This window comes from Meiothermus sp. CFH 77666 (genome assembly GCF_017497985.1).
GTDB lineage: Bacteria > Deinococcota > Deinococci > Deinococcales > Thermaceae > Meiothermus.
This window is the reverse complement of sequence record NZ_JAGDFV010000007.1, coordinates 1-56863: the sequence shown is the minus strand read 5'-3', so window position 1 is coordinate 56863 and position 56863 is coordinate 1. Positions and strand designations below refer to the sequence as shown.

Annotated in this window: 49 protein-coding genes and 1 pseudogene (1 of these 50 cut by a window edge); 29 read left to right on the top strand and 21 right to left on the bottom strand. The window is 63.8% G+C overall.

Going from position 1 to position 56863, the window contains the following annotated elements; all coding sequences use genetic code 11:
- The 5 genes from J3L12_RS05450 to J3L12_RS05430 form a co-directional block, all read right to left on the bottom strand.
- Positions 1-513, bottom strand: the 5' portion of a protein-coding gene (locus J3L12_RS05450) for a DUF4388 domain-containing protein (protein ID WP_208014033.1). The gene continues 246 nt to the left of window position 1, outside the view; the window shows 513 of its 759 coding nt (coding positions 1-513); its start codon is at positions 511-513; its stop codon lies off the left edge, out of view.
- 478 nt (positions 514-991) lie between these two features.
- A complete protein-coding gene (locus tag J3L12_RS05445) occupies positions 992-1783 on the bottom strand; it encodes a fructosamine kinase family protein (protein WP_208014032.1) in 792 nt (263 codons plus the stop codon).
- Positions 1770-2222, bottom strand: a complete 453-nt coding sequence (locus tag J3L12_RS05440) for a low molecular weight protein-tyrosine-phosphatase (protein ID WP_208014031.1) — start codon at positions 2220-2222, stop codon at positions 1770-1772. Before J3L12_RS05440 ends, J3L12_RS05445 begins: the two co-directional genes overlap by 14 nt.
- Positions 2219-3808, bottom strand: coding sequence for an alpha-amylase family glycosyl hydrolase (locus J3L12_RS05435; protein WP_208014030.1), 1590 nt, complete (start codon positions 3806-3808; stop codon positions 2219-2221). Before J3L12_RS05435 ends, J3L12_RS05440 begins: the two co-directional genes overlap by 4 nt.
- Positions 3809-3819: 11 nt before the next feature.
- Positions 3820-5730, bottom strand: coding sequence for an alpha-amylase family protein (locus J3L12_RS05430; RefSeq protein ID WP_208014029.1), 1911 nt, complete (start codon positions 5728-5730; stop codon positions 3820-3822).
- Positions 5731-5977: 247 nt separating this feature from the next.
- On the opposite strand from J3L12_RS05430, the gene J3L12_RS05425 reads away from it, so the two are divergent.
- Positions 5978-7558, top strand: coding sequence for a hypothetical protein (locus J3L12_RS05425; RefSeq protein ID WP_208014028.1), 1581 nt, complete (start codon positions 5978-5980; stop codon positions 7556-7558).
- Between the two features lie 49 nt (positions 7559-7607).
- On the opposite strand, the gene J3L12_RS05420 is transcribed toward J3L12_RS05425, so the two are convergent.
- On the bottom strand, positions 7608-8057 hold the full coding sequence (locus J3L12_RS05420) for a hypothetical protein (RefSeq protein WP_208014027.1): 450 nt from the start codon (positions 8055-8057) through the stop codon (positions 7608-7610).
- Positions 8058-8171: 114 nt separating this feature from the next.
- Between J3L12_RS05420 and J3L12_RS05415 the strand changes: the two genes are divergently transcribed.
- The 4 genes from J3L12_RS05415 to J3L12_RS05400 all read left to right on the top strand — a co-directional run bounded on the left by J3L12_RS05415 (position 8172) and on the right by J3L12_RS05400 (position 11345).
- A complete protein-coding gene (locus J3L12_RS05415) occupies positions 8172-8645 on the top strand; it encodes a hypothetical protein (RefSeq protein ID WP_208014026.1) in 474 nt (157 codons plus the stop codon).
- 72 nt (positions 8646-8717) lie between these two features.
- On the top strand, positions 8718-9260 hold the full coding sequence (locus J3L12_RS05410; protein ID WP_208014025.1) for a TetR/AcrR family transcriptional regulator: 543 nt from the start codon (positions 8718-8720) through the stop codon (positions 9258-9260).
- Between the two features lie 108 nt (positions 9261-9368).
- On the top strand, positions 9369-10016 hold the full coding sequence (locus J3L12_RS05405) for a response regulator transcription factor (RefSeq protein ID WP_208014024.1): 648 nt from the start codon (positions 9369-9371) through the stop codon (positions 10014-10016).
- A 69-nt stretch (positions 10017-10085) separates the two neighbouring features.
- Positions 10086-11345, top strand: coding sequence for a HAMP domain-containing sensor histidine kinase (locus J3L12_RS05400; protein ID WP_208014023.1), 1260 nt, complete (start codon positions 10086-10088; stop codon positions 11343-11345).
- 5 nt (positions 11346-11350) lie between these two features.
- On the opposite strand, the gene J3L12_RS05395 is transcribed toward J3L12_RS05400, so the two are convergent.
- The 7 genes from J3L12_RS05395 to J3L12_RS05365 all read right to left on the bottom strand — a co-directional run bounded on the left by J3L12_RS05395 (position 11351) and on the right by J3L12_RS05365 (position 18907).
- Positions 11351-12334: an alcohol dehydrogenase catalytic domain-containing protein gene (locus J3L12_RS05395; RefSeq protein ID WP_347708846.1), complete on the bottom strand. Its 984-nt coding sequence runs from the start codon at positions 12332-12334 to the stop codon at positions 11351-11353.
- A complete protein-coding gene (locus J3L12_RS05390) occupies positions 12331-13107 on the bottom strand; it encodes a glucose 1-dehydrogenase (RefSeq protein WP_208014021.1) in 777 nt (258 codons plus the stop codon). The genes J3L12_RS05395 and J3L12_RS05390 overlap by 4 nt, the downstream gene beginning before the upstream one ends.
- A 21-nt stretch (positions 13108-13128) precedes the next feature.
- Entirely contained in the window at positions 13129-14139 is a 1011-nt protein-coding gene (locus J3L12_RS05385; RefSeq protein WP_208014020.1) for a zinc-dependent alcohol dehydrogenase family protein, read from the bottom strand.
- On the bottom strand, positions 14136-14951 hold the full coding sequence (locus J3L12_RS05380; RefSeq protein WP_208014019.1) for a carbohydrate ABC transporter permease: 816 nt from the start codon (positions 14949-14951) through the stop codon (positions 14136-14138). Before J3L12_RS05380 ends, J3L12_RS05385 begins: the two co-directional genes overlap by 4 nt.
- Positions 14948-15850, bottom strand: coding sequence for a sugar ABC transporter permease (locus J3L12_RS05375; RefSeq protein ID WP_243454970.1), 903 nt, complete (start codon positions 15848-15850; stop codon positions 14948-14950). The genes J3L12_RS05380 and J3L12_RS05375 overlap by 4 nt, the downstream gene beginning before the upstream one ends.
- Positions 15851-15993: 143 nt before the next feature.
- Positions 15994-17298 (bottom strand): sugar ABC transporter substrate-binding protein, encoded by a 1305-nt coding sequence (locus J3L12_RS05370; protein ID WP_208014018.1) that lies wholly within the window; start codon positions 17296-17298, stop codon positions 15994-15996.
- Between the two features lie 49 nt (positions 17299-17347).
- A complete protein-coding gene (locus tag J3L12_RS05365; protein ID WP_208014017.1) occupies positions 17348-18907 on the bottom strand; it encodes a ribulokinase in 1560 nt (519 codons plus the stop codon).
- 157 nt (positions 18908-19064) lie between these two features.
- On the opposite strand from J3L12_RS05365, the gene J3L12_RS05360 reads away from it, so the two are divergent.
- Positions 19065-20090 (top strand): LacI family DNA-binding transcriptional regulator, encoded by a 1026-nt coding sequence (locus tag J3L12_RS05360; RefSeq protein ID WP_208014016.1) that lies wholly within the window; start codon positions 19065-19067, stop codon positions 20088-20090.
- Positions 20091-20119: 29 nt separating this feature from the next.
- Positions 20120-21670, top strand: coding sequence for a GMC family oxidoreductase N-terminal domain-containing protein (locus J3L12_RS05355; protein WP_208014015.1), 1551 nt, complete (start codon positions 20120-20122; stop codon positions 21668-21670).
- Here J3L12_RS05355 and J3L12_RS05350 read toward each other — a convergent pair.
- Positions 21659-22240, bottom strand: a complete 582-nt coding sequence (locus J3L12_RS05350; RefSeq protein WP_208014014.1) for a Uma2 family endonuclease — start codon at positions 22238-22240, stop codon at positions 21659-21661. The two genes, J3L12_RS05355 and J3L12_RS05350, sit on opposite strands and share 12 nt — an antisense overlap.
- A gap of 113 nt (positions 22241-22353) precedes the next feature.
- Here J3L12_RS05350 and typA point away from each other — a divergent pair, with 113 nt between their 5' ends.
- Positions 22354-24141: a translational GTPase TypA gene (gene typA, locus J3L12_RS05345; RefSeq protein WP_208014013.1), complete on the top strand. Its 1788-nt coding sequence runs from the start codon at positions 22354-22356 to the stop codon at positions 24139-24141.
- Between the two features lie 11 nt (positions 24142-24152).
- Here the strand turns inward: typA and J3L12_RS05340 are convergent, their stop codons facing one another.
- Both J3L12_RS05340 and J3L12_RS05335 read right to left on the bottom strand, forming a co-directional pair.
- On the bottom strand, positions 24153-24497 hold the full coding sequence (locus J3L12_RS05340; protein ID WP_208014012.1) for a type II toxin-antitoxin system PemK/MazF family toxin: 345 nt from the start codon (positions 24495-24497) through the stop codon (positions 24153-24155).
- Positions 24494-24715: a type II toxin-antitoxin system CcdA family antitoxin gene (locus J3L12_RS05335; protein WP_208014011.1), complete on the bottom strand. Its 222-nt coding sequence runs from the start codon at positions 24713-24715 to the stop codon at positions 24494-24496. Before J3L12_RS05335 ends, J3L12_RS05340 begins: the two co-directional genes overlap by 4 nt.
- Positions 24716-24810: 95 nt before the next feature.
- Between J3L12_RS05335 and purU the strand changes: the two genes are divergently transcribed.
- The 6 genes from purU (at position 24811) to J3L12_RS05305 (ending at position 33292) form a co-directional block, all read left to right on the top strand.
- Entirely contained in the window at positions 24811-25671 is an 861-nt protein-coding gene (gene purU / locus J3L12_RS05330; RefSeq protein WP_208014010.1) for a formyltetrahydrofolate deformylase, read from the top strand.
- A 58-nt stretch (positions 25672-25729) separates the two neighbouring features.
- Positions 25730-26971 (top strand): trypsin-like peptidase domain-containing protein, encoded by a 1242-nt coding sequence (locus J3L12_RS05325; RefSeq protein ID WP_208014009.1) that lies wholly within the window; start codon positions 25730-25732, stop codon positions 26969-26971.
- Between the two features lie 231 nt (positions 26972-27202).
- The gene (locus tag J3L12_RS05320) at positions 27203-29920 is read left to right on the top strand and encodes a PD40 domain-containing protein (protein WP_208014008.1); all 2718 of its coding nucleotides are present in this window, start codon (positions 27203-27205) and stop codon (positions 29918-29920) included.
- A 422-nt stretch (positions 29921-30342) separates the two neighbouring features.
- A complete protein-coding gene (locus tag J3L12_RS05315) occupies positions 30343-31158 on the top strand; it encodes a sugar ABC transporter permease (RefSeq protein WP_208014099.1) in 816 nt (271 codons plus the stop codon).
- Entirely contained in the window at positions 31151-31975 is an 825-nt protein-coding gene (locus J3L12_RS05310; RefSeq protein WP_208014007.1) for a carbohydrate ABC transporter permease, read from the top strand. The genes J3L12_RS05315 and J3L12_RS05310 overlap by 8 nt, the downstream gene beginning before the upstream one ends.
- Positions 31976-31987: 12 nt before the next feature.
- Positions 31988-33292, top strand: coding sequence for an ABC transporter substrate-binding protein (locus J3L12_RS05305; protein WP_208014006.1), 1305 nt, complete (start codon positions 31988-31990; stop codon positions 33290-33292).
- Between the two features lie 325 nt (positions 33293-33617).
- On the opposite strand, the gene J3L12_RS05300 is transcribed toward J3L12_RS05305, so the two are convergent.
- Together J3L12_RS05300 and lptB are read right to left on the bottom strand one after the other, a co-directional pair.
- Positions 33618-35114, bottom strand: coding sequence for a DUF3084 domain-containing protein (locus J3L12_RS05300; protein WP_208014005.1), 1497 nt, complete (start codon positions 35112-35114; stop codon positions 33618-33620).
- Positions 35115-35192: 78 nt separating this feature from the next.
- Positions 35193-35963, bottom strand: coding sequence for an LPS export ABC transporter ATP-binding protein (lptB, locus tag J3L12_RS05295; protein WP_208014004.1), 771 nt, complete (start codon positions 35961-35963; stop codon positions 35193-35195).
- A 325-nt stretch (positions 35964-36288) separates the two neighbouring features.
- Here lptB and gltX point away from each other — a divergent pair, with 325 nt between their 5' ends.
- A complete protein-coding gene (gene gltX / locus J3L12_RS05290; RefSeq protein ID WP_208014003.1) occupies positions 36289-37728 on the top strand; it encodes a glutamate--tRNA ligase in 1440 nt (479 codons plus the stop codon).
- A gap of 325 nt (positions 37729-38053) precedes the next feature.
- Here gltX and J3L12_RS05285 read toward each other — a convergent pair whose 3' ends face one another.
- From J3L12_RS05285 to J3L12_RS05275, 3 genes are all read right to left on the bottom strand, one after another.
- Positions 38054-38869 (bottom strand): menaquinone biosynthesis protein, encoded by an 816-nt coding sequence (locus J3L12_RS05285; RefSeq protein ID WP_208014002.1) that lies wholly within the window; start codon positions 38867-38869, stop codon positions 38054-38056.
- A 9-nt stretch (positions 38870-38878) separates the two neighbouring features.
- On the bottom strand, positions 38879-40078 hold the full coding sequence (mqnE, locus tag J3L12_RS05280) for an aminofutalosine synthase MqnE (RefSeq protein ID WP_208014001.1): 1200 nt from the start codon (positions 40076-40078) through the stop codon (positions 38879-38881).
- 61 nt (positions 40079-40139) lie between these two features.
- Positions 40140-41168 (bottom strand): LacI family DNA-binding transcriptional regulator, encoded by a 1029-nt coding sequence (locus J3L12_RS05275; protein WP_208014000.1) that lies wholly within the window; start codon positions 41166-41168, stop codon positions 40140-40142.
- Positions 41169-41469: 301 nt separating this feature from the next.
- Between J3L12_RS05275 and J3L12_RS05270 the strand changes: the two genes are divergently transcribed.
- From J3L12_RS05270 to J3L12_RS05205, 14 genes and pseudogenes are all read left to right on the top strand, one after another.
- Positions 41470-42036 (top strand): glycerol-3-phosphate acyltransferase, encoded by a 567-nt coding sequence (locus tag J3L12_RS05270; protein ID WP_208013999.1) that lies wholly within the window; start codon positions 41470-41472, stop codon positions 42034-42036.
- A 270-nt stretch (positions 42037-42306) separates the two neighbouring features.
- On the top strand, positions 42307-44196 hold the full coding sequence (abc-f, locus tag J3L12_RS05265; RefSeq protein WP_208013998.1) for a ribosomal protection-like ABC-F family protein: 1890 nt from the start codon (positions 42307-42309) through the stop codon (positions 44194-44196).
- 246 nt (positions 44197-44442) lie between these two features.
- The gene (locus tag J3L12_RS05260; protein ID WP_243454968.1) at positions 44443-45861 is read left to right on the top strand and encodes a PLP-dependent aminotransferase family protein; all 1419 of its coding nucleotides are present in this window, start codon (positions 44443-44445) and stop codon (positions 45859-45861) included.
- 25 nt (positions 45862-45886) lie between these two features.
- Positions 45887-47344, top strand: coding sequence for an ethanolamine permease (eat, locus tag J3L12_RS05255; RefSeq protein WP_208013996.1), 1458 nt, complete (start codon positions 45887-45889; stop codon positions 47342-47344).
- Between the two features lie 205 nt (positions 47345-47549).
- Entirely contained in the window at positions 47550-48926 is a 1377-nt protein-coding gene (locus tag J3L12_RS05250) for a glutamine synthetase family protein (protein ID WP_208013995.1), read from the top strand.
- Between the two features lie 74 nt (positions 48927-49000).
- Positions 49001-49771, top strand: coding sequence for a glucose 1-dehydrogenase (locus J3L12_RS05245; protein WP_208013994.1), 771 nt, complete (start codon positions 49001-49003; stop codon positions 49769-49771).
- Positions 49772-49781: 10 nt separating this feature from the next.
- The gene (locus J3L12_RS05240) at positions 49782-51176 is read left to right on the top strand and encodes an aldehyde dehydrogenase family protein (protein WP_208013993.1); all 1395 of its coding nucleotides are present in this window, start codon (positions 49782-49784) and stop codon (positions 51174-51176) included.
- Between the two features lie 53 nt (positions 51177-51229).
- Complete coding sequence (locus J3L12_RS05235; RefSeq protein WP_208013992.1) at positions 51230-51925, top strand: gamma-glutamyl-gamma-aminobutyrate hydrolase; 696 nt, start codon at positions 51230-51232, stop codon at positions 51923-51925.
- A gap of 41 nt (positions 51926-51966) precedes the next feature.
- Entirely contained in the window at positions 51967-53691 is a 1725-nt protein-coding gene (locus J3L12_RS05230) for a DUF294 nucleotidyltransferase-like domain-containing protein (protein ID WP_208013991.1), read from the top strand.
- A gap of 94 nt (positions 53692-53785) precedes the next feature.
- Complete coding sequence (locus J3L12_RS05225; protein WP_208013990.1) at positions 53786-54244, top strand: helix-turn-helix domain-containing protein; 459 nt, start codon at positions 53786-53788, stop codon at positions 54242-54244.
- A 29-nt stretch (positions 54245-54273) separates the two neighbouring features.
- A complete protein-coding gene (locus J3L12_RS05220; RefSeq protein ID WP_208013989.1) occupies positions 54274-54702 on the top strand; it encodes a transposase in 429 nt (142 codons plus the stop codon).
- The gene (locus J3L12_RS05215; RefSeq protein ID WP_208013988.1) at positions 54666-54815 is read left to right on the top strand and encodes a hypothetical protein; all 150 of its coding nucleotides are present in this window, start codon (positions 54666-54668) and stop codon (positions 54813-54815) included. The genes J3L12_RS05220 and J3L12_RS05215 overlap by 37 nt, the downstream gene beginning before the upstream one ends.
- Before the next feature lie 84 nt (positions 54816-54899).
- Entirely contained in the window at positions 54900-56513 is a 1614-nt protein-coding gene (locus J3L12_RS05210; RefSeq protein ID WP_208013987.1) for an AAA domain-containing protein, read from the top strand.
- A gap of 37 nt (positions 56514-56550) precedes the next feature.
- A pseudogene (locus tag J3L12_RS05205) lies at positions 56551-56863 on the top strand (hypothetical protein); the annotation flags it as partial.

The window sequence follows — 56863 nt, the reverse complement described above, 5'->3', positions numbered from 1 at the left end:
CGTGCGCGGGGTGCGGGCGGTGATCTGCACCAGCCCCAGCCGGGCCAACCGGCTTATGTTGAGCTGAACCACATCACTGGAAATGCCGCTGATGGCCGCAAGGTCGAAGAGGCTGATGGGCTTGCTCATGTGCCGGAGCAGCTCGAACTCGTCGGGCGAAAGGGTGAGGTGGGTGGTGCGGTTGGCATCGGTAAGCTGCACCTGGTCGAAGGGGCTCAGGTCGAGGCGGGCATCCAGGAAGCGGATGGCCTCGAGCAAGTAGTTATCCAGCGAACCCTGTAAGCTCGACTGTTTGGCCCGCTCGCCCTTCAGATAGCGAAACTTGCCCTCGCTCAGAGCCAGAATCTCCAGCAGCCCGTCCTTGCCGGTTTTGCCCCTGTACTGGGCGTGTACGGGCTGGCCGCGCTCGAGGTAGACCTCGCCCCCCGGCACCTTGAACGCCCCCGTCTGTCCGGCGTGCGAGAGCAGTTGCAGGATTTCGATGGGGCCCAGCAGCTCGAAGGTACCATCCATAGAAAGCAGATTGGGGGCAATTTGCAGACTGGCGCAGGTTACCCCCAGGTGGTGCTAAAAGTATCCGGTATTGTAGCAGGCGACGTCGGGCAGGCGCACCTGAGGGGTAGCCTACACCCTCGAGGATAGGGGCTCTGGGGGAGAAATACGGTGGATTTGACCCAGAAATCGTTACGTGAAGGGTATTATTGTGCCCTTCACAGACCTTGCCGCCCGCGAAAACGAGAATGCGTCTGGGGCCAGACGCATGTTTTCGAGTTTCTGGGCGGCGACTGTTCTGTTTGGGACAGAGGATTCTTAAGGCTCAGGAGACTCACTTTATGCGAAGAGCGCTCTATGCCGACTTTACTTGAACACCTTCGAGGAGGGAGGTAAGGGGTAGGTTTTAGACGTTGAAACCTATCGCCCACCTCCCACCACCTACCCCCATTTCATGCATCGCTAAAAGCTGGCCACACGCCCAGGGTTGGTATTTGCGCTATTTGGCGGCCTCGAGGGTGCGCAACAGCAGGGGCAGGTAGCTTGAGCCAAAAAAATGCACGTGTACCAGCAGGTAGTAGAGCTGGTAGCGCGGAAGGGCCAGTTCAACCTCGGGGGGAATGGGGTAGAGCACGCGATAGATCTTCCAGAACGGGGCCGGAAAGCCGCCGAACAGGGTCATCATGGCCAGGTCTACCGCCCGTTCGCCCCACCAGACCGAGGGATCCAGCAGGGCCGGCCCTCCCTGGGCATGGAGCACATTCCCCTGCCACAGATCGCCGTGGATCAGGGCCGGGCCTTCCTGGGGCAGGGGCTCCTTGAACAGGGCTTCGACCCGGGGCCCCAGCGGCCCCAACTGGTTCCAGGTGGCTTCCAGAAGGGGCTGGATGCGCTTTTCGAGCCAGAAGCTTTGCCAGTTGCTCTGGGTTCCGCTCGGCAGCTCAAACCGGCCCAGAAAGACCCGGTCGTCCCAGCCATAGGCCGGGGGGCGCAGCCGGTGCAGGCCGGCCAGCATCCGGGCCAGCTTTTCCCAGTCCGGCTCCCCCGGCGGCAGGTATTCCATAACCAGCCCCTCGTTGCTGGCCCAGTGCACCTCAGGGACGCGAATACCCGCCTGGAAGAGGGCAAAAAGCCCGCGGGCCTCGGCTTGGAACAGGCCGGCGGGCGGGCTGGGGTGGGTTTTGACCACGTAGGGCCCGGCCCGCCAGACCTGGCCCATATCGCCGCCCTGCAGGGGCTGGAGGGGGTATTCCTTGAGCCGGGCCTGGCGCAGCAGTTCAGCGGGGTGCATGGGTTTGCAGAAACACCTCGAGGGCCTCATCCAGCATCCGGTAGACCTGCTCGAACTGCTCCAGGCCGCCGTAGTAGGGGTCGGGCACCTCGCCCCCGCCGTTCAAATCCAGGAGCAGCCGGGCCTTGCCCCGGTGTGCGGGGAACATGCGCTCCAGCGTCCAGAGGTTTTCTTTGTCCATCACAAAGATATGATCAAAGTAATCCAGATCCTCGGCGCGAACCCGGCGGGCGGTGTGGGGGAACAGGGCGTTGTACCGCGCCAGAACCTGCTCGGTGCGGGGGTCGGCGGGCTCGCCCTCGTGCCAGCCGCCGGTGCCGCACGAATCCACCTCGAACTGCCCCTCCAGCCCGCGCTCGCGCAGCTTGCGGCGCAAAATGCCCTCGGCCATGGGGCTGCGGCAGATGTTGCCCATACAGACGAAAAGCACCCGGATCATAGTTTAACGATAACGCCCTCGTTGGGCCGGAGCTCGAGCACCCTCTCCACCTTTCCGTAGCGGTCAAGGTGGGTGGAAAGCAAAATCTCCCCGCCGGGCGTGGACACACTTCTGGGTTCGCCGGTAAAGTTCAGCGCCACCAGCACCTCGCCCCCGCGCAGGTAGGCCAGCACCCCCTCGGGGGCCTTGTAGGTCTGGTAGGCCCCGCCGAGCAGGGCCGGGGTCTCCCGCCGCACCAGCAGCAGGGTGCGAACCAGGGTCAGCATGGAGAAGGGGTCGGCGTCCTGGGCCTCCACGTTGCGCTCGGGGTAGTCGGCATGGATGGGCAGCCAGGGCTCCACCGTACTGAACCCGGCGTAGGCGTGGGGCGTCCACTGCATGGGGGTACGCTCGGGGTCGCGGCCCGGGTCCAGGCCGTGCTCACCGGCGGCCCCGCGCTGGCGCAGGGCGGCGGGATCCTGCACCTTTTCGGGGGGAATCTGCCCATCCACCATGCCGATCTCGTCGCCGTAGTACCAGGTGGGCGAGCCCCGCAGGGTAAAGAGCAGCATGGCGGCCACGCGGGCCTGGGCGTGCCCGATGCGGGTGGCCAGGCGGTGCTGGTCGTGGTTGCCCAGCACCCAGTTGGGGGTGGCAAAGGGCGGCAGGCTCTGCTCGTACTCCTCCACAATGCTGCGAATGTTCTCGGCGGTCCAGTTGGAGAGGCCCCTAAAAATCAGGTGGAAGTTGAAGGGCAGGTGGCAGCCGGGTTTCTCAGGGGTGCCGTAGTAGGGCATGAGCTGCTCGTAGGGCAGGTAGATTTCCCCCACCATCACCCGGTGGCCGGGATACTCGTCCAGCACTGCACGCATCTCCTGTACAATCTCGCGGGTCTCGGGCTGGTCTTCCTGGTAGATGTGCAGGTGACGGAAGCGGTCGATGTCGCCGGGCTTGTAGTGGGGGTTGTCGGGCTCGTCGCGGAAGAGGGCGTCTTCGACCAAAAGCCAGATCACATCAATGCGGAAGCCATCCACGCCCTTATCCAGCCAGAAGCGCATGGCCTCGTACATGGCCTGGCGCACCTCGGGGTTGCGCCAGTTGAGGTCGGGCTGCTCGGGCAAAAACTGGTGCAGGTAGTACTGCCCGGTTTTTTCGTCGAAGGTCCAGGAAGGCCCGCCGAAGTAGGCTTGCCAGTTGTTGGGGGGGCCGCCGTCCGGGGCCGGGTCGCGCCAGACGTACCAGTCGCGTTTGGGGTTGTCGCGTGATGAGCGCGACTCCAAAAACCAGGGGTGCTGGTCGGAGGTGTGGTTGGGCACGAAGTCGATCAGCACCTTCAGGCCCAGCCGGTGGGCGTCCTCGAGCAGCCCGTCGAAGTCTTTCAGGGTGCCGAAGATGGGGTCTACATCGCAGTAGTCGGCCACGTCGTAGCCGAAGTCCTTCATGGGGCTTTTGTAAAAAGGCGAGAGCCAGATGGCATCGAAGCCCAGGTCGCGGATATAGCCGAGGCGCTTGCGGATGCCCGGCAGGTCGCCGATGCCGTCGCCGTTTGAGTCCTGGAAGCTGCGCGGGTAAATCTGATAGATGCTAGCGGTTTTCCACCATTCCATACAAAGCTCCTTCATAGCCGGTGCTGGGTAAGCCACAGCCGGGCGTAGGGCATCAGGTAGGCCGGGGCGGGGGCCTGGGTGATCAGATCAAAAGGCTGCACAATGCCCTCGGCCCGCAGGGTTTCCCAGGGGAGGGCCTGGTCTTGCTCGCTGAAATTGTAAACCTGTACCAGGGTGCCCTCAGGGTGGGGGCGCTTTAGCACCAGCAGATGAGGGTTGAGCTGCCAGAGGGGGCGGGTGGGAAAGGCCGCGTGGAGCTGGGGGGTGCGGGCGCGGGCTTCCAGCAGCGCTCTTATGCCCTGGAAGAGCCGATGCTCCACCGTGCCTGCCTGCTTGCGCCGTTCGGCTTTGGCCCAGTCCATCCGGGGCCGGTGCAGCCAGCGGTTGTCGTCTTGGTGGGCGGGTTCTTGCCCGTAGTCGTAGTCGTTGAGCAGGCCCAGCTCGTCGCCCATGTAGAGGAGCGGGATGCCCTCGCCGTAGCCGATAAAGACCGCATGGGCCAGCAGGAGGCGCTCGAGGGCCAGGTTAATCAGGCGGGGGTGGCCGGACTCGAGCGCGGTCTCGAGGCCCGCCAGGCTGGCCGCACTGCCCGAGGTGCGGCGGTCGCCGGTGACGGGGTTCTCCTGAAAGTGCATCCCCCGCGCAAACGACCCTGGAAACTCGCCCCGGTAGAACTCGGACAGAAAGCGACGGTGGGCGGCCCCCTCGAGCCCCACGGCGGCGGCGTCGGTGTCGGAAATGGCCCAGCCGATGTCGTCGTGGCAGCGCAGGTAGGTGGCCCAGGCGGTGGTGGGGGGCTTTTCCGGAAAGCGCTGGAGGGCCTGGGTAAAGAGGCGGGTATCGCGGCTGGCCAGGCTGCTCCAGATCTGCACCATCAGGGTGTTGTGGTAGGCCAGCTCGGAGACCTTGCCGTAGTGCGCTCCGGTGCCCAGGTAGGCAATCAGGTCTTCCGGGGCCACGATGGCCTCGGCCTTGAAGGCCACCGCCGGCGCGCCCATCCGCACCGCCGCTCGCAGGGCCTGGGTGAGGGCGTGTACCTCGGGCTGGTTCTGGCAGTTCGTACCCAGGCGCTTCCAGGTGAAGGCGATGGCATCCAGCCGGAAGACCTCCACCCCCCGGTTGGCCAGCCACAAAATCAGGTCGAGGTACTCCAGAAACACCTCAGGGTTGCTCCAGTTCACGTCCCACTGCCAGCTATTGAAGGTGGTCCAGACCCAGCCCTCTAGCTCGTCGTCCCAGGTGAAGTTGCCGGGGGCGAAGTCGGGGAAGATTTCGGGCAGGGTGCGCTCGAATGCGTCGGGCATCGTGCGGTCGGGATAGACATAGAAGTACGCGCGGTACCTGGGGTCGCCCTGGCGGGCGGCCACAGCCCAGGGGTGTTCGCGGGCCACGTGGTTCAGGACCAGATCCAGGCAGAGGCTGATGCCCTCCCGGCGGAGCTGGGTGCAGAGCGCTTGCAGGTCGTCCATGCTGCCGAGGTCGGGGCGCACCCGGCGGTAGTCGGCCACTGCGTAGCCCCCGTCGTTTTCGCCCTCGCGGGGCAGCAGCAGGGGCATCAGGTGCAGGTAGCGGATGCCCAGCTCCTTCAGGTAAGGAATGCGCTCGGCCACCCCTTTCAGGTTCCCGGCGAAGCGGTCGGCGTAGGCGATGTAGCCGTGCATGTGGGGTTTTTGAAACCAGTCCGGGGTGTGGATGCGCTCGAGATCCAAAGCCTGCAAATCCGGTGGGCGCTCGGCCAGGTTGCGCCCAACCACGCGGGCAACACGTTCGACCACCTGGGGGGCCTCGGCATAGACCGCTTGCAGGCCCGTGAGCAGGTCGGGCAGGTAGCGGCGCACCCGGGCTTGCAGGTCGGCAGAGCGATACATGTCTAGCGCTTCAATCTGGCTGGCGAGGCCCCGGAAGAAAAGTTGGTCGTCCATGCGCTCATGTATTCTACGCAATCCTCGGGTGCGTTACGCCCACGGCAGCCATTGCAGCCAGGCCCACGTTTGGCCCTTAAGAAAGTAACGCCCCGGAGAGGTGTTTGTGAGTTCGGTTAGGGCTTTCTGAGCCGACTCGGTTCCGTTTCTTAAGCTGCGGTTAATCCAGAAAAGTAACGGTCAAAAGTCCTTGTACTTTGGGGGCTAAGGGTTGTTTGCAACTCGAGCCAGCACACGGGAGGACAAGATGCAACGAATGAAGATGCTTTCGCTGCTGGGGGGCTTGGGGCTGTGGCTAGGCGCCTGTAGCAGTGGGGAGTACACCGATAACCCCACCCCCGATAGCTCCAGTGGCCCATTCCTGGCCGAGCCGCTAACCCGGCACCCCACCGGCCAGCCCCTTACTCTGCTTTCACGCTATGTGGTGGTGAGTGAGGATGCTGGCAAACTGCGGGCCAACTATGGCGGTCTGCGTTACTGGCCCCGCCAGGCCGACAAAAACCGCAACCCCAACAACCCCAACCAGGCTTCCGGGCCGCGCTTTAGCCAGTATGCAGGCTGGGACCTTCTGGATGCCCCCGGCTCCAGCTCTACCCGCGCGGACTGGCTACGCCTCTACCTGACCCGCGAGGCCACGGTGGTGGTGGCCTGGGAGCACTCCGCGCTCTGGCTCTCGGGCTGGCGCCGGGGCGAGACCACCGCTGCCGACGGCAAGAAGTTCAACACCTACACCCGTACTTTCCGGGCCGGTGAGGTAACCCTGGGTTCCCCCGAAGGCAAAGGGGAGTACTGGGTGCTGCTGGCCGAGGGCAACGGGCAGCCCTCCGCCGAACCGGCCCTGCCCACCGGCATTACCGAGCGGCCCGTGCCCAACACCACCTGTCCCTCCTGGCTGGATAACCTCTGGATAGCCAGAGGCCCCGACGGCCGCAATTACCCGGGTTGGCATCCCCAGATCGACCCGGTGTACTGGTGCTACTACCGCCACGACCACAACTCCGACCCCGGCTTGATTGGTTACCAGGCCCCCTTCCTCTACACGGCCCAGTACACCAACAACCAGCCCGAGCGGGCCGAGGGGTTCAAGGGGTTTGCCATCCGCGATGGTGAGATTGGCTGGTATATCAACATCCACTCCGAGACCAGCACCGATCAGCGGGTTTGCGCCCGCTTCCACACGGTGGTGGTGGTGGCGACCCGCTGGCGCACCGGCGAGAAGCTGGCCGAGCTCAACTATAAGGGCGACTTCGGCGCCTCGAGGCAGAACCAGGGCGACAACCCCTTCTTCGCCAACACCTGCACCGACCCCCGCACCGGGGCGCAGGTTAACCAGGAGCAGATTGGCCAGCAGGTACAGAGCACCCGGGCTTCCAAGCGCATCCGCATTGCGGCCAACAACTCGGGCTACGAGCAGTGGGACGGTGGCCTGGTGAGGGCGCTGGGCATGGAGTTTAGCGGCCCTGGGATGGGCATCGACATCCAGAACCCCGCCACCGCCTGCAACGCCTTGAACTGCACCGATCTGGTAACCAACAACGCCTCGAGCACCCGGCGCACCTTGCAAATCATGAACCTGCGCCTGCGCTACAAACCCGAACTCGACCCCGATGGCGACGGCTACTTCGAGACCAACCTCTACGGCGATGGCCCCTACATTGCGGGTGACCGCAGCTCGGGCACCGGCCCCCTGAAGCAGTACATCAAGCCCGGCACCGACCTGCGCTTAGACGGCTTTTTCACCACCGAGGACGCCTGGCGGGGGCTTTACGTGCGGAGCGGACACACCCAGGACGTGGAGCTCGAGGGGGCGCTCGGCACGATCAACTGAGCATCCAGCAAAATCCCCGGCGGGATGAGGGGTCTCGCCGGGGTTTCGATCAGGGCATGCTCCACTGCACCGTAATGCTCCGCTGCGACTGGCCACTGCATCCGTTGTTGGTGCAGGCAACCCCGTAGATGTAGAAAAAGGGTTTTTTCTCCAGGGGGTCTACGTTGCGGTCGGTCACGCGAAAGGTGGCGGTCTGGGTATTGGAGCTTCCCCGAGCGGCGCTTTGCTCGATGGGTGTGACCTCGAGGCCCGCCGTGTTGCTCTGGTACTTCAAGGAGACGCTTGTCACACTGGTGTTGTTGAAGGTGACCCTCACCGTCAGGTCGGCGCTGCCACCCCTGGGGAGGCTGAAGGTATCGGCGGCCATGCTAAAGCTTTCGCCGGGTGCGGGGGGTGGCGGCGGCGAGCCCGGGTTGCCGGGGGGTCTGAATACGCTCTGCCCGCTACAGGCCGCCAGCAGCGGTGTTAGCAGTAACACAGCCAGGTAGGATGAGCGCATAAATGGCAGTGTAGGGAGAAAGGCTTTTGGAAAGTCTTAAGGCTAGCTAATGAAATCTTTATGTAACCCACCGGACGCCCAACCTCGCGGAGATGTCCCCATAAAATGAAACCTATGGTCAAACGTTTGGTGGTGGTGCTGCTGCTGTGTGGGGGTCTGGGGGCCTTCGCGCAAAGTTCCAAGCCTTTTGCGGGGGCCAGCCTGGTGTTTCAGTGGGTGGAAGGCACCCCCCTCACCAGCCTGATATTGCAGGCGGGGAGCTACAACTTCGGGGGTGGCCTTGGGGCCAGGGCCAATCTGGGGATTGGGGTGAGTCCCAGCTTTTTGGAGCTGGGGGCCGACCTGCTGTTCCCGTTTGGGGTGGGTCGGCTGCTGCCCTATGGGGGGATTGGCGGCAACTGGGTGGGTTTGGGCGCCCTGAACTTTTTCGGGATTCGGGGTCTGGCCGGGGTGAATTACAGCACCGCCAGTGATGCGGGCCTGTTTGCCGAAGCCGTCCCGACCTTTTATCTGGCCTCGGATGCCACCGGGATTTACGGCACGGCTTTCGGAATCCAGATTCGCTTTGGGGTCAACTACCTCTTTTGAACTGCGCTATTAGAAATTTCTGTTGTAGAAACTACACCGGGATAGGAAAAAAGGGGCGTACGCTGTAGCGACATGGACACCCGCCAGGCTCTCCTGCAAAAGGCCCGCAAAGCGTTTGCAGAGCGCGGGTATGCGGCGACCAGCCTGGAAGACCTGGCCCGAACCCTGGGTCTGACCAAAGCGGCAGTCTATCACCACTTCGCTTCCAAACGGGCTTTGCTGGAGGCTTTGCTCGAGGAGGGCTTCCAGGAGACCCAGCGGGCCCTTTCGCGCCCCGGCACCCTGCACGAGCGTCTGATGGCCCTGGCCCTGGCCTACCGTGGACAGGTGGAACCGCTTACCGCCCTCATGACCGCCCACTCGGGCCGCCGGGGGGGCGATCAGGAAGCGGTGCTGCTGGCCCTTGCAGCCATGCGTCGAGGCATCGAACAACTGGCCGGTGTTCTGGAGGAGGAGTCGCCCGGACACGGTAGAGCGCTCGCGGTGGTGTTCGCTTCGATCGTACACGGGGCGTACATGACCGCGCAGCACATGCCGGGTTTTTCGCTGGAGCTGCTCTTGAAAGAAGGGGTAGACCTTTTTGTGCGGGGTCTGCCCCAACAGAGCGACCCATAGTAAGCCGGATTTTTTGCTGTCAGCCATTGGCGCAACCTGAGCTTGGCTATCAGCAATGGGCTTTCGGCTCTTTTTACAAGCTCAGCCTGGGTCTGCCAGAATAGCCTTATGGCCCTGGTGCTGCTGATTGAAGACGATCGGGGGGTGCGCGAGGCGCTGCGCTTGGGGTTGGAACTCGAGGGCTACCAGGTACTGGAGGCGGCTAATGGCGCCGAGGGTTTGCGCAGGCTGGCCGAGGGCCCGGAGGTGGTGGTGCTGGATGTGCTGTTGCCAGGGGGCGATGGGTTTGGGGTTTTGCGCGAGATACGCAGGGTGAGTGCGGTGCCGGTGCTGATGCTCACGGCCCTGGACGAGGTGGAGTGGCGGGTCAAGGGCCTGCGCGAAGGGGCCGACGACTACCTGGTCAAACCCTACGCCCTGGCGGAACTGGTGGCCCGCCTCGAGGCCCTGCTGCGCCGCAGCAAGCGCAGCGAGGAGGTACTCTCCTACGCCGATGTGGTGCTGTATCCGCGCAAAATGGAGGCCCGCCGGGGGGAGCGGCCTTTAGAGCTTTCACCCAAAGCCTTGCAGATTCTGCAGTGTTTCCTGGAGCACGCCGAGCGCCTCTTGCCCAAGGAAACCCTGATGCAGCGGGTCTGGGGCGAGGAGGTCGAACCCAACACCCTCGAGGTACACCTCTCGGCGCTGCGCCGGGCGCTGGGCGAACCCCCGCTGCTCCACACCTTGCGGGGACATGGCTATATCTTGAGGAAGTAAGCGAGGCCCACAGCATAGAACTCACCCCTTTTGCGCTGACCCCCGACCCCTGTCTCCTAACCCCTCCCCATGACCCTCCGTCTGCGCCTCCTGCTGTGGCTTCTGCTGGCCCTGGCTTTGCTCTGGGTTCCGCTGGGTGTTTTGACCGTTCGGCAGGCCCAGCGCACCGTGCAGGACACCCTTGAGCGGGCCGCCCTCTTCCGGCTGGGTTTTCTGGTCAGCCAGGGGCGGGTGCGCATTCAGGACTTAGCCCAGGTGGTGCAGGAGTTTGGCGGGGTGGGGTTTATCCTGAGCGCCGAAGGGCGCATAGCCTACACCGACCTGGGCGATTACCAACTCCCCGAGGGCCTCGAGCAGGCGCTATCCCAGGGCCAGAGCTTTCGTCAGATTCGGGATAACTGGCTCTGGGTAGCGTTGCCCAGCGACGAGGGGGGACTGGGCCTGGGCACGCCCCTGGAAGAAGTGGCTGCCCTGCCGCAGCGCTTACTGCAAATCTACCTTGGCCTGGGGGGTTTGCTGGCCTTGCTGGCCTTTGCGGTGGGGGCCTGGGGTCTTTCCCGGTCGCTGCGTCCGCTGGACACGGTTTCGCGGGAACTGGCCCGGCGCAGCGCTGAAAACCTCGAGCCGCTCCCAGCCCCAAAGCTTCCCGAAGCCCGCCCGGCGGTTCGGGCCATGAACACCCTGATGGGCGAGCTCCAAACCGCCCTGCACCGGCTCAAAGTGCAGGAGCAAGCCGCCCGGCGTTTTGCCTATGGGGCTTCGCACGAGTTGCGCAACCCCCTGACGGCCCTGAAGGGCTACCTGGAGGTGTTGCAGCGCCGGCCTGGGGAACCCCGGGCCACCGAGGGCGCACTGCGCGAGGCGCGGCGCATGGAGTTGCTGCTGGAGGGTTTGCTGACCCTGGCGCGGCTGGAAGGCCAGGGCCGGGTACCGACAGCGCCGCTGGACTTAAAAAGCTTTCTCGAGCAACGCGGGCTGCGAGTCGAGGGAAGCGGCTGGGTGGAGGCCGACCCCAGGCTGCTTTCGGTGGCCGTGGATAACCTTATTCAGAACGCCCAGAAGCACGCCGGGGGTCTGGAGAAGCTGGTGCTCGAGGCCGCGCAGGGGGGCGTCTGGCTCTGGGCCTGCGACCGGGGCCCCGGCTTCCGGCCCGAGGTGCTGCCCAGGGCCTTCGAGGCTTTTGTCAAAAGCGACCAGAGCGAGGGGGTGGGCCTGGGGCTGGCCCTGGTGGCGGCCATAGCCCAGGTCATGGGGGGCCGAACCCAGGCCGAGAATCGCCCTGAGGGGGGGGCTCGAGTGGGCCTCTGGTTGCCGGGGGCCAGAGCTTGAATTGACTAGAATCCACGGCCCTCGAGGATGACTTTCACCGCCTCTTCGCGCCGCAAGGCTGCGGCGAAGGCCTCCTGGGCTTCCCCCAGGGGAAAGCGGTGGGTGATGAGGGGCTCTACCCGCACGCAGCCTTGAGCCAACAGGCGCAGGGCCTCCTGGTAGTCGCGGAAGGTATACATCAAGCTACCCCGCAGGGTAAGCTCCCAGTCCTGCACCAACCCGGCGCTGATGCAGGCCGGGCGCCCGAAAACTCCTGCTACCACCACCTCCCCCCCCTTGTGGCAGGCCTGAATGGCTCCTTCCAGGGCTTTCTCGTTGCCAACACACTCGAAGATTACCTCGTAGTGGCTGGCGTCGGGGCTTTTGCTTCTCAGGCCCAGTTCCTCGGCAAAGCGGCGGCGAGGTTCCAACGGATCCACCACCTCCACCGAGGCCGCCCCGTAGGCCTGGGCCACCTGGCCCACCAACAGGCCGATGGTGCCAGCCCCCAGCACTGCCACTTCCCGCCCCTGCACCGCAGTGAGGGCCACCGCGTGAACGGCCACCGCCAGGGGCTCCACCATAGCTCCCTGCTCGGCGCTCAGGGTCTCGGGCAGGCGGTGGAGTTTCTCGATCGGCGCTACGAAGACCGACGACATGGCCCCTGGGGCCTGGAAGCCCATCACCCGCAGGTTCTGGCAGATGTTGTAGCGCCCGCTCCGGCACTGTGGGCAATGGCCGCAGGTCAGGGAGGGCTCGAGGGCCACCCGGGCCCCCACCCAGCCTGGTTCAGCCTCGGGGCCAACAGCCAGCACCTGAGCGGCCACCTCGTGGCCGGGGTAGACCGGGTAGCGCACAAAGGGGTGAAGCCCTTCATAGACGTGCAGATCGGAGCCGCAGACGCCTACTGCCAGGGGTTTCAGGAGGGCCTCGCCAGGGCCTGGGGTGGGATAGGGCTCCTCCACCCAGGCCAGATGATGGGGGCCCTGGAGCGTTAGCCTTCGGTTCACCATACCGTGTACCCCCCGTCCACCACCAGCTCGCTGCCGGTCAGGTAGCTGCTGGCCTCGGAGGCCAGGAAGAGGGCGCAGCTCGCCACCTCCTCGGGTTCCCCCAGGCGGCCCAAAGGGGTCAGGCCGAGCCAGTTCTGCCGCCACTCGGGGGTCTCCAGGCCACGCTTGGTCATCTCGGTGCCGATGTAGCCGGGCGAGATGGCGTTGACCCGCACCCCGAAGGGGGCGAACTCTGCAGCCAGAGACCTGGTCAGGTGGATGACCGCGGCCTTGGAGGCGTTGTAGGCGGCCTGGGGCTGGGGCTTGTTGACGATGCGCCCGGACATCGAGGCGATGTTGACGATGCTTCCCCTGCGCTGAGCGACCATAAGTCGGCCAAAAGCCCGACTGCACCAGAAGACCCCATGCACGTTGACCTCGAAGATGAGCCGCCACTCCTCATCGGGGGTTTCCAGGGCCGGGGTGTTGCGGCAGATGCCGGCGTTGTTGACCAGAACATCCACCCGCCCGTACTCCTGCTGCAAGCGCCCAGCCAGGGCCTCGGCCTGCGCAGACTGGGTGACGTCGAGGGGATGGAACTGGGCCCGCAGGCCCATCTCGCGTAGCCGGGCTGCACTCTGTTCTCCCAGGCTGGGGTCAAGATCGACGACAATTACCGTTGCACCGGCCTCGGCCAGGGCGGTGGCGATGGCCAGCCCAATGCCCCGCGCCGCGCCGGTGACGACAGCAACCTGTCCGTCCAATCGGAAATGATTCAGAACTGTTGCCATGCTGTGCACCAACTTCCCTGTTCAAGATTGCCCCGGCTCGATAAGCACCTTGAGAGCACTCGCCATGCCGGGGTGTTCCTTATAGGCCAGGGCCTGCTCGAGGCCCTCCAGGGGTAGACGGTGGCTGATGAGGGAGCCCACCTGAACCCGCCCACTCTCGAGCCAGGCCAGGGCGGTGGGAAGGGTTCCGTTGAGGGAGAAGCTGCCGATAAGGCTCAGGTCGCGCTGGAACAGGTCGTAGGGGCTGACCTGAACACGGGCCTCCTCGGGAGCTACCCCAAAGATAAGGAGCTTTCCCCCTACCGCGGCGTAGCGTGGCATAGCCTCCACTACCGCGGGTGCACCAGTGGCTTCGGCCACAATGTCGAAGCCGTGGGGTGCCAGGTCGAGCGTCGGCTCGCCGGGGGCCAGGGCGTGGCTCGCCCCAAGCTTCAGGGCCAGGGTGCGCCGCTCCGCCACCGGATCCACCACCGCCACCTGGGCCACGCCCGAAATAAGCAGGGCTTGCATGAGCAGAAGCCCGATGGGACCGGCCCCGAACAGAAGGGCCCGGCTTCCCGGCTCGGGCCTTAGACGCTGGATGCCCCAGGCCACACAACCCAGCGGTTCGGCGAAAGCTGCTTCAGCGGGGCTCAGGCCCTGCACCGGGTAGGCGTTCGGGGCCGGAGCCACCACGTACTCGGCGAAGCCCCCGGCCCGGGTTACCCCAAGGGCTTGAAAGTGAAGGCAGTGTTGCCGCTGACCGCGCCGGCAGGCCCAGCACTGGCCGCAGGACACCACCGGGTCGAGGGCTACAAGCTGGCCCTCCTGCAGCCCCTCCACCCCGGGGCCCACCTGGTCAATGACCCCGGCGATCTCGTGGCCAGGCACCAGGGGCAACCGGGCATGAAAGTGACCCTCGAAGAGGTGCAGGTCGGTGCCGCAGACTCCTGTGGCTCCTACCCGGACGCGCACCTGGCCGTGTCCGGCCTGGGGGGCCTCGAGGTTGGCTAGCTTCAGGGTTCGGGGTTGGGTAATGAGGGCTGCTTTCATTTGATGGCTCCAAAGGTGAGACCCCGCACCAACTGCCGCTGGGCCAGCCAGCCCATGACCATCACCGGCAGGACGGCGATCATCGAGGCCGCCGACATCTTGGCCCAGAAGAGGCCCTCGGCGGTTTTGAAAGAGGCTACGTAAACCGATAGCGGTGAGGCCTGAGCTGCGGTCAGGTTGAGGCTCCAGAAGCTCTCGTTCCAGGCCAGGATGATGCTCAGCAGGGCCGCCGAGGCGATGGCCGGCCCCGAGACGGGCAGGAGCACCTGTAGCATCTCCTGGGCGGTGCTGGCCCCATCCACCCGCGCGGCCTCCATGATCTCGTGAGGCACCTCACGGAAGTAGGCGTAAAGCGTCCAGATCACCACTGGCAGGTTCATCACGGCGTACATCAGGGCCAGGGCCCAGACGTTGTCCAGCCAGCGCAGGTCGCGGAAGATCAGATACACCGGGATGATCACCCCGACGGGCGGCATCATCTTGGTGCTGATCATCCACAGCAGGGTACCCTGGGTGCGGGGGGTGGGGTAGAAGGCCATGGCGTAGGCCGCAGGAATGGCCAGCAGAAGGGCCAGCAGGGTTGAGCCCAGGGCCGAGATGATGGAGTTGAGGAAGTGCTGGGCGTAGTCGCTACGGGTAAGGGCTTCCTGGATGCTCTCCAGGGTGGGGGGAAAGAAGAGCCGGGGTGGGATGGCGATGGCCTCGCCCTCGCTCTTGAAGCCGGTTAGGAAGAGCCAGAAGATGGGGAAAAACATCACCCCGGCAGCCAGGTAGGCCAGCAGGGTCAGCTCCCAGCGTATGCGGCGGCTCATGCGCGGCCTCCTTGCAGGTTACGCCCGATCATGCGCAGCACAAAGATGGCCACGATGTTGGCCAGGATCACCGCGAAGACTGCTCCCGCCGCCGCCACCCCGATGCGGTACTCGCCGAAGGCCTTGAGGTAGATCAGATACGGCAGGGTGGTGGTGGCCAGGCCCGGCCCCCCGGAGGTGGAGGCGTATATCTCGGCGAAGATGGTGAGCAGGAAGATGGTCTCGAGCATCACCACCACGCTCAGGGTCTGGGCCAGGTGGGGCACGATGATGAAGCGGAACTCCTGCCAGGCGTTGGCTCCATCAATTTTGGCGGCCTCGAGCTGCTCCCTGGAGAGCGACTGCAGGCCGGTTAGGATGAGCAACATAGCAAAGGGCGTCCACTGCCAGGCCACCATCAGCACGATGGAGGGCATGGGATATGCGGCCAACCAGTCAATGGGCTCCCGTCCCAGGCGCTCGGCTATCCAGGCAAATAGCCCGTAGACCGGGTGCATCAGCATGTTCTTCCAGATCAGGGCCGAGACCACCGGCATCACGAAAAAGGGCGAGATGACCAGGGTGCGGGCCAGGGGTCTGCCGGGGAAGTCCTGGTAGAAGAGCACCGCCAGCACCAGCCCCAAAACCACTGTGACGAAAAGCACCGAGCCCACCAGCACCAGGGTGTTCTGCACCGCGGTCCAGAAGATGGGGTCGGTGAGTTGGGAGTGGAAGTTTTCCAGCCCCACAAAGCCCTGCCGCTCGGGGTTGAGCAGATTAAAGCGGCGAAAAGAGTGGTAGAGGGTGAGGACAAAGGGAATCTGCGTCCAGAGGATCAGCAGCAGCACAGCCGGGGCCAGTAGCCAGAAGGTGTTGGGCCTCAGGCTGTAGGTTTTCTTTCGGGTAAGGCTAAAGGTCATACCGCCTGGCTTTTGGTAAGCGGGGCTTCTCGAGCCCGCCAAACCACCCGTAGCTTGATTTGTTGTAAGCGTGTCCGGGTTTATTCATTACGGGCTCCGAAGAAGAGAGGGTAGGGGCCTGAAGCCCCCACCCCGCACAGGGCCTACTTGAGGTAGCCCGCCTCCTTCATGATCTTCTCCGTTGCAGCCTGGGCCTGGGCTAGCCCGGCGTCCAGGCTGGTGCGCCCGGCTACAATGCCGGCAATGAACTGGCCCACCTGGGTGCCGATGGCCTGGAACTCGGGTATGCCCACGAACTGAATTCCCGTGTAGGGCACCGGCTTGAGGGTGGGCTTGGTGGGGTCGGCGGTATTGATGGAGTCCAGCACGGTTTTGGCGAAGGCAGCAGCCCTCTGGTACTCGGGGTTGGCGTAAGTGGAGTAGCGGGTGCCGGGAGGGGCCGAGACCCAGCCCTGGGTGCGGCCTACCAGGGCAATGTACTCCTTGGAGGTAGCCCAGGTGATGAAGGTCTTGGCGGCCTCGACTTTCTTGCTCGATTTGGGAATGGCCAGCGCCCAGCTCCACAGCCAGTGTGAGCCGTTGGGGGTGGTGGCCACCGGGGCCTTGGCGAAGCCGATCTTGTCGGCCACCTTAGAGGTCTTGGGGTTGGCCAGGTAGCCTGCCGCCACGGTGGCGTCGATCCACATGGCGCACTTGCCTTCGGCCATCAGGGTCAGGTTCTCGGTGAAGCCGTTGCCGGTGACCCCTGGCGGGCCGTACTTGGTGACCAGCTCCACGTACTGCCCGATGGCCCGTTTCCACTCGGGGCTGGTGAGCTGGGGCCGCCAGTTCTCGTCGAACCAGCGCCCGCCGTAGGTGTTGACCAGTGTGGAGAGGAAGGCCATGTTCTCACCCCAGCCGGGCAGGCCCCGCAGGCAGATGCCGTAGACCCCGGCGCTGGGGTTGTGCAGGGTTCTGGCCCAGTTGATGGCCTGCGTCCAGGTGGGCTGGGCAGGGACGGTGAGGTTCCTGGCTGCGAACAAGTCTTTGCGGTAATAGAGCATCGAGCTCTCGGCGTAGAAGGGCAGGGCGTAGAGCTTGCCCTGGTACGAGAGGCCAGCCCGCACCGGTTTGATGATGTCCTCGAGGTCGTATGAGGCAGGCAGGCCGCTGATCTCCACCAGCCAGCCGTTTTTGCCCCAGATGGGCGCCTCGTAGGTACCGATGGTCAGGATGTCATACGAGCCCGCGTTGGTGGCGATGTCGGTGGTCACCTTCTGGCGCAGCTCGTTCTCGGGCAGCACCACCCAGTTGACCTTGATCCCCGGGTTGGCCTTTTCAAACTCCGGGGTCAGCTTCTGCATGGTGATCATGTCGGGGTTGTTGACGGTGGCAATGGTGATGGTGGTCTGGGCCAGGGCCAGCGGGCCCAGGGCCAGGCTCAGGGCAAAGAGTTTCCACAAACGCATGTACTACCTCCCTAAAAAGAAAAGGGTTTGGGGCCGCTACCGACGGTTTTTATGCTTGGCTCACCTCCTTGGGATTTTGTGAAGCGGAGCCGAAAAACTCGGCCAGCTCGAGGTATCGCAAGTAGACTTCTTGATACGCTTCACTCCTTTCATCAGGGGTAAAACGGCGAGGGGCAAGGGCAGGAGGTAAGGGAAATCCGGCAGCCAGAGCCCCGTAGAGGGCGGCCCCGCGGGCCGAGGCCTGGGGGGTGGGGCTCACTTCCAGGGGGGTTCCCAGCACGTTGGCGTAGGTTTGCAAGATAGGGTCTGACTGCGATAGGCCACCAGTGACCACTACTCGCTCGAGGGGCCCCACGGCCTGCTCGAGGGTTTCCCTGACCAGGCGGGTGCCCAGGGCGCTGGCCTCCACGAGGGCCTGGTAGATCTGCACCGGGTCGGTGTCCAGACGAAGGCCATGAAGTACCCCCTTGAGGCTTGCGTCCATCCGGGGGGTACGGCAGCCGTTCCACCAGTCCAGAGCCAGCAGGCCCGAGGGGGCCGGGCGTTCTGCGAGGCTCTGATTAAGTCGCTCGAATAAGGCTGCCTCGGAACTCCCCCCCACCCAGCTCAGGGTGCGCACCCACCAGGCCAGCATGTCCCCGGTGGCCGGCTGGCCGCACTCGTAGCCGTAAAAGCCCGGCAGAATGCCGTTTTGCACAATGCCAGCTACACCGGGAGTGGGGCGGGCGGTCGGGCTTAGAGCCAGGTGGCAGCTCGAGGTGCCCAGGATGGCCACCATGGTTCCCGGCGCTTCTACCCCCACCCCCGGCACGGCAGCGTGGGCATCAATCACTGCCACCGCCACCGGCGTGCCTGCGGCAAGGCCTTCTGTGGCCCATTGGGAGCTGAGCCCCCCTGCTTTCTGCCCTACCGGCTGAGGCGGGTTCAGCTTATCCAGCCAGGAGAACAGCTCGGGGTGCAAAGCTGCCAAGGCCTGCCTGTCGGGGTAGCCCCCGGGCTGCCAGTGGGCCTTGTAGCCGGCCTGGCAGGCCGAACGCACCTCCTGCCCGGTGAGCTGCCAGACCAGCCAGTCGCCCACCTCGATCCAGCGGGCTGCTGCTTGCCATACTGCGGGGGCCTGCTCGAGCACCTCCCAGGCCTTGGCCAGCGACCACTCGGCGCTAGTCTTGCCGCCGTACATGGTCAGGAAGGCCGGTTTCGCCCGGTTGATGGCCTGCGAGTAGGGCTCGGCAGCGTGGTGCTTCCAGAGCTTCACATAGGCGTGGGGCTCGTCGGCGAAAGCCTCCTGCAAGGCCAGAGGAGTACCGCCAGCGTTGGTGGGAAGGGGGCTGGAGGCGGTGGTGTCGAGGCCGATGCCTACCACCTGACCCCACCGCCGGGCCTCCGCGCCCATGTGCTCTATGAGCTTCCGGGTGACCGTCAGATAGTCCGCCGGGTGGTGCAGGGCGTACAAGGGGGGCAACGGGCGGCCCGAGGGTAGGGCCCGTTCCAGCACCCCATGCGGGTAACGCTCTACCGCCGCGGCCACCTCCCTACCCGTCTCGAGGTCTACGAGCACACCTCGAGCCGACTCGGTGCCGTAATCCAGTCCCAGCGCCAGGGGTATCATCCAGCCTTCCTCCAATAGATGGTCACGTGACCATTACGAAGCAGACGATAAAAACAAAGAAGCCGTTTGCTACGTTTATCCCTTTATGGTCTCGTGTCCATCAGGATATGACACACCCCCCTTCGCCTGTCAAGCCCCTTTTTGTTACAATGGTCACGTGCCCAGTATCCTTGACGTTGCCAAGCGCGCGGGGGTGGCCCCCACCACCGCCAAGCGGGCTATTAACGAGCCCCACTTGCTGGCACCGGCCACACTCGAGCGGGTGCGAAAGGCCATCGAGGAGCTCGGCTACGAGCCCGACCAGGTGGCGGGCGGGCTGCGCCGGGGCCGTACCCGTACCCTGGGGCTGATGGTGGGCAACATCATCGAGCCCTTCTTTGCCAGCCTGATTCGTAGCGTGGCCCATGCTGCTCAGGAACGGGGCTACGCCCTTATCGTGACCGACAGCGAGTACGACACCAAGGTGGAGCGGGCCAACCTGCGGGTCATGCTCGGCCACCGGGTGAGCGGCCTGATCATCCGTTCGGGCTATGGCGAGCCCAACCTGGATTACCTCCGCCGCATGCAGGAGCGCGGCACCTACATTCTGGAGATTGACTACTTTTACCCAGAAAGCCCCTTCAGCCATGTGATGCTGGACAACCCGGCCTGCGTCTTCGCAGGGGTGCGCTACCTGCACGCCCTGGGCCATCGTCGGATCGCGGCCCTGGGGAGCTACGATCCAGTTCACCACCCCGAGGAGCGCAGCCGATCCTTCCCGGAGGCGCTGAAGTCGGTGGGCCTTCCAGTCATCGAGAGCTACCAGCGAGTGATTCGCCTGGTAGAGCCCGAGGCCTATCGGCTTACCCTCGAGCTCATGCGTTTGCCCGAACCCCCTACCGCCCTTTTTGCTCTCAACGGCAGCGAGGCTGCCGGGGCTTTCCGGGCTTTGCAGGAACTGGGGCTCCGGATCCCCCAGGATGTCTCGCTTTTGACCTTCGACAACTACTCCTGGACCTCGTTGGTCACCCCGCCCCTCGATGTGATCGAGCAGCCGGTGGAAGAGATGGGGCGGGCGGCGGTGGAGATTGTGCTGGATGCGGTGGAGCACCAGACCCTTGTCAAGGTGGTGCGGCAGCGCTTTCCCGGGCGGCTCATCCGGCGGGGCAGTTGTGCACCGCCGCGGATGGCAGCGGTGCGGTGAGGAAACTCCGGGTCGTACAATGACCTCGAATGAGAAAGGAATACGACTACGTTATTGTGGGGGCGGGGTCGGCGGGGTGTGTGCTGGCCTACCGGCTGAGCGCCAAGCCCGACCTCAAGGTGCTGGTGCTCGAGGCCGGTGAGCCCGAGCAGGGCCTCTACCACAAAGCGCCTGCGGCCTTCCCCAAGCTCTTCAAAGGGCCTTCCGACTGGGCTTTTTACACCGCACCGCAGCCCGAGCTGAACGGGCGTGAACTCTACTGGCCCCGCGGCAGGGTGCTGGGCGGCAGCAGCAGCATTAATGCCATGATTGTCATTCGCGGCAACCCCCGCGACTACGACGACTGGCAGCAACCGGGGTGGGCGTTTGCCGAGGTACTGCCTTATTTCAAGAAGCTCGAGACCCATCCCCTGGGCCCCTCCGAGTACCACGGCGACCGGGGCCCCTTGCACGTGGAGGAGCGCAAGTACACCAACCCCCTCAGCCATGCTTTCATCGAGGCGGCCATGCAGTGGGGCCTGCCGCGCAACGACGATTTCAACGGCGCCACCCAGGAGGGGGTGGGCCTTTTTCATGTGAACCAGAAAAACGGCGCCCGTCACAGCGCGGCCAGCGCCTACCTGAGACCCGCCCTGCCGCGCCCCAACCTCGATGTGCAGACCGGGGCCAGGGCCCACCGCATTCTGTGGGAGGGGGCCCGGGCGGTGGGGGTAGAGTACCGGCATCAGGGCCAGCTCTGGCAGGTGCGGGCCCGCCGGGGGGTGATTGTCTCGAGCGGTGCGGTGCAGTCGCCCCAGCTCCTGATGCTCTCGGGGATTGGCCCCGCCGAACACCTTAAGTCACACGGCCTCGAGGTACGCCAGGATCTGCCGGTGGGGCAGAACCTCTGGGATCACCTGGCCCTGCCGGTCATCTGGCACTGCAAGGCCCCGGTCAGCCTGGACAAGGCCGAAACCCTGGCCAACATCCTTCGCTACCTGCTCACCCAGCGCGGGCCCTTTGTGAGCAACGTGGCCGAGGCGGGGGCATTTGTGCGTACCCGGCCCCAGGCCCCGGCGCCCGATTTGCAGTTCCACTTTGGCCCGGCCTTCTTCAGCAACCACGGCTTCGACCGCGAGGAGGGCCATTTCTTTACCATCGGCCCCACCCTGGTTGCGCCCCAGAGCCGGGGGTGGATTGGGCTGAAAAGTGCCGACCCCGAAGACGCCCCGCTGATCCAGCCGCACTACCTGCGCGAACCCGCCGATCTGGAGGTGCTGCGGGCTGGCATGGAGCTGGCCCGCGAAATAGCCGCGCAGAAAGCCTTTGATGCTTACCGGGGCCAGCCCCACGCCCGTCAGGCCGAGGTGCAGAGCGCTGCCGAGATGGCCGCCTACATCCGCCAGCACGCCCAGACCCTCTACCACCCCGCCGGGACGTGCAGCATGGGGCAGGTGGTGGACGCACACCTCAAGGTTTACGGCACCGAGCACCTCTATGTGGTGGATGCCTCGGTGATGCCGGGGGTGGTGCGCGGTAACACCCACATCCCCACCCTGATGGTGGCCGAGCGGGCTGCCGACCTGCTGCTAGGGGTCTAGCGGTTTGGCCTCGGGCACGGTGAGCCCGGCGTAAACCTGGGCTAGGCTCAGACGGGCCTCGAGGCAGGGAATCTCCAGGGTTCCTTCGTTGACCAGCTCACTCCACCAGAGGTTCCACGGGGTCTTCTGGTAAATTTCCACCCGGCGCTCTTCCTGCGAGACCAGCAGATAGGTTTTCAGGGTGGGGATTTTGAAGTAGGCATCGAGCTTTTCGCGCCGGTCGCGCTCGAGGGTGCTGCTTGATGGCACCTCTGCAATGAAGCAGGGCTGATGAATCTCGTGGCTGTGCGGCTCCTTGGCGCAACTGACCACCACATCGGGGTAGTAGTAGCGGTTGAGCTGAGCCACCCAGGTGCGAACGGTTTGCACCTGAAACGCGCAGCCCCGTGTCTTGGCGATAGCTCTGAGGGCATCGGCTATGTTCAGCACGATTTCGTTGTGCTGCTTGCTCTCGCCGGCCATGGCGTACACGAAACCGTCCAGGTACTCGTAACGCTGGTCGGTTTGCTTTTCGAGCTCGAGCCACTCCTCCTTGGACAGGCGCAGAGGGCGCGGGGCGCGGGCGGCCATGAGGCAATTCTAGCGCAGGTGAGCGCTGCCATATACAAAGCGCTATTTTTCCGCTAGACTGGCAGGGTTGCCGGCTGTTGGCATACCCGACGGCCATTCCCCCCGGAGACCCAATGGAACTCAGAAACATCGCAATTATTGCGCACGTTGACCATGGTAAGACCACCCTGGTAGACGCGATGCTCAAACAAGCCAAGGCTCTTTCGCGCCACGACGAGGGCGGCGAGCGTATCATGGACTCCAACGATTTGGAGCGCGAGCGCGGCATTACCATTCTGGCCAAGAACACCGCGGTGGAATGGAGGGGCGTGAAGATCAACATTGTGGACACCCCCGGCCACGCCGACTTTGGGGGCGAGGTGGAGCGGGCTCTCAGCATGGTGGACGGGGTGCTTTTGCTGGTAGACGCCGCCGAAGGCCCCATGCCCCAGACCCGCTTTGTGCTCAAAAAGGCCATTGAGGCCAAACTCAAGCCCATTGTGGTGATCAACAAGGTGGACAAAAAAGACGCCCGGCCCGACGAGGTGCTGAACGAGACCTTTGACCTGATGGCCGAGCTTGGCGCTTCGGATGAACAGCTTGACTTTCCCTACCTGTATGCGGTGGGCCGGGAGGGGACGGCCTGGCTGGGCGAAACCCCCAAGCCCGACCTGACCGACCTTTTCGAGACCATCCTGAAGCACATCCCCGCTCCCCAGGTGGCCGAGGGCCCCTTCCAGCTCCGGGTGGCCAACCTCGACTACTCCAACTTTCTGGGCAAGATTGCCCTGGGCAAGGTGCACCGGGGTACGGTACGCAAGAACCAGTTTGTGACCATTCTGGGCGAGCACGGCCAGCGCGACCTGAAGGTGGTGGCGGTCTTTACCCACCGGGGCTTGGAGCGCCTCGAGGTAGACGAAGTCACCCCCGGCGACATTGTGGCCATTGCGGGCATGGAGGGCGTGGAAATCGGCGATACCATCGCGGCCCGGGAGGCCCCCGAGGCCCTGCCCCGCCTGGCGGTGGACGAGCCCACCGTGAGCATCACCGTCACCCCCAACACCTCGCCCTTTGCGGGCAAGGAGGGCAAGTTCGTCACCAGCCGCCAGATTCGGGAGCGGCTTTTGAAGGAGCTCGAGACCAACGTGGCCCTGCGGGTGATCGAGGTTACGCCCGACACCTTCGAGCTGCACGGGCGCGGAGAGCTTCACCTCTCGGTGCTCCTGGAGACCATGCGCCGCGAGGGCTTTGAGCTCTCGGTGGGCCAGCCCAGCGTGTTGTTCAAGGAGACGGAGGGCCAGATTCAGGAGCCCTACGAGTACCTGGTGGTGGACGTGCCGGAGGCCAGGTTCGGCCCGGTGATGGAAGCCCTGGGCAGCCGCAAGGCCCAGATGGTGCATATGGAGCAGGAGGGCGGGCGCATCCGCGCCGAGTTCACCGTGCCGGCCCGGGCCCTGTTCGGTTTTCGCACCCTGTTCCTGACCCTCACGGCGGGCGAGGGCGTGATGAGCCACAACTTCCACGCCTACGGCCCGCACGTGGGCAGCCTGGAAACCCGCACCACCGGCTCTGCCGTGGCCATGGAGGCCGGGGTGGCCTACGCTTACAGCCTGTACCGCTTGCAGGAGCGCATTAACTTCTTCATTGAGCCCGGTACCGAAGTGTATGTGGGCATGATTGTGGGTGAGCACGTGCGGGAAAACGACCTGAACGTGAACGTCAACATCAACAAAAAGCTCACCAACGTGCGGGCGGCGGGCTCCGACGAGAATATAAGGCTCATCCCCCCGCGCAAGTTCACCCTCGAGGAGGCCCTGGAGTTCTTAGCCCCCGACGAGCTCCTGGAAATCACCCCCCAGAGCCTGCGCCTCAGGAAGCGGGTGCTGGACCCCAGCCAGCGCAAGCGGGCCGAGGCGGTCTGACCGTTCAAGGTTCAGACAAGCCCTTCCGGCTCAGGCAGATCGAGCGCTATGGCGAGCGCACGGTCGAGTTCCGCCATCTTTTGGGCCGATAATCTACCCACATACTGGGTCAGACGGCTTTTTTCGATGCGGATTAGATCGTCGCAGTGAATGCTACTTGGGTGCTTGAGACCCTCCTCGAGGCCCACCGGAACCTGGGTACTGATGCCGTGGTAGCTGGAGAAAACGGGCGCACAGACCACGGTGGAATGGGGGCTGTCTATCAGAAACTGGCGGCTCACGACCACATAGACCCGGCGGCGCTTGGGGTCGTCGGTGTGTTTGTTCTGGGCCCGGTATAACTCCCCCCGCTTCATGGCTCCGCCTGATCCTCGAGCGACTCGAGGGCTTGCTGGTTCAGTTCCTGATTGTGCTTGGTGTACAGCATGGCATCGCGGGCCTCACGTTCACGCCTGCGCCGTTCAGCTAACTCGCGTCGCACCAACCTTTCGATGAACTCCGAGCGGTTCGGATGCAACCGGTCTATGGCGCTGAGCACCTCTTCTGAAAGTGTGATAGATGTCTTGATTTTCATACTATTACTATACCACCCAAGGAACCCTTTGCATGCCGGCTCGAGTAAACCCTTCCCTTGAGCTTTGGGCCCCCAGCCTTTAGCCTGATGCCGGTATGCAGACCGACACCACTGCAAGGCTCCTGATTACCTGCCCCGACCGGCCCGGTATTGTGGCGGCGGTCTCCACCTTCCTCTACAACCACGGGGCCAACATCACCGCCCTCGACCAGCACTCCACCGACCCCGAGGGAGGGCTATTTTTCATGCGGCTCGAGTTTCAGACCCCCCACCTGGATGTCTCGAGGGAAATCCTGGAAAAAGCCTTTGCCGAGCGGGTAGCGGCCCGTTTCGAGATGGACTGGCGCATCGCCTACGCCGCCGACCTCAAAAAGGTGGCTATTCTGGTTTCCAGGTACGACCATGCCCTGCGCGAACTCCTCTGGCGGCACAGCAACCAGGAGCTGCCCTGCCAGCTTACCCAGGTAATTTCCAACCACGACGACCTGCGCCCGGAGGTCGAGCGCTTTGGCATCCCCTACCACTATGTGCCGGTGGCGAAAGATCGCAAAGAGGAAGCCGAGGCGCAGATGTTAGAGCTGCTCCAGGGCGCCGATCTGGTGGTGCTGGCCCGCTACATGCAGATTCTGACAGCCGGATTTGTGGCCCACTACCCCAACAAAATCATCAACATCCACCACTCGTTTTTGCCCGCTTTTGTGGGGGCCAACCCCTACAAACAGGCCTATATGCGCGGTGTGAAGATTATCGGCGCGACGGCCCACTACGTGACCGAGGAACTCGACCAGGGGCCCATCATCGAGCAGGATGTGGCCCGGGTCTCGCACCGGCACGATGTAGCCGAGCTGGTGCGGCTGGGGCGGGATTTGGAGCGCAACGTGCTGGCCCGGGCGGTGCAGTGGCATCTGGAAGACCGCATCATCGTGTACGGCAACAAAACGGTGGTGTTTTCATAATTGCACTTCACACCGTCTTCACCGTGCTTGGCTACACTAAGGGGAGGAGGTTTTTGAGATGTCTATGAGAAACGCTTCGATTGCCCTGGGACTGCTGCTGATGGTGGGGGGTGGGGTGGCCTGGTTCAATCTGAGCAAGAGCCAGAGCCCGCTTCCGGCCCCCGCCGAACCGCAGGTTCAGGCGCAGTCGTTTGACCAGAACCGGGCTTTGCTCGAGAACGAACGCAATACCGTGGATGTGGTGCAGCGTAGCGGGGACGGCGTGGTGTTCGTGGCGGTGCGGAGTGCGCCGCAGGCAGGCCGCGACTTTGGCTTTTTCTCGCCCTTTTTGCAGCCCCAGCCACAGGAAGGCTCCGGCTCGGGCTTTGTCATTGACCAGGACGGCCTGATTCTGACCAACTACCACGTGATCGAGGGGGCCGACCAGATCACGGTGCGCTTCCACAACGATCCCAAAAGCTACCCCGCCCGGGTGATTGGCCGGGCCGAGCCCTTAGACCTGGCCCTGATTCGGGTACAGGCCCCGCGTGAGAAGCTCAAGCCCATGCGCCTGGCCGACTCCGACCAGGTGCGGGTAGGGCAGAAGGCTATTGCCATGGGCAACCCCTTTGGGCTGGAGTTTACCGTCACTGAAGGCATTGTCTCGGCCATTCGGCGCAACCCCAACGACGGCAGTGGGGGCGGTAAGGGGGCTTTTGTGCCCACCGTGATCCAGACCGATGCCGCTATCAATCCCGGCAACTCCGGGGGGCCGCTGCTCAACTCACGGGGCGAGGTAATCGGCATCAACACCTTCATCTACAGCACCACCGGCGCCTTTGGCAGCGCCCAGTCGGCGGGCATCGGCTTTGCCATTCCCATCAACCTGGCCAAGCAGTACCTGGCCGACCTCAAGGCCGGTAAGGACATCACCGCCGAGGAAATCCTGCGTTCACGTCCCAGGCTGGGGGTAACCCTCTCAGCGCTCTCGATGGGCGAGTATCCCGAGAACATTCGCCGCCAGAACCGCCTGCCCGAGACGGGCCTGATGATTCAGCAGGTGGAGCGGGGCGGCCCTGCTGAGCGGGCAGGGTTACGGCCTGCGACCCGTACCGTGCAGCTTCAACTTCGCACGGGGCAGGTGATTGAGCTGGGGGTCAACGGCGATATTCTGCTCGAGGCCGACGGCAACCCCATCAACAACATCAACGACCTGCGGGCCGTGCTGCTCTCCAAAAAGCCAGGCGAAGCCGTGAACCTGAAGGTCTGGCGGGATGGCCAGACCCGCGATGTGCGGGTGGTACCGCAGGTGATTCGTTAAGGGTGGACGTGGCACATTGACTGCCTAAGGGCCTTGTGGATTTGATCCAGGCAGCCAGGCGCTATAGTAGACTCTCCCACTCCGGGAGGGTTTTCGTACTGTGAATGATGTACTGTGGTTACAACTCGCTTTTGACCTGCGACGCGCGACCTGAGACCTGCGACAGGCCCTGGGCGTCTGTACAACGATGCGCTACATTGCCTTTCATCTGTGTTGCCTATACTGAGCCCAATGGGGCGTTTCTTGGCGGTTATTTTGCTGGTTTGCGCGGGGGCGCTGGCCCAGTTCGACCCTACCCGGCAGTGGTTTACCCTGCGTACCGAGCATTTTGACATTCACTACCACGCGGGCCTCGAGCGCGTGGCCAGCGAGGCCGCCATCCATGCCGAAAATGCCTACCGGCTGCTCATCTCCGATTTCGAGGCGCCGCCGGGGCGGATTAGCATTGTGCTCTCGGATGTGGGCGACACCCTCAACGGTTTTGCCAATCCCGCGAACAATGTGGTGGGCATTTTTACCGGGCAGTTCCGCAGTTCGGATTTTTTCAATCCCCGGCTTTCTTCCTGGTGGGAGACGGTCATCTTCCACGAGATTGTGCACATGTTCGACCTCTCGCAGGTGCGGGGCCCCCTGAAGGATCGCACCCGCATCTTTGGGCAACTGCCTTCACAAAACGCGGTGAAGCCTTTTCCCTTTGTGGAAGGTACGGTGCTTTACTTCAAGTATAAAAAGCTGGGCGAGTCGCGCCTGAACGATGCCACCACCCGCATGGCCCTGCGCCAGATGGTGCTTTCAGGCCGGTTTCCCACCCTGGACGAGATTCGCCAGGCCTACAGCAAGTCCACCTGGCCCTATCTGGGCTTTCTAGCCTACAACTACAGCGCCTGGCTGGTGCAGTACCTGGAGGTACGCTTTGGCGAGGAGGCTTACAAGCGCTTTACCGAGGCCAACGCCGGGATGCTGGCTTTCAAGGACTTCAACGAACCCTTCCTGAAAGCCTTTGGGGTCTCGCTCGACCAGATTTACGCCGACTTTGTACGCTGGCTGCCTGGCCAGTTTCAGGACGAAATCGCCCGCATCCGGGCCCAGGGCCTGACCCCGGTGCAAAAGCTCAGCAGCCTGGGGTTTTTTAGCGAGGGCGCTACCGATTCGGCCAATGGAATTGTGTATGCGCACGCCTCGCCCCTGCGGAGTGGACTGCGCCTGATTGTGAACGAACGCGAGCGCGAGCTGCTGAGCGGCCCGGCCCAGCACCCGCAGTGGTCGCCGGATGGGCGCTACTTGCTATTTACGGCCAGCAGCACCACCAGCCCCTACTTTGTGGGCAGCGACCTCTACCAGTACGACCGCCTGGAAGACCGGGTGAAGCGGCTCACCAATGGGGAGCGGGTCTACTACGCCCGCTATGCCCCCGATGGCAAGAGCATCTTTATGGCCAAGAACACCTTGGACGGCTCCACCGAGCTGGCCCGTTATTTTATCGAGTTGGGGCGCACCCAGCCGCTGCGCAGCTTTCCCTTCCAGGACGGGGTGATTCACTCCTTTGCGGTGGCTCCCGATGGGGAGTCGCTCGTCCTGTCGCTTCTGCGGCGTGGGGGCTTTCAGGATCTGTACCGCTACGTGCTGCAAACCGGGGCCCTCACGGCCCTGACCCAGGACAAAAACGTGGATAGCGACCCGGTCTTCAGCCCCGATGGCCAGTACCTGATTTACAGCAGCGATGTCAACCGGGTCTACAACCTGTATGCTTACCGCCTGGCGGACGGCGCGGTTTTTCAGGTGACCAACCTGCTCACCGGGGCCTACCAGCCTACCCTTTCGCACAGCAAGCAGCAGATTATCTTTACCGGCTACGACGAAACGGGCTACAACCTCTACCAGACCCCCTACAACCCCGGCACCTGGAAACGGGTGGAACTGCAACGGGAGCCCCTGCCCCCCTTCGAGCCTGCCGAGCCAGCTAAAGGCCAGGGGTACGACCCCTGGCGCTACCTGCGCCCTTTGTACTGGCTGCCCCTGGCCGGGGTGGGGGTGGATGGCTTTGGGCTGAACGCTTTTCTGGGGGTTTCCTTTGGGGCTTCCGACCCGGTGGGCATCCATGCGTACTCGGTGGGGGCCGGGTTTGACAGCAACTTTCGGGGGATTTTTTACAACATGGCCTACCAGTTTGCGGGCCTGGGTTTTCCCATCACCCTGCAAGCGGCGGGCTCGGGTAGCGATAATGCCCAGGGGATTGGCGCTTCGTTCTGGTTGCCGCAGGGCAGTTTGGGGTTGCAGTACGTGCGAAGGGATGTCCTCGAGCCCGCCCTCGACCCCAACCAGAACACCGTGACGCACGCTTTTTCGGTGCGCCTCGGTGCGGTGGGGAGTTCCTCGAGCGACCTCTTTCGTTCGCGCAGCAGCCTGAGTGCGGTCGGGACGGCCTTTGTGCGCGAGGGCAGCCCGGACTGGCGCTACAGCGTGCGGGGGGCTTTGGGGTTTCAGTTCCGCCTGCCGCTGGAAGCCACGCACCTGATCGGCCTGCGGGTAGGGGGTGGTTTTACCACCTCGCCCCTGGTCTTCGATGCCTTCGATCTGGGCTCCGTGCCGCTGGTGATGGGCAGTGCGCCGGTGCTGGCGGTGCGGGGCTACGGGCCGGGTCAACTGCGCGGGTCGCAGGCGTTGGTGGGGTCGCTGGAGTACCGCCTGCCGCCCTGGAGCATTGAGCGGGGGCTGGGCAACTGGCCGGTGTTCTTTGACGACCTGAGCCTCTCGGTCTTTGTGGATGCGGGGGTGGCCGGTTCGCCCCTGGACCTGGAGCAGGTGCGTTTTGCGGTGGGCGCGGAGCTGCGCCTGGGCCTGACCCTGTTTTACCTGGCGCCGGGCTCGAGCGTGGCGCTGGGGGGTGCCCAGGGGATTGGCGAGCCGGGGCCCAGGTTTTACCTGAACCTGGTTTTGCCGGGGTTGTAGAGCGCTTTTCACAAAGATAGAGCCATCCGGTGGCAGGAGTCCTTTGTCCCGGACAGAATCATGGCTGTCTGGACGGGCGGTTGCCATAGGGACGTGACAGCTCCTTCGGTAAAAAAAGCCCCCATCAAACCGTCTGCAAGGTGATGCGGGATATTTCAGACGAGTTTCGGAGTTGCTGTGTTCTGGCCGTGAAGTTAACTGAACGGTGAGCCGGCGATAGTGGTGCGGGTTGATGCGTCATGTAAAGGTCAAACAGGCTCTGAAACTGCACTGATACACTCACGAGATGCTCTACGAGGCGAGGAGTGACCGTGTCGGTAGAGCGACGAGAAACCCCCTGGACCGCAGCCAAACCCCAGGCCCGCTTCAAAGCAGGAGAGGGCCTCGAGGCCACCCTGCTGGTGGTTCCGGGGGTGGTTCTGATGCTCCTCTTTATCGTCTGGCCCACCCTGAATGCCTTCTGGCTTTCGTTTCACCGCGAGAACCTGCTGGGCACCAGCCGGGAGTGGGTGGGTCTGGCTAACTACGCCGAGATGCTCAAGGATCCCGCCTTCTGGCGTTCGGTGGGGGCCACCTTCGTCTTTGCCGCTATTGTGGCGCCGGTGCAGTTGGTGCTGGGCCTGGTGGCCGCACTGATGGTGGCCCGGCCCTTTCCTGGGGTGGGGCTTTTCCGTACCCTTTTCTTCCTGACCACCGCCGTGCCTACCGCAGTGGCGGCGGTGGCCTGGGGCTGGTTTCTGCACCCGGTGGGGGGCACCCTGAACCGCGCCCTCGAGGCCACAGGCCTCTCCCGCCAGCCCTGGCTCACCAGCCCCGAGCTGGCCCTGCCCGCCCTGGCCGTCCTGACCGCCTGGGCTGGGGTGGGCTTTACGGCCATCCTGCTCACGGCGGGGTTGCAGCAGATTCCCGAGGAGCTCTACGAGGCCGCCCGCATCGATGGGGCCGGGAGCTGGACGCAGTTCTGGCGCATCACCCTGCCTCTGTTGTCGCCCACTTTGTTTCTGGTGGCCCTCCTGATCCTGCTCTCGAGCCTCACCGCCTTTGGCCAGATTCACCTGCTAACCCGTGGAGGGCCCATGGAGAGCACCACGGTCTGGATCTACCGGGTCTACCAGGACGCCTTCTTCAACTTCCGCTTCTACTACGCCTCGGCCCAGGCAGTGGCCCTCTTCCTGGTGCTTCTGCTGTTGGCGGCCTTGCAGTTCCGCTTCTTTGGGAGGAGGGTGCACTATGGGTAGCCTGCCCCGCTGGCTGGCGCGGCCCCTCTTCTACCTGGGGCTTTGGGTGTATGCCTTCTTGCTGGTTCTGCCCCTGCTGAACCTGTTCGCGGCCAGCTTCAAGAGCGATGGTGAACTGTTTGCCCCTGGGTTCTGGCCGACCCACCCCACCCTGGAGCCCTACCAGGAGGCCCTGCAGAAATACCCCCTGGCCCGCTACCTGCTGAACAGCCTGGTGGTGGCGCTGGGTACCACACTGGGGGTGCTGTTTGTTTCGGCCACCCTGGGATACGCCCTGGCACGTATCCCTTTCGCTGGACAGGGCGCCCTGTTTGGCTTTGTGGTGGCCATGCTGCTCATTCCCGGCGAGGTGACCTTTCTACCGCTCTACCTGCTGGTGCAGCAGCTTGGCTGGCTGAACAGCTACACCGCCCTCATCGTGCCCTTTATTGCCTCGCCGCTGGGCATCTTTCTGTTGCGCCAGTTCATCAAGAGCCTGCCCCAGGATCTCTTCGACGCGGCCCGTATAGACGGGGCGGGGCACCTGCGGATGCTCTGGCATGTAGCCCTGCCGCTCTCGGCTCCAGCGCTGGGGGCCCTCTCGGCCCTCACCTTTCTGGGAGCCTGGAACATGTACCTCTGGCCCCTGGTGACCATCAACCGCAGCGAGATGATGACTGCCCAGATTGCCGTAGCCCAGGTGCAAAACGTGGAGGTCACGAGCTGGAACGTGGTCGCGGCGACGGCCATCCTGGTCTTGCTACCAACCCTGATTGCCTTTCTGCTCGCCCAGCGCTTCTTTATCCGGGGAATTGCCCTGGGTGGGCTAAAGGGATGAGAGGAGACAACCATGAAGCGGACCTTTGCACTGTTGGCGCTGGCCCTGGGAAGCCTTTCCCTGGCTCAGCAACGGGTCACCATAGACTTCTGGCACTCCATGGGCGGAGTGCTGGGCGAGGCTACCGAGGCCCTGGTCAAGGACTTCAACGCCTCGCAGAACCGCATCACCGTGCGCAGCCAGTTCGTGGGCTCCTACGACGACGGCCTCAACAAGCTGCGGGCGGCCTTGCAGGCCGGTGGTCAGGGGCGGCCCAATGTAATTCAGGTCTACGATATCGGGGCCCGCTTCATGGCCGACTCCGGCGCGGTGCTGCCCTTAGAAGACCTGGCCCGGGCCAACAACTTCGACCTCTCGCAGTTTGTGCCCCAGCCCCGCAACTACTACAGCGTGGACGGTAAGCTCTACGGCCTGGCCTTCAACTCCTCCAACCCCATCCTTTATTTCAATGCCCAGGCCCTGGAGCAGGCCGGCATTCCCTACCGCAACACCTGGAGCCTGGCGGACCTCGAGGCGGCTGCCCGCAAGCTAACCGTGCGGGACGCCTCCGGCAAAACCACCCGCTTTGGCCTGTCCATTCCCATCGATAGCTGGTTTATGGAGCAGTTCAGCTACAACTCCGGCCAGTTCTTCTGCAACAACGAGAACGGCCGTAAGGCCCGGGCCACCGAGGTTACCTTCAACAACCCCGCCGCGGTGGCCTTCCTGGACACCTGGGCGCGGCTGGTGCGCGAAGGGGTGGCGGCCAACACCGGGCGCAACTGGGCCGATAGCCAGAGCCTCTTTGCCCAGGGCAACGCGGCCATTGCCATCTACTCCACTGCCTCCCTGACTGGGGTGCTGCGCCAGGTGGGCAACCGCTTCCCACTGCGCACCGCCTTCTACCCCTACCTGAACGAGCGTAACGGCACCGCCATTGGCGGGGCGGCGGTGTATCTGATTCGGGGTTTTGGCGACGAACAAAACCAGGCTTCCTGGGAGTTTATCCGCTACCTGCTGCGCCCCGAGACCCAGGCCAAGTGGATTATCGGCACTGGCTATTTCCCGGTGGTGCGCGGCGTGGCCGACCTCCCCGCTGTACGCCAGGCCTATGTGCGCCAGCCCAACTACACCACCGCCCTGCGACAGCTCGAGACCTCCAAGGTCAACACCGCCTCGGCGGGCTGCCTGATGGGGGGCTTCACCGAGATTCGCCAGATCGTGCAGTCGGCCATCGAGGAAGCCCTGCGGGGCAAACCGGCCCAGCAAGCCCTGGACGAGGCTAAGCAGCGGGCCGACCAGGTGCTCGCCCGTTACAATGCCAGCGTGAGGCAGTAGAGCGCGCTTCAGAAAAATCAAGCCATTTGGGACTAAGAATCTTTTGTCCTGAACAGAAACAGAGGCCGCCCAGATGGGCGGCCACGTCTGTGTAGAGTCTGAAAGGCGCGATTATCGAACGGTCGTGGGGGAATACCAACTTTACCAGGATGGTTATCCTTGAGAGGTGCGCCTAAACCCCCTCATCCGGCGACGCCCCAGGCGCAGGCAATGACTTCGGTGTCACTGTTCGTAAATTGCGTGAGCGGGGTGTCGCCACCTTCTCCCGCCCAGGGGAGAAGACAAGGGTTCGTGTGGATTGGGTATGAGTGCCCCACGCCGTTTTTTATGGCAGCAGCTTTAGCCCTAGCCGGGGCGGGTCGGTGGGGTAGAGGTTGCCCAGCGCCACCACTACAATGCGGGCGCCGCCACGTTTACCGGAGAGCTGGGAGGCCAGGCCTACAAACTCCTCGAGGGCAATTCCCCCCTGGGCCAGCTTTTCGGGAACCCAGCCTGCCTCGCTGAGCCGGTTTTCCGCTTGCTGGCTGAGGGTGTTGAACTTGCGCCGCATCTCGCTCATGCTGGCCGGAAGCACCAGGGTGGTGGCGGCCAGCACCTCGCCCTCGGCAAAGGCCTGTTCGCGGGCCCGGTACTCGATCACCACCCGAACCCGCCCCTCGGCGCTGATGCTCTGGATGCGGGCCAGAAACAGCCCCGGCTTGAGGTTGCTCAGGCTGGGGTTTTCCACCACCTCCAGGCCCCGCAGCCCGATCAGGCGCACCCGGTTGTCGGCCCGCCGGGTGACCTCGCCCAGGGCCGCCTGCTCGTTGCCCGGCGTCACCGGTTCTTCGGCCAGCAGGTTCATGGAGAGGCTTTTATCCAGACTGGCGGCCATCAGCCGGCTGCGCTCGCGCAGTTGTTGTAGCTCGCGCTGGGCATCCAGCAGCTTGTTGCGCAGCTCGGCGTTCTCGCGCTGAAGGGCCTCGAGGGCGCGGCTAGAGTTGTCGTCGGGAACAGCCTGCGCAGACCCACTGCCCAACACCGCCACATCGCCCTCGAGGTTGCGCTTATCGGCCTCGAGCTGCCGCAGGCGGCCCTCGAGCTCCCGGGTGCGGGCCTGGAGGCCGGCCAGGCGGGCCTGGGCTTCTCGCCCCGCTTTTTCCAGCCTTTCTTTTTCGCTTTGTAGCTTCTGGAGCTGGTTCTGGGCATTGCGCCCGGCGGCCTCGAGCTCGCGGAGCTGCTGCTTGGCCTGTTCGGCCTGGGCCAGGAGCCGATCGCGTCCGCTCAGGAGCTGGGCTTTTTCGCTTTGCAAAGCAGCCAGAGCCTGCCGTAGCGGGGCCTGGGCCTGCCGCAGGGAGTTGCGCTCAGCCTCGAGCTTTTCCACTTCCTGGCGCAACTTCTCCCGCTCGATAAGGGCTTGCTCGAGATCCTGGCGGGTCTGGCGCTGGAGCTCAACGTTTTGCTCGAGCTGCCGCGCAAGCAGAATGTTGTTTTTCTCAAACTCGTCCCGCTCGGTTTTGAGCTGTTCGTTCTGGGCAAAGGTGGTGGCAGCCCGGCTCTCCAGCCGATTCACCTCGGTGCGTAGGCGGTCGCGCTCCTGGCGTACCGCCTCGGCCTGCAAGATGGTCTCGCGGGCATCGCGCACCAGCAGAAAGAACGCGCCAAAAGCCCCCAGGCCAATCAGCACCCCCGTCGCTACCGCTACCAGCGTGGCGGTGGCCTTGGGGCGCAGGCCCAGGAACCGCCAGTGGCGCTTCCCCACCCGCTTGGCTACCAGGTCGCCCACATAGGCCACCAGGCCCGCCACGAGCACCAGAAGGATGAGTATGGCCCAGAAAGTCATACCAGGGTCTCAGGTCTCAAGTCACAGGTCTCAGGACAGAGTTTGGATGGGTGATATGAGTCTGCGACCTGCGACAATTCACAGCTCATACTCGTCGCCCAGGTAATGCATCCGCACCCCCGAGTCGCGGGCGAACTCCTCGGGCGAGCCCTGGAAGGCCATCTGGCCGTCGTACATCAGGTAAATGCGGTCGGCAATGGCCAGGGTCTCGCGCACCGAGTGGTCGGTGATGAAGATGCCCACCCCCCGCCGCTCGCGCAGCTCGGAGATGAGTTTCTGGATGTCGTGGACGTTCTTGGGGTCTACGCCGGTAAAGGGCTCGTCGAGCAGGATGAAGTCGGGGTTGGTGCAGAGCGCCCGCGCAATCTCCAGCCGCCGCCGCTCGCCGCCCGAGAGGGTGTAGGCGTACTTGTCCTTGAGGTGGGCAATGCCCAGCTCCTCGAGCAGCTCTCTGGCCCGCTCGGCCCGTTCGCTTTTGGAAAGGGGCTGAAACTCCAGCACCGCCAGCAGGTTTTCCAGCGCGGTCATGCGCCGGAAGGCCGAGGGCTCCTGGGGCAGGTAGCCCAGGCCCTGCCGGGCCCGCTTGTACATGGGGAGCCGGGTGACGTCCCGCCCGCCCAGGCGAATCTGTCCGGCGTTGGGCTCAATAAAGCCCACCAGCATGTAAAAGGTAGTGGTTTTGCCGGCCCCGTTGGGGCCAAACAGGGCCACAATCTCGCCGCGCGTGAGCTCGAGGCTCACCCCCCGTACCACCTCCCGCTTGCCGTAGCGCTTGACCAGCCCGGTGGCCTCGAGGCGGGTGGTGGGGTTCTTGATAGGGCCAGGACTCTGTTGCAATGCCGCTTCCATGTACTCTTATAGGGTAGCACCCCCCGCTAAGTCGGCTGTGAGAGGAATAACCCAAAGGGGATCCGGGGGCCCGATAACGCAAGGGGAGCCGAAGGCCGAAAGCTAATAGCTAATAGCCCAAAGCTGATGGCTGAAAGCCTGAAACCGAGAGCCAAAGGCTATCTGACCGGCCCGGTGCCCTACGCGCTGACCTGGGCCTTGTCCCCCTGGGGTCATCCGTGACCTGCGACCTGAGACATTTTTCAAACAGCACCCCTCCCCACGCAGCGAGGCTGCCCGAACCCATGGCTTTCCGCTTTGAGCCTGGGGCCTTAAGCTATCGGTTATGGTTGTGACGCGCATTGCCCCCAGCCCCACCGGCGACCCCCATGTGGGTACGGCCTACCAGGCCCTGTTCAATTATGTTTTTGCCAAACAGCACGGAGGAAAGTTCATTGTTCGCCTCGAGGACACCGACCGCACCCGCTACAACCCCACCTCCGAGCGGCGCATTCTGGAGATGCTCGAGTGGCTGGGGCTTTCCCCCGACGAGTCGCCCACCAAAGGCGGCCCCAACGGCCCCTATGTACAGTCGCAGCGCCTGCACATCTACCGGCAGCACGTGCAGATGCTCCTGGAAAAAGGCGCGGCCTACCGTGCCTTCGACACCCCCGAGGAGCTGGCCGCCGCCCGCGAGGCGGCCCGCCGGGCGGGGAAGCAGGAGCAGGGCTACAACCGCCGCTACCGCGACTACCCGGTCGAGGAGGCCGAGCGACGGGCTGCCGCCGGAGAGCCCCACGTGGTGCGGCTCAAAGTGCCCCTGGAAGGCAAAACCGTGGTACACGACCTGCTGCGTGGCCCCATCGAGTTCGAGAATGCTGCCCTGGACGACAAGGTCATCCTCAAGGCCGACGGCTACCCCACCTACCACCTGGCCGCCATGGTAGACGATCACCTGATGGGCGTGACCCACGTCATCCGGGCCGAAGAGTGGATTACCAGCACCCCCTTCCACATCCTGATTTTGCGGGCCTTTGGCTGGGAGGAGCCGGTTTGGTGCCACACCCCCCTCCTGCGCAACCCCGACAAGTCCAAGCTCTCCAAGCGCAAGATGGACACCAGCGTGGACAGCTACCGCGCCCAGGGCATCCTGCCCGAGGCCCTCTTGAACTACCTGGGTACCATGGCCTGGAGCATGCCCGACGGACGGGAAATTTTCAGTGTGCAGGACATGATCGAGCACTTCAGCCTGGAGCGCATCAGCCTGGGGGGGCCGGTCTTCGACCTGAACAAGCTCAAATGGATGAACGGCAAGTACATCCGCGAAGTCCTGAGCCTGGACGACCTGGCCCAGAGGGTCAAGCCTTTCCTGGAACGTGCCGGGCTATCCTACCCCTCGGAAACCTACCTGAAACAGGTTCTGGAGGCCATGCGGGCCCGCTTCGAGACCCTGCAGGAGTTTGTAGACAGGTCGCTTTACTTCTTTAGCGAGGCCTACCCCATGCAGGAAAAAGCCCTGGCCAGGCTGCGCGAGGGGGCTGCTTTCTTGCCCGAACTGAAGGAGCAGCTTGCCGGGCTGCCCGACCTGCTGCCAGACCACACCGAGCCCCTGCTCAAAAGCTATGCCGAGGCCAAAGGGGTGAAGGCGGCGGCGGTGATGCAGCCCCTGCGGGCCGCCCTGACGGGAAGCCTCGAGACCCCCGGCATGTTCGACCTCCTCACCCTGCTGGGCAAGGAGCGCGTACTGAAGCGGCTCGAGCGGGCGATGGAGCTAGTAAGGGAATAATACCAACTTCACCTGAACGCTCAACAAGCCCCGCACCCCAGGCTTTTATCGTTTTCCCCTTTCCCTCTCCCCTTGCGGGAGAGGGTGGCGACAGCGCTGGCTAGTTTGGTGCCCCTTTTGCCAAATAAAGCAATTCTGGCGGTAATCGCTGTCGCCGGGTGAGGGGTTGAAGCGACGATGCCCAGGCAAATGATAAGAGCCTGCCCCACACCCGGCAGCCAGGGCTGATAGCCGAAAGCCAAGGCTCTGCAGGGGGTACGCAGGTCGTTGGTTCCTTTGACTAGGATTGCTCGTCACCGTCTAGCGGCGAGCCAACCAAATCTGACTACACATCCCAGTAGTCGTCGGGATAGGGCAGCCCCACAGCCTGGGCAAAGGCTTGCAGGCCCAGCCGGTCGGGGGCTTCCAGGTGGTAGCGGAAGTTCCACAGGTAGTGCTGCATCAGGCGCTCGGGCACGTTCAGGCGCTGGGCCTCGGTGCCGGCCACGGCGGCCAGGTTGCCCAGCCCCAGCGAACGGGCGGCCCGTAGCCGCCGGATAATTTCGGGCGGTGGGGGGGCGGTTTTGCGGGTGGCCCAGACCGCAAACACAAAGGGCAGCCGGGTCTGCTCGAACCAGCGCATCGAGAGGTCGGTTATGCGAATGCCCTCGACCTGGGTGGGCACCTGGTGCACCGACTCGGGGATGATGGAGAGCAGGCCAAAGTAAGTGGTAATGGCCCGGTCGCCAATCAGGAGCACCCCGTCGTAGCGCTCCAGGAGCTCGAGGCCGCCCTGCTCGGGGGTGAACCGGGCCTCGATTCCGTCGGCCTCGAGCAGATGTTGCAACAGCCGCACCGAGGTGGCGCTCTCGGTGGTCAGGGCAATGTGCCGGAGCTCGCTCCAGGGCTTTTGGTGGAACAGATTAACCGAGTACACCGGCCCCAGGTCGGCCACGCTGAAGTCGGGCAGGGGCCGCAGGTGTTCGGCGTTTTCCAGATAGAAATAGGAAGAAACCAGGCTCAGGTCTACCGAGCCCTCCAGAAGCCAGCGGTTGAGCTCGGTGGGCACGCCGTAGCGAAAAACCACCCCGTCCCCCTCCTCCAGGAAGTGGTAGAGCGGGGCGGTGTTGGCGTAGCGGGGGACACCCAATATATAGCTCATGGCGGATGGCTAATGGCGGTGGGCTTGGGTAGGGGTCTGGCTATTGGCCATCGGCCATTGGCTACCGGCATAGATGCGCAGCTCGTTGTACAGCGCATCCCGCTCGACCGGCACGCGCCCGGCCGCCTGGATGAGCTGCACCATCTTCTGACGGGAGAGGCCCAGGGGCGAGGTGGCTCCGGCGGCGTGGGCGATGTGCTCCTCGATGATGGTGCCGTCAATATCGGAGACGCCCCAGTCGAGCGCTACTTGCACCAGGTCGGAGGAGATCATCACCCAGTAGCCCTTGATGTGGTCGAAGTTGTCCAGGTAGAGCCGGGCCACGGCCAGGTTACGCAGGTCGTCGAGGCCGGTGGTGAACTCGGTCTTGCCCAGGTTGAAGGCCAGCGCGTTGGCGTCGGGCTGGAAGGCCAGGGGGATGAAGCTGTAAAAACCCCCGGTTTCGTCTTGCAGCTTGCGCAGCCGATCCATGTGGTCGAGGCGCTCTTCCAGGGTTTCGATGTGCCCGTAGAGCATGGTGGCGTTGGTGCGGATTCCCAGGCTGTGGGCCTCGCGGTGGATTTGCAGCCACTTCTCGGCCTTGACCTTGTTCTTGGCAATCTGGCGGCGCACCCGCTCGGCGAAGATTTCCGCCCCACCGCCGGGCAGGGCCACCAGGCCGGCCTCCTTCAGCTCGCGCAAGACCTCGAGGGTGGGTTTCTTGCTGATTTTGGAGAGGTGCTCAATTTCGGCGGCGGTGAAAGCCTTCACCTGGATACCGGGGAAGTTTTCGTTCAAGGCCCGCACCATCTCGGGGTAGTAGCTCCAGGGGCGGTTGGGGTGGTGGCCGCTGGACATGTGCAGCTCGGTCAGGCCCGGCTCCCACTTTTCGCGCACTTTGGCCACCACGTCCTCCACGCTATAATCCCAGGCCCGCGCCTCGCCTTTTTTGGCCGCAAAGGCACAGAAGGTACAGCCCACGTAGCAGATGTTGGTGAACTCGAGCCGCATGGAGTGTACAAAGTAGGTCTTGTTGCCGTGCTTACGCTCGCGCACCCGGTTGGCCAGCCACATCAGGGTGTTGTAGTCGGGGGTGTGGTAGAGCGCCATTCCTTCGTCGAAGGTCAGGCGCTGTCCTGCCTCTACTTTCTCGAGGATGGGCAGCAGCTTGGGATCGCGCACCAGGGGAACGAACCGTGAAGCGCCAACGGAGGGGGAGGCCGCATTCATCAGAGACAATCCTAACACTGCCCGGTTGTGAAACCTGGTACTTGGCTGACGATTGGAGCGGTCAATCGGCGTAAACGTTGTGGGGCTGGGTAGAGCCTCGGACGACCAGGGTGGGCTCGAAGCGCCGGGCCCGGGGGCTGCCCTTATAGCCACGAATGCGCTCCAGCAGCATGCGGGCGGCCTCGGCCCCCATCTCCTCGATGGGCTGAGCCAGGGTGGAGAGGCCTTTGGCAGCGGTCCAGGGGTGGCCGTCGAAGCCCAGCAGGCGTACCTGCTCACCAACCTTCAGGCCCTGCCGCTCGGCCTCCTCCAGCACCCCCAGGGCCAGCAGATCGGCCCCGGCGAAGATGTTGAAAGGGGGCTTGGAGAGCCGCAGGAAGTGCTGTAAGGCCAGCCGTCCCCCTTCGGCAGAAAAGCGCGACACGAACACATGCGAGCTGGGGAGGGACTTGCCCGCTTTGCGTAGCCCTTCCCGGAAGCCCTCGATGCGTTCCTGACCTACGGTGTTTTTCAGCACCTCGTCGAGTTCTTCCTGGACCTGGATGGCAAACATGGCGCCGGGGAACTGGGCTAGGTGCTCTGCGGCCATCTGCCCGCCCAGGCGGTTGTCCATGAAGGCCGAGTCGTAGCGCGGGCTGTAGGCATCTACCAGCACCACCGGACGCTCGGTGGGGAACTTCTGGTTGGGTAGCAGATGGGCCAGGCCCTGGGAGGAAACCAGCAGTCCATCGGTCTGGTAGGCCAGTGAGCGGCTTTCCAGGTAGCGCTCGAGGCGGCTCGGGGAAAGAATGGGGAAAAGCGCAATTTCGTAGCGCTCTTCGGTCAGAATGTGCTCGATGCCCTCGAGCAGGCGGTTATAAAACTCAGTCGAGATAACCGGAAGAACAAACGAAACGGTGTAACTGCGTCCCCCGGCCACCCGTCTGGCGTGGGGGTTGGGGCTGTAGCCCAGGCTGGCCATGGCCGCAAGAACCCGGTTGCGGGTCTCCGGGCGCACCGAGGGGTGGTTGTTGAGAACCCGGCTGACCGTGCCAATACCGACCTTGGCAAGGTGGGCGACTTCGTGGATGGTGGGTTTGCGTTTGGCCACAGCACGTTCCTTTTTTGTATGGAAGCGCTTTCTTTATGAATCCGACCTTAGTTTATCACACAATCTGGGCTACGAGAACCCAAAAACTGCATGCCATCTTTACAAGGAGGTAGGAGGTGGGAAGTGGGAGGTGGGGTCGAGACATTCAATACCCACCACCCAGAGTTGGTATCGCTTGGTGAAGGAGGTGTTTCATAACCCTTGCCAGAAGGTTGGTTTAGGGCCTTGCGTTGGTCTTTATTTTGGCTATTGGCAACTCAATGGTTGTCGCCCAAACCGTTTAGCATAGAAAGCAGTGGCTATGGACTTGGTGTGGGTGGTGGTGGCCTATCTGGTGGGTTCGCTCAGCTTTGGGCGCATTGCCGGGATTATCCGGGGTTTCAACCTGGCCGAACGGGATACCCCCGGCGCCAGTGGGACTTTTCGACAACTGGGGCCTGCATGGGGTATTGCGGTGGCACTGGCCGATGTGCTCAAGGGGGTTCTGGTGGCCTACCTGAGCCAGTGGGCCCAGGCGCCCTGGGCCATGCCCCTGATGGGGTTGGCGGTGGTGGCGGGCCATAACTGGCCACTCTACTTCGGCTTTCGGGGCGGGGGGGGCATTGCCCCCACCCTGGGTTTTTTTGGCTATTTGTACCCCACCCTCACGCTGGTGGCTGTGGGGATTGGTTTGGCCGTAGCGGGCCTGTACTGGCAACTGTACTGGAAAAACCATCGGGGTAGCTGGTACCCCATTCCGGTGGGGGCCCTGGTGGGGTACATCTACGCCCTGATCGCATTCTGGCCCACTGGCATGGGGTTCTGGGCGTTTCTGGGGGTGAGCCTGGCGGTGGCCTTGCGGGGTTTGCGAATGACCCGGAAGGGCTGATGAGACGAATTCGATCACATTCAACCGGGTGTGTCCCTGTTTCAACCAGCCTCAACAACCCCAACTCGCCGTGAAACCCCTCTGGATGCCGATCACCATAGCGGCACTGACCTTCCGGCGCAGACCGAGTACCCCTACGGGGGCTTGGATAGAGCTTTGTGCAGCACCCCAAGGGGGATTGACCGTCTGGGTTCATTGGTTGATTTTGGGACGCACCCCATTCAACCCCGGCAAGTCTCCCAGAATGCTCCGCTTGCTAAACTGGCTGTTGTGCGGATTGTTTTTGCCGAGCAAATCGAATACACCCTGGGCGCGCGCGACCTGCTGGATGGGGTGAGCCTGGAACTGCGCCACGGCGACCGCCTGGCCCTGGTGGGGGCCAATGGCTCGGGCAAGACTACCCTGATGCGCTTGCTGATGGGGGAGTTGCAGCCTAGCTCGGGGCGTGTTCACCGTACCGAGGGGGTGCACCTCGAGCTGCTGCCCCAGGATCCCCAGTACGGCCCCGGCGATACCGTAGAAAGCGTGCTCAAGCGTGGGTTTGCCCGGATACAGGCCATGGAAGCCGAACTGGCCCGGCTGGAAACCCACCTGGCCGATCCCGAGGTCTACCATCGCTGGGAAGAGCTGCACGAGCGCTACGAGGCCATTGGGGGCTATCAGCAGCGTTCGCGTTACGAGGCCGTGCTCAAGGGGTTGCGCTTCGAGGGGCGGGAACAGGAAAAAGCCAGCGTACTCTCGGGGGGCGAGACCCGGCGGCTGGCACTGGGCGCTTTGCTGCTTTCGGGGGCGGATGCGCTCTTGCTGGACGAGCCCACCAACCACCTCGACCTCGAGATGGTGGCCTGGCTGGTGAACTTCCTGCAATCCTTCGGGGGGGCCACGGTCACGGTCTCGCACGACCGGCAGTTTCTCGACCAGGTGACGGAGCGGGTGGCCTGGCTGCGCAAGGGCAGGCTCAAGCTCTACGAAGGCAACTACTCCGCTTTTCGCCGCGAACGGGCGCTACAGGAAGAACAGGAAGCCCGCGAATATGCCAACTGGCTCAAGGAAAAGGAGCGGCGCGAGGGCATCCTGGAGCAGGCCCAGCGCTGGGCTCATAGCAGCGCCAAACACGCCAGGCGGCTTCACAGCCTGGAAGCTCGCCTGGAGCAGTTCATGCAGGAGGCGGCCGAAGCTCCCGAGTCGGACGACCCCACCGTGCGGATACGCTTTCCAGTCGAAAAAGAGGTCACCGCCGAGCGGGTATTGGAGGGCTGGAACCTGCAAAAAACCCTGGGGGCGCGGAGGCTCTTTGAAATTCCTAATCTGCTGGTTCGGAATGGCGAGCGCATCGCTATCATTGGCCCTAACGGGGCTGGCAAAACCACCCTGCTCAAGGTGCTCCTGGGGCTGCTGCCTTCCGACCACCCCGCGGGCCGGGTCAAAACCGGGCCGGGGGTGCGGGTTGGCTACTACGACCAGAAGCTTTCGGGCTTCGACCCCGAACTCACCCTGTTCGAGACGCTTTACCGGATGCTGGGCGAGAAGGCCCATGCTGCGCTGGGGGCCTGGATGTTTCCCTACGAAGCCCAGTACAAGCAGGTAAAGAGCCTGTCCGGGGGCGAGCGGGCCCGGCTGGCCCTGCTGGCGCTCTCGTTGCAGCAAGCCAGCCTGCTGGTGCTGGACGAGCCCACCAACCACCTGGATTTAGAAACGGTGGAGGCCCTCGAGCAAGCCCTGCTGGCCTACCCCGGCACCCTGCTGCTGGTCTCGCACGACCTGTTTTTCCTCGATCAACTGGCCACGCGCACCTGGCACGTTTACGAGGGGGAGTTTGCCGACTATCCAGGCCCGCCCGGCGAGTACCTCGAGCGCCGCAAAGCCGAGGTGGTGCCCAGGAAGCAGGGGCGTCCGGTCTCCAGGGTCGAAACCCAGAATCCGAAGCCCCCCAGGGCCAAAGGGCGCTGGCATCTGGAGCGCGAGAAAGAACGCCTGGAAGCCGAGATTGCCGAACTCGAGGCCCAGCTTGAGGCGACGCTGGCCAGGGCCAACCAGCCGGGCCTGCACCACAGCGAGTACACCCAGATTGCCCAGGAGCAGCACCGGCTCGAGGCTGCCCTCGAGCAGGCCTTTAGCCGCTGGGCGGAGGTGGCAGATGGGCTCGAGGGCCTGGCTTGAGTGGGGTGAGCCCAGGGGTTGTACTGCCTGGGCGGCCAGAACCGCAACCAGTCCACCGTCTTCCTGTGTGCAAAAGGTTTGGATAAAAGCATAATCCAACTCAGGATTTGTCTTAGGTCATATAAGATTGTCCTAGCACAATCTGCTCACTTGTACCTTTCCCCCGCTTTAACCTTGTGCATATAATGCCCTCCATCCAGTGGAGGGCCTATGGGGATGCGGGTCAAGCTTCGGCATGACAAACATATGGCGTTGTACCGTCATATTGCCGAGGAGTTTCGCACCCGCATTGCCAAGGGCGAACTACCCCCCGGCACCCGCCTGCCCACGGTACGGGCCCTGGCCCGCGAGGTCGGCACCACCCGCCTCACCATTCACAACGCCTACCGCGAGCTGCAAACCGACGGGCTGATCGAGTCGGTGGTGGGGCGGGGTACTTTTGTGAGTGCGCAGGCCCAGCCCACCGCACAGCCCAGCTTTAGCGAGCGGCTGGAGCCCGACTCGGTGCTCTCCGACCTGCACCGCTTGCAGCACACCCGGGTACTGCACAACCTGGCCCTGGCTACCGCCGACCCGGCGCTCTTTCCCTACGAAGCTTTTTGGGCCTGCCTGGAGGCGTTCAAACCCCTGGCCAAAGAGGTGTTTGGCTACGGCTCGGTAATGGGGGAGCCGGAGCTCAGGGTCTCCCTTAGCGAGCTGCTCGAACAGCGCGGGGTGAGGGCCGACCCCGAAGAGGTGCTGGTTACGGTGGGGGGGTTGCAGGGGCTGGCCCTGGTCTGCCGGGCCCTGGCCGAACCCGGCGAAGAGGTGCTCCTGGAAGAGCCCACCTACCTGGGTTTGTTGGGCATCCTCAAGCAGTTCCGCCTCAAACCCCTGCCAGTGCAGCTGGATGCAGAAGGCCCCCGGCTGGAGGAGCTCGAGGCCCTGCTAAAACGCCACCGCCCCCGCTTTTACTACACCATTCCCAGCTACCACAACCCCACCGGGCTGCGCTTCCGCGAAGAGCGGCTCAGGCGGCTTCTGGAGCTGGCCCAGACCTACGGCTTTACCCTGGTCGAAGACGACACCCTGGGCCTTTTGAGCTACCAGAAGGTGCCCCCCACCCCGCTGTTGGCCCTGGCCCAGGAGATGGGCCTGGAAGCCCAGGTCGTTCATCTGGCCAGCCTTTCCAAGGTGCTGATGCCGGGGCTCCGCATTGGCTATTTGGTGGCCTCTCCGGCCCTGCTCGAGCGCTTCACCGCCCTGCACAACGTCTCCGACATCACCGGCCCCCCGCCCCTGTTGCAGCGGGCGGCGGCCCAGTTCATCCGCCAGGGCGGTCTCAAGCAGCACCTGAGGCAGGTGATTCCCATCTACCAGAAGCGCCGGGATGTGCTGCTCCAGGCCCTGAAGCGCCACATGCCTGAAGGTGTGTGCTGGAGCCATCCCGAAGGGGGGTTCTCCTGCTGGGTCAGCCTGCCCCGGCTGTTTTCGAACCTCGAGCTGCACCACCAGGCCCTGGCCCAGGGGGTGGCCATTACTCCGGGTGAGGTTTTTTTGGTACAGGCCGACCAGGCCATGCACTTCCGGCTGTGTTTTGGAGCCCAGACCGCCGAAGGTCTGGAAGAGGGGGTGAAAGAGCTGGCAAAACTGATCCGTCTGCGGGTTTCATACGAACGGGCTTGAAGCGGGCTGGTGGGAGGTAGCTCACATGGACAACAAACCCAAAGAAGTACGCGGGGCACACTACGTAGATGTAGACAACACCTATCTGGAGAAGCGGCGCCTGCGCAAGAGCGCGGGCTGGGTGCTTTTGTGGGGCCTGGGGGTGGGGGCGGTTATCTCGGGCGACTTCTTCGGCTGGAACTTCGGGCTGGCTGCGGGGGGCTTTGGCGGGCTTTTGCTGGCCACCATCGTGGTAGCGGTGATGTATGTGACCATGGTGCTCTCCATCGCCGAGCTCTCCACCGCCCTGCCCCACGCCGGAGGCTTTTACTCCTTCACCCGCAACGCCTTTGGCCCCAACTGGGCCTATCTGAACGGGGTGACCGACCTCATCGAGTACGTGATCACCCCAGCGGTGATTGTGGTGGGCATTGCGGGCTACATGAACGCCCTGATCCCGGGGGTGCCGGCCTGGATCTGGTGGGCGGTCTTTTACGCTATCTTTGTGGGTATCAATATCCGCGGCACCGCCCTGACCCTCCGGGTCTCGCTGATCGTGACCCTGCTGGCGCTGGCGGTGCTGGTCTTTTTCTACGTAGCCGCCGGGTTCTCCGGTGCGTTTAGCTGGGATAAGGTCTTTAACATTGCGCCGGCAGAGGGGGGCTCGAGCTTCCTCCCCTTCGGCTGGTACGGGGTTTTTGCGGCCCTGCCCTTTGCCATCTGGTTCTACCTGGCCATCGAGCAGTTACCCCTGGCCGCCGAGGAGTCGCACGACGTGGTGCGCGACATGCCCCGGGCGCTTATTCTGGGCATCCTGACCCTGCTGGTGCTCTCGGTGCTGACCCTGATTCTCAATACCGGCGTGGCGGGTGCCAAGGAAGTAGGGGAGTCGGGCGCCCCCCTGGAACTCGGCTTCAAGGCAGTCTTTGGTGATGCGGCGACCAGCACCTTCCTGACGCTCATTGCCATTACCGGCTTGGTGGCCAGCTTCCACGCCATCATCTACGCCTACGGGCGGCTCATTTTTGCCCTCTCGAGGGCCGGCTATCTGCCTACCGGGCTTTCCATCGTGAGCCGCTACCACACCCCGCACTTTGCGCTCATCCTGGGTGCGGTGGTGGGCTTCTTGATGTGCGTGCTGATCAGCACCTTCTCCGATAGCGTGGGGGCCGCGCTTTTGAACATGGCGGTCTTTGGTGCGGTGATCTCCTATGCCATGGTGATGTTCGCCTATATCCGCCTGGCCCGCACCCGCCCCGATCTGCCCCGGCCCTACAAGAGCCCCCTGGGCGTGCCGGGGGCCTGGGTGGGGGCCATTCTGGCACTGGTCTGCCTGGGCGCTACCTTCGCGGTGGAGAGCTACCGGCCCGGCGTGGTGGGCACTGCCGTCTTCGTGGTGCTGATGATGGCCTACTACTGGTTCTATAGCCGCTTCCGCCTGGTGGCCCAGGCCCCCGAGGAAGAGGCCGCCCTCATTGCCGAGGCGCAGCGGGAGATTCGTTAATTCACCCCACGGTAAGCTTGTTAGACGGCTCAACCTGGTGAAGCAGTTAGCCACCCCGTGGGCGTTTTTGCGCTTACCGTGGAGGCCCCGATGGATAACCGGTACTGGTTGAGGCACCAAGAAGCCCACCTGTTGCCCATGGGGTTCGACGCAGGACTGCACGTTTCTGGGTTCGACTTCTGGCGTATAACCCAAGGAGGTATGAATGGCGCAAAGCGCCGAAGAAAAACTCAACTGGCTGGCACAAAAGGTAAGCGCGGGCGAGATTGAGACCGTGCTGGTGGCCTTTCCTGACCACTACGGGCGGCTCATGGGCAAGCGCTTCGAGGCCGAGTTCTTCGTGGAGCACGTGGCCCACCACGGCACCCACGGCTGCGACTACCTGCTCACCACCGACATGGAGATGGAGCCGGTGCAGGGCTACCGCTTTGCCAACTGGGAGCTGGGCTACGGCGACTTTCACCTGGTGCCCGACCTGGCCACCCTGCGGCCCGCGACCTGGCTCGAGAAAAGCGCCATTGTGCTCTGCGACCTGGAAGACGAGCGCACCCACGCGCTGGTGGAGGTAGCGCCCCGCACGCTGCTGAAGCGCCAGCTCGAGCGGGCCCAAGCCCTGGGTTACACGGTGATGGCCGCCTCGGAGCTGGAATACTACCTGTACCAGATTCCCTACCAGGAAGCCCACCGGCAGGGCTATGCTGGCCTCGAGCCCGCCGGCTACTACCTGGAGGACTATCACCTGATGCAGGGCACCCGCGAGGAGCCCTTTACCGCTGCGGCGCGGCGGCACCTCAAGGCCTCGGGGATCCCGGTGGAGAACTCCAAGGGCGAGTGGGGCCTGGGGCAGCACGAGGTCAATGTGCGCTACGCCGAGGCCCTGGAAATGGCCGACCGGCACGTGCTGTTCAAACAGTGCCTCAAGGAAATTGCCGACAGCATGGGCCTCTCGGTGACCTTCATGGCCAAGCCCCACCACGGCCAGGCGGGCTCCTCCAGCCACATCCACCTTTCGCTCTGGAAAGATGGGCAGAACGCCTTTGCCGGGGAGGAAAGCTACGGGCCGGTGAAGGGGTCTAAGGTCTTCGGGCAGTTTCTGGCGGGCTGGATTGCCCACGTACCCGACCTGATGCCCTTCTACGCCCCCACGGTGAACTCTTACAAGCGCTACGAGGACGGCTCCTGGGCCCCCACCCGGCTGGCCTGGAGCTACGACAACCGCACCGCCGGGTTCCGGGTGGTGGGGCACGGCTCTTCGTTGCGCATCGAGTGCCGCATCGGCGGGGCCGACCTGAACCCTTATCTGGCGCTGGCTGCGGCCCTGGCTTCTGGCCTGGATGGCCTCGAGCGAAACCTCACCCCACCCGCCATCTTCCAGGGCGACATCTACCAGGCCCGCCACCTGCCCCGCGTACCCTACACCCTGGGCGAGGCGGTGGAGGGCTTCGCGCAGAGCGCCTTCGCCAAAGCGGCGCTGGGCGAGGCCGCCCACGAGCACTACACCCACTTCTTCCGCACCGAGTGGCAGGCCTTCAACCGGGCCGTGACCGACTGGGAGCGCAAGCGGTATTTCGAGCGTATATAAGTCACGGGTCGCACCAGGCGAGCTATCGTTGGCCGACCTGCGTCCTGCGACCTGCAACAACTTTGGAGGTGTACATGCAACTAACCGATAAGGTGGCCCTCATCACCGGCGCTGCAAGCGGGATTGGCCTCGAGGCGGCCCTGCTCTTCGCCCGCGAGGGGGCACGGGTGGTAACGGTGGACGTCTCGGAAAAAGGCCAGGAGACCGCCGAGCGCATCCGGGCTGCAGGGGGCCAGGCCCACTTCGTGCAGGCTGACGTCTCTAAGGCCGCCGATGCCGAGCGCATGGTGCAGGAAGCCGAGCAAGCTTTTGGGCGGCTCGACATCCTCTTCAACAACGCCGGCATCTCCCACGCCGACGACGACGACGCCATCCACACCAGCGAGGCGGTGTGGGATCTGACCTTTGCGGTGAACGTGAAGGGGGTCTTTCTGGGCTGCAAGTACGGCATCCCGGCCTTGCGCCGGGCGGGGGGTGGGGTGGTCATCAACACCGCCTCCTTTGTGGCCTTCCTGGGCGCGGCCACGCCCCAACTGGCCTACACCGCTAGCAAAGGGGCGGTGCTCTCCATGACCCGCGAGCTGGCGGTTATCCATGCCCGCGAGAACATCAGGGTCAACGCCCTCTGCCCGGGGCCCTTGCAGACCGAACTCTTGATGAAGTACCTGAACACCCCGGAAAAGCGCCAGCGTCGCCTGGTGCACATCCCCATGGGCCGCTTCGGTCAGGCGAGCGAAATCGCCCAGGCTGCCTTGTTTCTGGCCAGTCCGTCGTCTTCCTTCATGACCGGGGCGGCGTTGCTGGTGGACGGGGGCATCACGGCGGCCTACGTTACCCCGGAGTAGGAGTGCAGCAGTGACCAAAACCACTCAAAAAACCATCAGCCCGGTGGATGGGCGGGTCTATGTCGAGCGGGAACTGGCTGGGCCAGAAGAGCTCGAGGCCGCCCTGGCCCGCGCCGCCCAGGCGCAAAAAGCCTGGGCCAAAACCCCGCTGGAAGAGCGGATGGGTGTCGTAAGTCGAATGGTAGAGGTGATGCAGGGGGCAGTGGACGCGGTGGCCGAAGAGCTCACCTGGCAGATGGGCCGCCCCATCCGCTATAGCCCAAAGGAGATTACGGGCGGCTTTGCCGAGCGGGCCCGCTACATGACCCGCATCGCCCCGGCGGCCTTGAAGGACGTTCCGGTGGATGAACTGCCGGGTTTCACCCGCTTCATCCGGCGGGAGCCTCTGGGGGTGGTGCTGGTGCTGGCCCCCTGGAACTACCCCTACCTGACCTCGGTCAATACCATCGTGCCGGCCCTCCTGGCCGGGAACGTGGTGCTCTTGAAGCACTCTGCCCAGACCCCCCTGGTGGCCGAGCGCTACGCCTGGGCCTTCCAGGAGGCCGGACTGCCCGAGGGGGTCTTCCAGTACCTGCACATGGACCACGACCTGGTGGCCCAGGCCATTGCCGACCCACGGGTGGCCTTCGTGGCCTTTACCGGCTCTGTGGCCGGGGGGCGGGCGGTGGAGCGGGCCGCGGCGGGGCACTTCAAGGGGGTGGCGCTGGAGCTGGGCGGCAAGGATCCGGCCTACGTGCGCCCGGACGCCGACCTCGAGTTCAGTGCGGTGAACCTGGTGGACGGGGCCATGTTCAACTCGGGCCAGTCCTGCTGCGGGGTGGAGCGCATCTACGTGCACGAGGCCATTTACGAGCCCTTCCTGGAGGCTTTTGTGGCCGAGACCCTGAAGCTCAGGCTGGGCAACCCCTTAGACCCCGAGACCACCCTGGGCCCCATGGTGCGCACCGAGGCCGCTGAGTTCGTGCGGGGCCAGATTGCCGAGGCGGTGGCCCAGGGTGCGAAGGCCCTCATAGACCCTCGCCACTTCCCCGCCGACGCCCCCGGCACCCCCTACCTGGCACCCCAGGTGCTGGTGGACGTGAACCACCGGATGCGGGTCATGGTGGAGGAAAGCTTTGGCCCGGTGGTGGGGATTATGAAAGTGCGAAGCGACGAGGAAGCCCTGGCCCTGATGAACGACTCCCCCTACGGCCTTACCGCCTCCATCTGGAGCCGGGACGAGGGGGCCGCGCTGGAGCTTGGAGCGGGCATAGAGACCGGCACGGTCTTCCTCAACCGCTGCGACTACCTCGACCCCGCCCTGGCCTGGACCGGCGTCAAGGAGTCCGGGCGGGGCTGCTCGCTCTCCATGCTGGGCTACGAGCAGCTGACCCGGCCCAAGTCGTATCATCTGCGTAAGGCTTGAGCGAAGGTGGCCCAGCGCCTCGCTTCCAGCCGCTACTGCCGCCGAGGACGCCTATGAAGGTTGCTGTTTTGGTCTGCGACGACCCCCCACCGGGCCTCGAGGGCATTGCGGGCGACTACCCCGCCATGTTCGAGCGGCTCCTGGGCCTGGCCCTCACCCCCTTCGACGTGCGAAAGGGAGCCTACCCCGCCCGGGTGGAAGATTTTTCGGGTTACCTGATTACTGGCTCCCGCGCCTCGGTTTACGACCCCCTGCCCTGGATACCCCCCCTGGAAGACTTCGTGCGGGCGATAGCGGCCTCCCAGAGCCGCTTGGTGGGGGTCTGTTTTGGGCACCAGATGATCGGGCAGGCCCTGGGGGGTAAGGTGGAGCGCTGGCCCCTGGGCTGGGGGGTGGGGGTGCACCGGTTTTCGGTGTACCAGAAGGCTCCCTGGATGACGCCGCCGCTGGAGGAAGTCCGGCTGATCCTTTCCTGCCAGGACCAGATTACCGTGCTCCCGCCGGGGGCGGTGGTGCTGGGGGGGAGCGAGTTCAGCCCCCATGCCTTTATTCAGGTAGGGGAGAACGTGCTGGGGATGCAGCCCCACCCCGAGTTTCCAAAAGCCTTTGCTGAAGCGCTGCTCGAGCAGCGGCGCGAGCGGGTGGGCGAGGCCCGCTACGCCGAGGCCAGGGCCAGCTTTGCCTTGGAGCCCACCGCGAAGGAGGTGGCGGGCTGGATTCGGAGTTTTCTCGCTACCGGGCCTTCCTGAAGCAGTACCCGCCCTTCGATACGCTGGCCGAGGCCGACTGGGTGGGCCTCGAGGGGGCCTTGCGCCGGGTGCGTTTTGCACCGGGCGAGGTGATCCTTTCCCCGGCCCAGCCCGAGGCCGAGGGGCTATTTGTGGTCTACCAGGGGGCGGTGCGCCTCGAGCAGGACGGACAGGGGGTGGCCTGGCTCGAGCCCGGCGAGGCTTTTGGCTACCCCTCGCTCTTGGGCCAGCAGCCCCCCAGCCTGACGGTGCGGGCCGAGGGCGAGGCCGAGTGCTTGCTTTTGAGCAAGGAAGCCTTCCGCCGCCTTTTGGAAAGACCTGCCTTTGCCCTCTTCTTCAGTGCCCGTCTGGCCGAGCGGCTCCGGCTTTTGCAGCCTGCGGCCCTGAGCCTGCCCGACCTGGGGCAAGAGGCCCGCGAGGTGGCCGAAGCGGCAGTCTGGCTCGAGGCCGAAGCAAGTGTGGCCCAGGCCGCCCGCCGCATGCGCGACACCGGGGTGAGCGCCCTGCTCCTGCGCACGCCAACCGGCCTGGCCATCCTTACCGACCGCGACCTGCGCAACCGGGTGCTGGCCGAGGAGCGGCCCTCCAGCGCCCCCGCCCTCTCGGTGGCCAGCGCTCCGGCCCGCACCCTGCCGGCCCGCGCCCCCCTCTACGAAGCCCTGGCCTACATGGAGGCGCAGGGCATCCACCACCTGCCCCTGGTGGAGGGGGATAGGGTGGTGGGCCTCCTGACCGACCGGCTCTTTTTGCGCCGCTGGTTGCAGACCCCGCTGGCCCTGCTGCGCCGCCTGGAGGAAGGGAGCGACCTCGGTCTACTGGCCGAGTACCGCGAGCGGCTTCACGGCATCGTGCGGCAGATGTTGGCCGCAGGCTTCAGTCTGCCGGCCATCACCCGCCAGGTGAGCCTGCTGAACGACGCCCTCACCCGGAGCCTCCTGCGCCTCGCTGAAGCCCGCTTGGGCCCGCCCCCCTGCCCCTACGCCTGGCTGGCCCTGGGCTCCGAGGGCCGCACCGAGCAGGCCCTCCTGACCGACCAGGACAACGCCCTGGCCTACCAGAACCCCCAGGCCCGCCCCTACTTCCAGACCCTGGCCCAGCAGGTGCTCTCCGGGCTAATGGAGGCTGGGTTCCCCCCCTGCCCCGGGGGCTACATGGCCGACCGCTGGGGCTACGCCCTTTCTGAGTGGGAGGCCCACTTTCGCGCCTGGCTTGCGGAACCCCAAGGGGATGCGCTTTTGGAGGCGCAGATTTTTCTGGACTTTCGCCCGATTGCCGGCTCGCTCTCGCTGGAGCCCCTGCACCACTACCTGCGCCAGGCCGCCAGGAGCCGCCATTTCCTGACCGCCCTGGCCCGCTCGGCCCTGGTCTTCACCCCGCCGCTGGGGTTTCTGGGCCGCATCCACTGGGAGGAGGGCCAGGTCAACCTGAAGAAAGGGGGCCTGGCGGCCATCGTGGCGCTGGCCCGGGTGTATGGCCTCGAGGCTGGCTCGCTGGCCCGCCCCACCCTGGAGCGCCTGCGGGCCGCCGCCGAGGCCAGGCTCCTCCCCAGGGAAGAAGCCGAAGACCTGAGCGAGGCGTTTGTGTTCCTCTCCCACCTGCGCCTCAAGCACCAGCTCGAGGCCCTGAGCCGGGGCCAGCCCCCCTCCAACCGCGTGGCCCAATCCTCCCTCAGCCCCCGCGAGCAGCAGATGCTGCGCCAGGTCTTCTGGCGCATCCGCCAGGCCCAGCAGGCGTTGGCGGGGCGGTTTCGGTTGCAGTTGTTGTGAAGTCCTTTTTGGTGGTTTGTCAGATAACATCGCTTTCTTGTTGCTTTTTGGCACGGTTAATACACAGTCGTACAGATGCCTGTACACTGACAACATGCAAAATCAACTCTACCCAGTGCGGTTGCAAAGGAAAGAACGCAGTAGCCTGCTGCACCTGTGCAAGAAGGGTACCGTGGAGGTACAGGTCTACAAACGGGCCCAGGCCCTGCTGCTGGCCCATCAGGGTCTGAAGGATCGAGAGATCGCTTCGCAAGTAGGCCTTAGCCGCACCACCCTGGTCAACCTGCGGCGGCGTTTTCAGCAAGAACGCCTCCAGTGCATCTACGACCAGCCTCGCTCAGGGCGCAAACCACGCTTTGACGGGGTTCTTCGGGCCAAGATCACCGCCCTGGCCTGCAGCGACCCGCCCGAGGGGTATGGCCGCTGGAGCTTGCGGCTGCTGGCCGATCGGGTGGTGGAGTTGGGCTGGGTGGAGAGTATCCACTTTGATACGGTAGGACGCATCCTCAAAAAAACCAACTCCAACCCCATCAGGTCAGAAGCTGGTGTCTAGGCAGGCTGGACGGGGGCTTCCTGGCCCGGATGGAGCACCTGTTGCACCTGTATGCCCTCCCCTATGACCCGGCCTATCCCCTGGTCTGCTTTGACGAACGCCCCTGCTTCCTGATCGGTGAGGTCTTGACCCCCCTCTTGATGGAACCCGGGCAGCCTAAACGGCAGCACTACGCCTACCAGAAGAACGGCAGTTGTAGTCTGTTCATGGCTTTTGAGCCGGCTACCGGGCGGCGCTGGGTTCAGGTCTATGCCCGGCGAAGCGGCCGGGAGTACACCCGGTTCATGCAGTACCTGCAGGAGCAGTTCCCCCAAGCCCAGCGGATCCGCCTGGTGCAGGATAATCTTTCCACCCACAGCCCCGCCTCTTTCTACGCCCATCTGCCGGCAGAGCAAGCCTTCGCCCTGATGGAGCGGTGGGAGTGGAACTACACCCCTTCCAGGGCCAGGCAGCTTTAGAGCGGGAGGTGCGGGCCTGGGTAGCTGAGCGTAACCGACGTCGGGTCACGGTGCGCTGGCAGTTCACGGTGCAGGATGCCCGGCAGAAGTTCGCCAAGAGGTATCTGGTGTAAAGGAAATAATACGACGGTGTAGTTAATAGCTGGGATGGAATTTGTCACTGCCAGAGGTACTCTTCTACGGCATAATGTAACCAAATGGAAGTGGCAAACGACCGTGCTACTCGGCTATTTAAGTTCCTGAGGGAGCTTCACGATATCAGGAACCCGCTCCCCACTGCTTTAGACCAGTATTCCTGGAGATACCATCTCGACACGCTGCCAAAGCACCCCGATGTAGCCTTTGTGGGCTTCTCAGGTGAGGCCCTTGACTACATCTTTCGAGTGGCTCGACCAAAATTATCGCCACCCCCAACGCCTCCTAGTTTACTGGAGGGCTGGATAGAGGGCCCGCTCAATGATCCTAACAACCAGCCTGTTCGAGTTGAATCGCGCGAGCTGGATGTGGAAGGGGAACCCCGAATAATCCTGTTTGCGGAAGATTCACGCCGCGAGAAAGCATGGCAGGATTGGCTTCAGGAGTGGAAAACCTGGGCCATTGCTGAACGCCCCAACCTGGCTGCTCAAAAGGTTTTTGAAGATTTTTACGCCCTAAAAGGTCAGCTTGACCGTGAAGGCGACCGGTTGGAGCTGGTGCTGGGGGACGGAATCCTGAGCTGGAGCCATCAGGGTAAGAGCGTGTACCACCCGCTTTTGTTGCAACGGGTGCAGCTCGAGTTTGAGCCGGATAAAGTCAAACCCGAGTTTCGCATAGTTGAAGCGGATTCACCGCCGGAGTTATACGGAGCCGCACTTAGGGAGTTCAGTGGGGATGCTGGAGCGGAGCCGGATATTAGAAAGAAGCTAGAAGATGGGAGCTATCATCCGCTAGCGCCGGAGACCTCTGAGTTTTATATTTACGTAGTCAATCGCTTACATCTATCTGGGGAGTTTATTGGAAACAGTCTTCCTCCAAGGGATTCCAACAGGCTGTTTATAGGTCGAGTGCCGGTGCTGTTTTTGCGTCCACGCAGCCAGGGGTTCTCGAGAGTTGTTGAAGGGGTACTTGAGGTACTGCCGAAGCGCATAGGCGATCTTACGCCGTTGCAACGGGTGGTAGGGGTAGAGGCGGGTGCGAGCATTACCGGCCAAACCTCTTTGGATGCAACTGAGTCTGATCTCCGAAGCTGGGACTATGAAGATGTATTGGTGAGCAAGCCCATCAACCGTGAGCAACTTTTGGTTTTTAAGAATGTACGCAAACACACGGGCCTTGTAGTGCAGGGTCCACCGGGCACAGGGAAGACCCACACCATCGCCAATCTCATAGGCCAGTTGTTAGCAGAGGGGAAAAGCGTATTGGTTACGGCTCACACCTCCAAAGCCCTTCGGGTGCTGCGCGACAAGGTAGCCCCAGAACTGCAGCCCCTGTGTGTGAGTGTTTTGGACAGCGACCAGGAGAGCCGGCGACAGCTCGAGGCATCGGTTGCCTTCATTACAGAGAAAATAGGCCAGGGTGCTGAGAAGCTCGATGAGGAGTCCCGCACCCTTGAAAAGGCTCGTGAGCGTTTGCTAAGGGAATTGGCGGAAAAACGACAAAAGCTAATCGAAGCCCTGGGTGGGGAGTATCGGGAGGTGGTTGCTGCCGGAAGCGGTTATGCCCCTTCTGAAGCAGCCCGCCTTGTGCGGGAGTATGAAGATAAAGGGCACAACTGGATACCCGGTAAAGTACACACGAACGGCTTGATGCCTTTATCTAATCACTGGTGCTAGTTGAAAAGTAGCGGGAGAAAGGAATAGGGTCTGGTGTATGCGGCCAGACCCGAGATGCATTCTATCGCTGGAAGACGTTGCTTTGGTGATGTACGTTGGGGTAGACGATGCCCTGCGTTCGAAGGCTGAACAGCATGAACATCAACAAGCCAAGCTCAGCCTTAGTGAGTTGGTCACCATCGGGCTGATGTTCAGCCTCAAAGGCGGCTCATTCCGCCGGTTCTACCTGTGGCTGGTCGCCAACCTGGGTGACTGCTTCCCCCATCTACCTGAACGCACCCGTTTGCAGCGACGACTACTCCAGTACCAAGCTTTGGTCGTACATTTTCTGGCCGAACCCAGCTTGTTCT

Bases quoted from the DNA above. Each gene is read 5' to 3' on its own strand.
- J3L12_RS05445 (WP_208014032.1), bottom strand. From the start codon at position 1,783: ATGCACCCCGCTGAACTGCTGCGCCAGGCCCGGCTCAAGGAATACCCC.
- J3L12_RS05440 (WP_208014031.1), bottom strand. From the start codon at position 2,222: ATGATCCGGGTGCTTTTCGTCTGTATGGGCAACATCTGCCGCAGCCCC.
- J3L12_RS05435 (WP_208014030.1), bottom strand. From the start codon at position 3,808: ATGGAATGGTGGAAAACCGCTAGCATCTATCAGATTTACCCGCGCAGC.
- J3L12_RS05430 (WP_208014029.1), bottom strand. From the start codon at position 5,730: ATGGACGACCAACTTTTCTTCCGGGGCCTCGCCAGCCAGATTGAAGCG.
- J3L12_RS05425 (WP_208014028.1), top strand. From the start codon at position 5,978: ATGCAACGAATGAAGATGCTTTCGCTGCTGGGGGGCTTGGGGCTGTGG.
- J3L12_RS05420 (WP_208014027.1), bottom strand. From the start codon at position 8,057: ATGCGCTCATCCTACCTGGCTGTGTTACTGCTAACACCGCTGCTGGCG.
- J3L12_RS05415 (WP_208014026.1), top strand. From the start codon at position 8,172: ATGGTCAAACGTTTGGTGGTGGTGCTGCTGCTGTGTGGGGGTCTGGGG.
- J3L12_RS05410 (WP_208014025.1), top strand. From the start codon at position 8,718: ATGGACACCCGCCAGGCTCTCCTGCAAAAGGCCCGCAAAGCGTTTGCA.
- J3L12_RS05405 (WP_208014024.1), top strand. From the start codon at position 9,369: ATGGCCCTGGTGCTGCTGATTGAAGACGATCGGGGGGTGCGCGAGGCG.
- J3L12_RS05400 (WP_208014023.1), top strand. From the start codon at position 10,086: ATGACCCTCCGTCTGCGCCTCCTGCTGTGGCTTCTGCTGGCCCTGGCT.
- J3L12_RS05390 (WP_208014021.1), bottom strand. From the start codon at position 13,107: ATGGCAACAGTTCTGAATCATTTCCGATTGGACGGACAGGTTGCTGTC.
- J3L12_RS05385 (WP_208014020.1), bottom strand. From the start codon at position 14,139: ATGAAAGCAGCCCTCATTACCCAACCCCGAACCCTGAAGCTAGCCAAC.
- J3L12_RS05380 (WP_208014019.1), bottom strand. From the start codon at position 14,951: ATGAGCCGCCGCATACGCTGGGAGCTGACCCTGCTGGCCTACCTGGCT.
- J3L12_RS05375 (WP_243454970.1), bottom strand. From the start codon at position 15,850: ATGACCTTTAGCCTTACCCGAAAGAAAACCTACAGCCTGAGGCCCAAC.
- J3L12_RS05370 (WP_208014018.1), bottom strand. From the start codon at position 17,298: ATGCGTTTGTGGAAACTCTTTGCCCTGAGCCTGGCCCTGGGCCCGCTG.
- J3L12_RS05365 (WP_208014017.1), bottom strand. From the start codon at position 18,907: ATGATACCCCTGGCGCTGGGACTGGATTACGGCACCGAGTCGGCTCGA.
- J3L12_RS05355 (WP_208014015.1), top strand. From the start codon at position 20,120: ATGAGAAAGGAATACGACTACGTTATTGTGGGGGCGGGGTCGGCGGGG.
- J3L12_RS05350 (WP_208014014.1), bottom strand. From the start codon at position 22,240: ATGGCCGCCCGCGCCCCGCGCCCTCTGCGCCTGTCCAAGGAGGAGTGG.
- typA (WP_208014013.1), top strand. From the start codon at position 22,354: ATGGAACTCAGAAACATCGCAATTATTGCGCACGTTGACCATGGTAAG.
- J3L12_RS05340 (WP_208014012.1), bottom strand. From the start codon at position 24,497: ATGAAGCGGGGGGAGTTATACCGGGCCCAGAACAAACACACCGACGAC.
- J3L12_RS05335 (WP_208014011.1), bottom strand. From the start codon at position 24,715: ATGAAAATCAAGACATCTATCACACTTTCAGAAGAGGTGCTCAGCGCC.
- purU (WP_208014010.1), top strand. From the start codon at position 24,811: ATGCAGACCGACACCACTGCAAGGCTCCTGATTACCTGCCCCGACCGG.
- J3L12_RS05325 (WP_208014009.1), top strand. From the start codon at position 25,730: ATGTCTATGAGAAACGCTTCGATTGCCCTGGGACTGCTGCTGATGGTG.
- J3L12_RS05320 (WP_208014008.1), top strand. From the start codon at position 27,203: ATGGGGCGTTTCTTGGCGGTTATTTTGCTGGTTTGCGCGGGGGCGCTG.
- J3L12_RS05315 (WP_208014099.1), top strand. From the start codon at position 30,343: ATGCTCCTCTTTATCGTCTGGCCCACCCTGAATGCCTTCTGGCTTTCG.
- J3L12_RS05310 (WP_208014007.1), top strand. From the start codon at position 31,151: ATGGGTAGCCTGCCCCGCTGGCTGGCGCGGCCCCTCTTCTACCTGGGG.
- J3L12_RS05305 (WP_208014006.1), top strand. From the start codon at position 31,988: ATGAAGCGGACCTTTGCACTGTTGGCGCTGGCCCTGGGAAGCCTTTCC.
- J3L12_RS05300 (WP_208014005.1), bottom strand. From the start codon at position 35,114: ATGACTTTCTGGGCCATACTCATCCTTCTGGTGCTCGTGGCGGGCCTG.
- lptB (WP_208014004.1), bottom strand. From the start codon at position 35,963: ATGGAAGCGGCATTGCAACAGAGTCCTGGCCCTATCAAGAACCCCACC.
- gltX (WP_208014003.1), top strand. From the start codon at position 36,289: ATGGTTGTGACGCGCATTGCCCCCAGCCCCACCGGCGACCCCCATGTG.
- J3L12_RS05285 (WP_208014002.1), bottom strand. From the start codon at position 38,869: ATGAGCTATATATTGGGTGTCCCCCGCTACGCCAACACCGCCCCGCTC.
- mqnE (WP_208014001.1), bottom strand. From the start codon at position 40,078: ATGAATGCGGCCTCCCCCTCCGTTGGCGCTTCACGGTTCGTTCCCCTG.
- J3L12_RS05270 (WP_208013999.1), top strand. From the start codon at position 41,470: ATGGACTTGGTGTGGGTGGTGGTGGCCTATCTGGTGGGTTCGCTCAGC.
- J3L12_RS05260 (WP_243454968.1), top strand. From the start codon at position 44,443: ATGGCGTTGTACCGTCATATTGCCGAGGAGTTTCGCACCCGCATTGCC.
- eat (WP_208013996.1), top strand. From the start codon at position 45,887: ATGGACAACAAACCCAAAGAAGTACGCGGGGCACACTACGTAGATGTA.
- J3L12_RS05250 (WP_208013995.1), top strand. From the start codon at position 47,550: ATGGCGCAAAGCGCCGAAGAAAAACTCAACTGGCTGGCACAAAAGGTA.
- J3L12_RS05245 (WP_208013994.1), top strand. From the start codon at position 49,001: ATGCAACTAACCGATAAGGTGGCCCTCATCACCGGCGCTGCAAGCGGG.
- J3L12_RS05235 (WP_208013992.1), top strand. From the start codon at position 51,230: ATGAAGGTTGCTGTTTTGGTCTGCGACGACCCCCCACCGGGCCTCGAG.
- J3L12_RS05225 (WP_208013990.1), top strand. From the start codon at position 53,786: ATGCAAAATCAACTCTACCCAGTGCGGTTGCAAAGGAAAGAACGCAGT.
- J3L12_RS05220 (WP_208013989.1), top strand. From the start codon at position 54,274: ATGGAGCACCTGTTGCACCTGTATGCCCTCCCCTATGACCCGGCCTAT.
- J3L12_RS05210 (WP_208013987.1), top strand. From the start codon at position 54,900: ATGGAAGTGGCAAACGACCGTGCTACTCGGCTATTTAAGTTCCTGAGG.